Source organism: Roseburia sp. AF42-8 (assembly GCF_003435965.1).
In the GTDB taxonomy this organism is placed as follows: Bacteria; Bacillota; Clostridia; order Lachnospirales; family Lachnospiraceae; genus Roseburia_C; species Roseburia_C amylophila.
This window is the reverse complement of sequence record NZ_QTVB01000011.1, coordinates 1-57,671: the sequence shown is the minus strand read 5'-3', so window position 1 is coordinate 57,671 and position 57,671 is coordinate 1. Positions and strand designations below refer to the sequence as shown.

The 57,671-nt window shown below is 43.7% G+C and carries 48 protein-coding genes and 3 pseudogenes (1 of these 51 running past the window's edge); 44 read left to right on the top strand and 7 right to left on the bottom strand.

Annotated elements, in window-relative coordinates:
- The 5 genes from DW059_RS06665 to DW059_RS06650 all read left to right on the top strand — a co-directional run.
- On the top strand, positions 1 to 503 hold the 3' portion of the coding sequence (locus DW059_RS06665) for a hypothetical protein (RefSeq protein ID WP_242986154.1). The gene continues 391 nt to the left of window position 1, outside the view; only the last 503 of its 894 coding nucleotides appear in the window; the start codon falls outside the window, past its left edge; it ends in the stop codon at positions 501 to 503.
- A 47-nt stretch (positions 504 to 550) separates the two neighbouring features.
- Entirely contained in the window at positions 551 to 892 is a 342-nt protein-coding gene (locus DW059_RS16435; protein WP_242986153.1) for an ATP-binding protein, read from the top strand.
- A 152-nt stretch (positions 893 to 1,044) separates the two neighbouring features.
- Positions 1,045 to 1,710, top strand: coding sequence for an ABC transporter ATP-binding protein (locus DW059_RS06660; RefSeq protein ID WP_054356828.1), 666 nt, complete (start codon positions 1,045 to 1,047; stop codon positions 1,708 to 1,710).
- Positions 1,711 to 1,722: 12 nt separating this feature from the next.
- Entirely contained in the window at positions 1,723 to 4,284 is a 2,562-nt protein-coding gene (locus tag DW059_RS06655) for an ABC transporter permease (RefSeq protein ID WP_117698251.1), read from the top strand.
- A gap of 58 nt (positions 4,285 to 4,342) precedes the next feature.
- The gene (locus DW059_RS06650) at positions 4,343 to 5,119 is read left to right on the top strand and encodes a coproporphyrinogen III oxidase (protein ID WP_242986151.1); all 777 of its coding nucleotides are present in this window, start codon (positions 4,343 to 4,345) and stop codon (positions 5,117 to 5,119) included.
- A gap of 53 nt (positions 5,120 to 5,172) precedes the next feature.
- On the opposite strand, the gene DW059_RS06645 is transcribed toward DW059_RS06650, so the two are convergent.
- Positions 5,173 to 5,529, bottom strand: a complete 357-nt coding sequence (locus tag DW059_RS06645; RefSeq protein ID WP_009003386.1) for a winged helix-turn-helix transcriptional regulator — start codon at positions 5,527 to 5,529, stop codon at positions 5,173 to 5,175.
- A 150-nt stretch (positions 5,530 to 5,679) separates the two neighbouring features.
- Between DW059_RS06645 and DW059_RS06640 the strand changes: the two genes are divergently transcribed.
- Positions 5,680 to 6,198: a nitroreductase family protein gene (locus tag DW059_RS06640; RefSeq protein ID WP_002576196.1), complete on the top strand. Its 519-nt coding sequence runs from the start codon at positions 5,680 to 5,682 to the stop codon at positions 6,196 to 6,198.
- 46 nt (positions 6,199 to 6,244) lie between these two features.
- Here DW059_RS06640 and DW059_RS06635 read toward each other — a convergent pair whose 3' ends face one another.
- Positions 6,245 to 6,562, bottom strand: a complete 318-nt coding sequence (locus DW059_RS06635) for an ArsR/SmtB family transcription factor (RefSeq protein ID WP_002576195.1) — start codon at positions 6,560 to 6,562, stop codon at positions 6,245 to 6,247.
- Positions 6,563 to 6,645: 83 nt separating this feature from the next.
- Between DW059_RS06635 and DW059_RS06630 the strand changes: the two genes are divergently transcribed.
- Positions 6,646 to 7,011 carry an ArsR/SmtB family transcription factor gene (locus tag DW059_RS06630; RefSeq protein ID WP_002576194.1) on the top strand — a complete coding sequence of 122 codons (366 nt, stop codon included), beginning with the start codon at positions 6,646 to 6,648 and terminating at the stop codon, positions 7,009 to 7,011.
- Between the two features lie 47 nt (positions 7,012 to 7,058).
- Here DW059_RS06630 and DW059_RS06625 read toward each other — a convergent pair whose 3' ends face one another.
- Both DW059_RS06625 and DW059_RS06620 read right to left on the bottom strand, forming a co-directional pair.
- The gene (locus tag DW059_RS06625) at positions 7,059 to 8,939 is read right to left on the bottom strand and encodes a heavy metal translocating P-type ATPase (RefSeq protein WP_054356826.1); all 1,881 of its coding nucleotides are present in this window, start codon (positions 8,937 to 8,939) and stop codon (positions 7,059 to 7,061) included.
- Between the two features lie 101 nt (positions 8,940 to 9,040).
- Positions 9,041 to 9,259 carry a heavy-metal-associated domain-containing protein gene (locus DW059_RS06620; protein ID WP_002576192.1) on the bottom strand — a complete coding sequence of 73 codons (219 nt, stop codon included), beginning with the start codon at positions 9,257 to 9,259 and terminating at the stop codon, positions 9,041 to 9,043.
- A gap of 41 nt (positions 9,260 to 9,300) precedes the next feature.
- On the opposite strand from DW059_RS06620, the gene DW059_RS06615 reads away from it, so the two are divergent.
- The 8 genes and pseudogenes from DW059_RS06615 to DW059_RS06580 all read left to right on the top strand — a co-directional run bounded on the left by DW059_RS06615 (position 9,301) and on the right by DW059_RS06580 (position 17,818).
- Entirely contained in the window at positions 9,301 to 9,591 is a 291-nt protein-coding gene (locus DW059_RS06615) for a hypothetical protein (protein WP_117472533.1), read from the top strand.
- A gap of 65 nt (positions 9,592 to 9,656) precedes the next feature.
- Positions 9,657 to 12,229 (top strand): annotated as a pseudogene (locus DW059_RS06610) (heavy metal translocating P-type ATPase).
- Positions 12,230 to 12,239: 10 nt separating this feature from the next.
- Positions 12,240 to 12,503, top strand: coding sequence for a metal-sensing transcriptional repressor (locus tag DW059_RS06605; RefSeq protein ID WP_044912385.1), 264 nt, complete (start codon positions 12,240 to 12,242; stop codon positions 12,501 to 12,503).
- 207 nt (positions 12,504 to 12,710) lie between these two features.
- A complete protein-coding gene (locus DW059_RS06600; protein ID WP_054356824.1) occupies positions 12,711 to 14,084 on the top strand; it encodes an MATE family efflux transporter in 1,374 nt (457 codons plus the stop codon).
- 13 nt (positions 14,085 to 14,097) lie between these two features.
- On the top strand, positions 14,098 to 14,313 hold the full coding sequence (locus tag DW059_RS06595) for a FeoA family protein (RefSeq protein WP_002576189.1): 216 nt from the start codon (positions 14,098 to 14,100) through the stop codon (positions 14,311 to 14,313).
- 6 nt (positions 14,314 to 14,319) lie between these two features.
- A complete protein-coding gene (gene feoB, locus DW059_RS06590) occupies positions 14,320 to 16,359 on the top strand; it encodes a ferrous iron transport protein B (RefSeq protein WP_117698250.1) in 2,040 nt (679 codons plus the stop codon).
- Positions 16,360 to 16,499: 140 nt separating this feature from the next.
- Positions 16,500 to 16,643 carry a FeoB-associated Cys-rich membrane protein gene (locus tag DW059_RS06585; protein ID WP_080637114.1) on the top strand — a complete coding sequence of 48 codons (144 nt, stop codon included), beginning with the start codon at positions 16,500 to 16,502 and terminating at the stop codon, positions 16,641 to 16,643.
- A 137-nt stretch (positions 16,644 to 16,780) separates the two neighbouring features.
- Complete coding sequence (locus tag DW059_RS06580) at positions 16,781 to 17,818, top strand: helix-turn-helix domain-containing protein (protein ID WP_117698249.1); 1,038 nt, start codon at positions 16,781 to 16,783, stop codon at positions 17,816 to 17,818.
- Positions 17,819 to 17,905: 87 nt separating this feature from the next.
- On the opposite strand, the gene DW059_RS06575 is transcribed toward DW059_RS06580, so the two are convergent.
- On the bottom strand, positions 17,906 to 18,274 hold the full coding sequence (locus tag DW059_RS06575; protein ID WP_002576186.1) for a helix-turn-helix domain-containing protein: 369 nt from the start codon (positions 18,272 to 18,274) through the stop codon (positions 17,906 to 17,908).
- A gap of 488 nt (positions 18,275 to 18,762) precedes the next feature.
- On the opposite strand from DW059_RS06575, the pseudogene DW059_RS17570 reads away from it, so the two are divergent.
- The 6 genes and pseudogenes from DW059_RS17570 to DW059_RS06555 all read left to right on the top strand — a co-directional run.
- A pseudogene (locus tag DW059_RS17570) lies at positions 18,763 to 19,173 on the top strand (sigma factor-like helix-turn-helix DNA-binding protein); the annotation flags it as partial.
- Positions 19,159 to 21,771, top strand: a complete 2,613-nt coding sequence (locus DW059_RS06570; RefSeq protein ID WP_334294166.1) for a DEAD/DEAH box helicase family protein — start codon at positions 19,159 to 19,161, stop codon at positions 21,769 to 21,771. The pseudogene DW059_RS17570 and the gene DW059_RS06570, both read left to right, overlap by 15 nt.
- Before the next feature lie 17 nt (positions 21,772 to 21,788).
- Positions 21,789 to 22,289: a hypothetical protein gene (locus DW059_RS16430; protein ID WP_242986150.1), complete on the top strand. Its 501-nt coding sequence runs from the start codon at positions 21,789 to 21,791 to the stop codon at positions 22,287 to 22,289.
- Between the two features lie 134 nt (positions 22,290 to 22,423).
- Entirely contained in the window at positions 22,424 to 23,236 is an 813-nt protein-coding gene (locus DW059_RS16425) for an AAA family ATPase (protein WP_242986149.1), read from the top strand.
- Complete coding sequence (gene mcrC / locus DW059_RS06560) at positions 23,233 to 24,306, top strand: 5-methylcytosine-specific restriction endonuclease system specificity protein McrC (RefSeq protein ID WP_117698247.1); 1,074 nt, start codon at positions 23,233 to 23,235, stop codon at positions 24,304 to 24,306. Before DW059_RS16425 ends, mcrC begins: the two co-directional genes overlap by 4 nt.
- Entirely contained in the window at positions 24,303 to 24,611 is a 309-nt protein-coding gene (locus tag DW059_RS06555; protein WP_117698246.1) for a DUF6508 domain-containing protein, read from the top strand. The genes mcrC and DW059_RS06555 overlap by 4 nt, the downstream gene beginning before the upstream one ends.
- A gap of 651 nt (positions 24,612 to 25,262) precedes the next feature.
- On the opposite strand, the gene DW059_RS06550 is transcribed toward DW059_RS06555, so the two are convergent.
- Complete coding sequence (locus DW059_RS06550; RefSeq protein ID WP_117698245.1) at positions 25,263 to 26,105, bottom strand: AraC family transcriptional regulator; 843 nt, start codon at positions 26,103 to 26,105, stop codon at positions 25,263 to 25,265.
- A gap of 169 nt (positions 26,106 to 26,274) precedes the next feature.
- On the opposite strand from DW059_RS06550, the gene DW059_RS06545 reads away from it, so the two are divergent.
- The 5 genes and pseudogenes from DW059_RS06545 (at position 26,275) to gtfA (ending at position 33,583) form a co-directional block, all read left to right on the top strand.
- Positions 26,275 to 27,576 (top strand): ABC transporter substrate-binding protein, encoded by a 1,302-nt coding sequence (locus DW059_RS06545; protein ID WP_117698244.1) that lies wholly within the window; start codon positions 26,275 to 26,277, stop codon positions 27,574 to 27,576.
- Positions 27,573 to 28,448 carry a carbohydrate ABC transporter permease gene (locus tag DW059_RS06540; protein WP_117698243.1) on the top strand — a complete coding sequence of 292 codons (876 nt, stop codon included), beginning with the start codon at positions 27,573 to 27,575 and terminating at the stop codon, positions 28,446 to 28,448. Before DW059_RS06545 ends, DW059_RS06540 begins: the two co-directional genes overlap by 4 nt.
- Positions 28,448 to 29,287 carry a carbohydrate ABC transporter permease gene (locus DW059_RS06535; protein ID WP_442969663.1) on the top strand — a complete coding sequence of 280 codons (840 nt, stop codon included), beginning with the start codon at positions 28,448 to 28,450 and terminating at the stop codon, positions 29,285 to 29,287. The genes DW059_RS06540 and DW059_RS06535 overlap by 1 nt, the downstream gene beginning before the upstream one ends.
- A 21-nt stretch (positions 29,288 to 29,308) precedes the next feature.
- Positions 29,309 to 32,115 (top strand): annotated as a pseudogene (locus DW059_RS06530) (alpha-galactosidase).
- Positions 32,105 to 33,583, top strand: a complete 1,479-nt coding sequence (gene gtfA, locus DW059_RS06525) for a sucrose phosphorylase (protein ID WP_117698241.1) — start codon at positions 32,105 to 32,107, stop codon at positions 33,581 to 33,583. Before DW059_RS06530 ends, gtfA begins: the two are co-directional and overlap by 11 nt.
- Before the next feature lie 30 nt (positions 33,584 to 33,613).
- On the opposite strand, the gene DW059_RS06520 is transcribed toward gtfA, so the two are convergent.
- Complete coding sequence (locus DW059_RS06520; protein WP_158552066.1) at positions 33,614 to 33,928, bottom strand: helix-turn-helix domain-containing protein; 315 nt, start codon at positions 33,926 to 33,928, stop codon at positions 33,614 to 33,616.
- Positions 33,929 to 34,125: 197 nt separating this feature from the next.
- On the opposite strand from DW059_RS06520, the gene DW059_RS06515 reads away from it, so the two are divergent.
- From DW059_RS06515 to DW059_RS06430, 18 genes are all read left to right on the top strand, one after another.
- Positions 34,126 to 34,593 (top strand): hypothetical protein, encoded by a 468-nt coding sequence (locus DW059_RS06515; RefSeq protein WP_117698239.1) that lies wholly within the window; start codon positions 34,126 to 34,128, stop codon positions 34,591 to 34,593.
- A gap of 168 nt (positions 34,594 to 34,761) precedes the next feature.
- Positions 34,762 to 36,039, top strand: a complete 1,278-nt coding sequence (locus tag DW059_RS06510) for a substrate-binding domain-containing protein (RefSeq protein ID WP_117698238.1) — start codon at positions 34,762 to 34,764, stop codon at positions 36,037 to 36,039.
- A gap of 88 nt (positions 36,040 to 36,127) precedes the next feature.
- Positions 36,128 to 37,636 (top strand): sugar ABC transporter ATP-binding protein, encoded by a 1,509-nt coding sequence (locus tag DW059_RS06505; protein ID WP_117698237.1) that lies wholly within the window; start codon positions 36,128 to 36,130, stop codon positions 37,634 to 37,636.
- 19 nt (positions 37,637 to 37,655) lie between these two features.
- Positions 37,656 to 39,308, top strand: a complete 1,653-nt coding sequence (locus tag DW059_RS06500) for a galactose/methyl galactoside ABC transporter permease MglC (protein WP_117698266.1) — start codon at positions 37,656 to 37,658, stop codon at positions 39,306 to 39,308.
- A gap of 167 nt (positions 39,309 to 39,475) precedes the next feature.
- Positions 39,476 to 41,074, top strand: a complete 1,599-nt coding sequence (locus DW059_RS06495; RefSeq protein WP_117698265.1) for a response regulator — start codon at positions 39,476 to 39,478, stop codon at positions 41,072 to 41,074.
- A gap of 14 nt (positions 41,075 to 41,088) precedes the next feature.
- Positions 41,089 to 42,969 carry a cache domain-containing sensor histidine kinase gene (locus DW059_RS06490; RefSeq protein WP_330408306.1) on the top strand — a complete coding sequence of 627 codons (1,881 nt, stop codon included), beginning with the start codon at positions 41,089 to 41,091 and terminating at the stop codon, positions 42,967 to 42,969.
- Positions 42,956 to 43,921: a substrate-binding domain-containing protein gene (locus DW059_RS06485; protein WP_117698236.1), complete on the top strand. Its 966-nt coding sequence runs from the start codon at positions 42,956 to 42,958 to the stop codon at positions 43,919 to 43,921. Before DW059_RS06490 ends, DW059_RS06485 begins: the two co-directional genes overlap by 14 nt.
- Positions 43,914 to 44,951 (top strand): galactose ABC transporter substrate-binding protein, encoded by a 1,038-nt coding sequence (locus tag DW059_RS06480; protein ID WP_117698235.1) that lies wholly within the window; start codon positions 43,914 to 43,916, stop codon positions 44,949 to 44,951. Before DW059_RS06485 ends, DW059_RS06480 begins: the two co-directional genes overlap by 8 nt.
- An 18-nt stretch (positions 44,952 to 44,969) precedes the next feature.
- Positions 44,970 to 45,545, top strand: a complete 576-nt coding sequence (locus DW059_RS06475; RefSeq protein ID WP_117698234.1) for a DUF6553 family protein — start codon at positions 44,970 to 44,972, stop codon at positions 45,543 to 45,545.
- A gap of 216 nt (positions 45,546 to 45,761) precedes the next feature.
- Positions 45,762 to 47,693, top strand: coding sequence for a [Fe-Fe] hydrogenase large subunit C-terminal domain-containing protein (locus tag DW059_RS06470; RefSeq protein WP_117698233.1), 1,932 nt, complete (start codon positions 45,762 to 45,764; stop codon positions 47,691 to 47,693).
- 127 nt (positions 47,694 to 47,820) lie between these two features.
- On the top strand, positions 47,821 to 48,363 hold the full coding sequence (locus tag DW059_RS06465) for an ECF transporter S component (protein WP_117698232.1): 543 nt from the start codon (positions 47,821 to 47,823) through the stop codon (positions 48,361 to 48,363).
- A gap of 309 nt (positions 48,364 to 48,672) precedes the next feature.
- Positions 48,673 to 50,574 carry an NPXTG-anchored protein gene (locus tag DW059_RS06460; RefSeq protein WP_117698231.1) on the top strand — a complete coding sequence of 634 codons (1,902 nt, stop codon included), beginning with the start codon at positions 48,673 to 48,675 and terminating at the stop codon, positions 50,572 to 50,574.
- A 174-nt stretch (positions 50,575 to 50,748) separates the two neighbouring features.
- Positions 50,749 to 52,869 carry a SulP family inorganic anion transporter gene (locus DW059_RS06455; RefSeq protein WP_117698230.1) on the top strand — a complete coding sequence of 707 codons (2,121 nt, stop codon included), beginning with the start codon at positions 50,749 to 50,751 and terminating at the stop codon, positions 52,867 to 52,869.
- Positions 52,870 to 52,953: 84 nt separating this feature from the next.
- Positions 52,954 to 55,620 (top strand): hybrid sensor histidine kinase/response regulator, encoded by a 2,667-nt coding sequence (locus DW059_RS06450; protein WP_117698229.1) that lies wholly within the window; start codon positions 52,954 to 52,956, stop codon positions 55,618 to 55,620.
- Positions 55,621 to 55,643: 23 nt separating this feature from the next.
- The gene (locus tag DW059_RS06445; RefSeq protein ID WP_022243517.1) at positions 55,644 to 55,964 is read left to right on the top strand and encodes a rhodanese-like domain-containing protein; all 321 of its coding nucleotides are present in this window, start codon (positions 55,644 to 55,646) and stop codon (positions 55,962 to 55,964) included.
- 309 nt (positions 55,965 to 56,273) lie between these two features.
- The gene (locus tag DW059_RS06440; RefSeq protein WP_117698228.1) at positions 56,274 to 56,960 is read left to right on the top strand and encodes a F0F1 ATP synthase subunit A; all 687 of its coding nucleotides are present in this window, start codon (positions 56,274 to 56,276) and stop codon (positions 56,958 to 56,960) included.
- Between the two features lie 55 nt (positions 56,961 to 57,015).
- Positions 57,016 to 57,246 (top strand): ATP synthase F0 subunit C, encoded by a 231-nt coding sequence (atpE, locus tag DW059_RS06435; protein ID WP_012743658.1) that lies wholly within the window; start codon positions 57,016 to 57,018, stop codon positions 57,244 to 57,246.
- A gap of 33 nt (positions 57,247 to 57,279) precedes the next feature.
- On the top strand, positions 57,280 to 57,671 hold a 392-nt coding region (locus DW059_RS06430; protein WP_117698227.1), incomplete at its 3' end, for an ATP synthase F0 subunit B.

Below are 57,671 nucleotides of genomic sequence, written 5' to 3'. Positions count from 1 at the left end.
CTATTTATACAGTGTCACTTTTACTGCGCTTACTGTTCTGGATCGGCGCGTGGTTGGTTTTGCGGAGGTTTTTAGAAAAAATTCCGTCCCATCTTAACATAAAGACATGGCTTATTATTGATATGCTGATTCTTGCCTCATTTGTGGCAATCTTCACCATTATTTACTTTATGCCAGAAAATACTGCGATTGTTTATCCCATCTGTGGGGCTTCTATTTTTTCCAGTTTCGGGTGTATGTATCTGGCGGCCTATATCTATGATTCCATGCAGACGGCATACCGAGTACAGCAGATGGAAACACAGCGGGATTATTACAAAGAGCGCATTGCCGAAGAAGAACGTGTCCGCTCCATCTACCACGACCTGAAAAACCACCTGCTTGTCATGGAAAGCAGGCAGAATACAGCAGAAACCCGGCAGATGGCCGAAACGCTGCGATCTCAAATTGCAGACTATGAGGACTATGTGCATACAGGAAACGAGTTCTTGACATCATTCTAAAGGACAAGGCAGCAAAAGCCCGCGAAAAGCAGATTGATTTCTCGGCTTTGGTTGATTTCAAGGGTATGGACTTCATAGAGCCGTTGGACATCAGCACCATCTTCAGCAATGCCCTTGACAACGCTATGGAGGCCAGCGAACGGTTGCCGGAAGATCAACGATTGGTTACTGTCAAGGCCGAGCGTGTTCGGGATATGTTGATTATCACGGTGGAAAACAACACCTTACCGGGGACACGGCCAGCCGAGGGAACCACAAAGAAAGATCGTTTCGTACATGGCTTTGGTATTCCCAATATTAAAAAAGCCGTTGAAAAATACGACGGACAGTGCAGTTTCCATCAGGGGGATGGAACTTACCTGCTGAAAATCCTGATCCCGATTCCTTAACAGATTGACGCCGCTTCTTCACGAAGCGGCGTTTTTTTGTGCAGACTTAGTTTTTTCATTGTAGATGTTAGTTTACGCATTTTCCATTGTGCCTTTCTTTTGCCCGGATATAATGAAGAAAAAACACAAAAAGCAAAGAGAGGTTATAGAACATGAGTATTTTAAGCACCAAGCAACTGACAAAGCAATACGGCACCGAGCCGAATATTGTTAAGGCGCTGGACGGCGTAAGCATTTCGATTGAACCGGGCGAGTTTGTTGCCATCATCGGCACATCCGGCAGCGGCAAGTCAACCCTGCTGAATATGCTGGGGGGATTAGACCGCCCCACTTCCGGCTCTGTCAGGGTAGATAATTACGAGCTGGGCAAGCTGAAAGACGAGGACTTGACTGTGTTCCGCCGCCAGCGGATCGGTTTTATCTTTCAGAACTACAATCTGGTTCCCGTCTTGAATGTGTATGAAAATATCGTTATGCCCATCCAGCTTGACGGGAAAAAGTCGGATCAGAAATTTATCAAAGAGATCGTGGCTTTGCTGGGGCTGGAAAAGAAACTCTACAATATGCCCAACACTCTTTCCGGCGGCCAGCAGCAGCGCGTCGCCATTGCAAGAGCTTTAGCCAGCAAACCGGCAATCATCCTTGCCGACGAGCCGACCGGCAATCTGGACAGCAAGACCAGTGATGAAGTCATCGAGCTTTTGAAAGTCACCAGTCAGAAATTTCATCAGACCATTGTAATGATTACCCATAACCCGGAAATTGCAGCGCAGGCAGATCGTACCATTCATATCGAAGATGGCCGGATTGCAGAGTAAGGCGGTGATACCATGAAAAGACAAAAATCAATGATACGCACATTGACAAACCGCAGTTTCAAGGCAAACAAAACGCGCAATCTGGTTGCCATCTTTGCCATTGTTCTGACAACGGTAATGTTTACATCCCTGTTTGTCCTATCGCAGAGCATGGTTGAAAACCTGCGGAACATGAATTTTCAGCAGGCCGGATATAACAGCCATTTGAGTTCCGGCATCATGACGGACGCGGATGTGGAGAAGATCACCACCCATGAAGCTGTCCGGGACTTTGGCAAAAGCATTGTGGTTGGAATTGCTGAAAACAAGGAGTTGACCGGGCGACAGGTAGAAATCCGCTATGCGGACGAAAACTATGCCCGTTCCAGCTTTTCCTATCCCACCGAGGGAACCATGCCGGTGCAGGAAAACGAGATTGCTTTGGACACCATTACCCTTGATAAAATGGGGCTGCCTTATGAATTGGGGCAGAAAATCACCCTGCAATGGCGTAAGGACTTAAACGGTGAAGAAATCACCACCAGTATATTCACCCTCTCCGGCTATTGGAATGGAAATTCTGCTGCTATGGCAAGTATGGCATGGGTTTCCGAAGCCTTTGTTCAAAGCCAGTGTGCAGGTATCGACCAAGTGGAACAGTTGGCAAACGGGCAGGTATTAGGAACGGTGATGCTCCATATCGACCTATACAGCGACAGCAATTTGGAAGGGGCGGCGGAACAGATTTTAGCCGACACCGGCCTTTCCAATGTGTCCCTTTCTCCCAATGCCGCTTATGATTCCACAATGAACCAGAATATCAACCGTGAAGTTCTGCCGATGGCAATTTGCATGGTTCTGGTATTTGCAAGCGGTTATCTGATTATCTATAACATCTTTCAGATCTCCGTTGCCAGTGACATCCGCTTTTATGGCCGACTGAAAACTTTGGGGACAACCAAAAGACAGTTAAAGAAGATGATTTACGGACAGGCCAACCGCCTGTCGCTGATTGGTATTCCTATCGGGCTTGTGATCGGGTATCTGCTGGGGGCTGTGCTGGTGCCGGTAATGATAACCGGGACAACGGGAGAAGCCAAAACAGCGGTCAATCCCTATATCTTCATCGGCTCTGCGCTGTTTGCCTATTTGACGGTTCTGATCTCCTGCATGAAGCCTGCGAAAATCGCCGGTAAGGTTTCCCCAATGGAAGCTCTGCGCTACACCGACGCCGGAACGAACAGCAAACGGAAAACAAAGAAAAGCACCGGCGGCGCAAGCATCCCGAAGATGGCTCTGGCTAACTTAGGCCGGAACAAAAAGTGTACCATTACGGTAATCTGCTCCCTGACGCTGGGGCTTGTGCTGCTTTCATGTGTCTATGCGAAAAATGCCAGCTTCGATATTGATAAGTACATGAGCCAGACAGTTATCAGTGATTTTGAGGTAGAGGACAGTTCGATTTCTTCCACCTTTGGCACCTATAATCCCTATGGCACCACCATTTCCCCGGAGCTGGTACAGAACATTGAGGGACTTTCCGGGCTGGAAGCAACAGGGCGTTTGTATTCGCAGGTATTTACACATAAAATCGGGGCGTCTGCTCTTGAAAATATCCAGACCTACTATAACGCTGATGACCGGCTGACCTATATTGAAGCAACGGATGCAGGGCTAGCAGAAGCCTATCACGACATGATCGACAGCGGCGAATGTACTTCCATTCTATACGGCATTGACGGCCTGATTCTGGACACCTTTGCACAGGACGGCAGGATGTTGGATGGCACCTTTGACAAAGGGAAATTCTTGTCCGGGGGCTATGTAGTGATGGAAGCGGCTACCGGTGCAGAGGACAGTGGGAAAGAAACACAGCCGACTTATTCTGTTGGTGATACGGTAGAGTTGAACGGCCAGCAATACGAGGTTATGGCGATTGTGGCGGATATTCCCACCATTACCGAGGGCGTAAACAGCAGCACACAAGACTTCCTTTCTTTCTATCTTCCTGCCGATACATTCCGGGCCATGTACCCGGATAATACTCTGCGGAAGCTGTTCTTTGATGTAGTCGAGGAATACCAGCCGCAGGCGGAAGAAATGCTGATCCAATATCAACAAGACGTGGACAAGAGCCTGAATTATACTGCGAAATCCACTTTGATTGAGCATTATCAGGAACAGACACGGGCGAACACTGTGATGGGCTTTGCAATCAGCCTTATCATTGCTTTTGTGGGTATTCTGAATTTCGTCAATTCGATGGTAACAGCGATTGTTTCCCGCCAGAAAGAATTTGCCATGATCCAGAGCATCGGCATGACAAAACGGCAGCTCCGGCGTATGCTGATCGACGAGGGCTTGTATTACGCGGGAAGCACTTTGTTAGCAGCTTATGTATTAGGCACTGTGGCAGTAGCTGTTGGTGTCCGTATGATGGTAGCCGGTGACTGGACGGCAACATTCCACTTTACACTATTGCCGCTGGTAATCTGTACGCCGATTTTGATTGCGTTTGCAATCGTTATTCCCTATATCTGCTTTAAGAATTTGGAGAAGCAAAGTATCGTGGAAAGACTGCGGGCAACTGATTGATGTGTTCTAACATACGGCCAGTGTCGGTTACACTGGCCGTATGAAAAAGGGACCTAAAATGAAAGAGTACACGCTAATTATCAAGGGAGAAATGGATTTTATCATCTTATCTCCGCAGGTGCTTTCTTCCCTGATTACTCAAATTCATAACAGCCCGGAGCGAAAAGTTGTGGTAAGTATTGAGAGCATCATGCCACCAAAGTTTACCGACTATCTGCTTCGGGTAATCAATAGCAACCGCTTTAGCAATGAACGGTTCCGCTACCGTTGTACGAAGCGGCTGCATGGCAAAGATGCGGACATGATCTTGTCGGAGTTCATATTGCTGGGGATCGGCGGCAAGGAGCTGTCTGAAGAAAATGCTGCTCAAACAGCAAAGGCGTTGAACATCATCCAGCCTGATTTTATCCGTGTCCACGCCACGGGTATTAAACTAGAGTCCAAGCTGGGCGAGTTTGTCAGGGATGGCTCGTTTACTCTGCAATCGGAGGAAGAAATCGTTATAGAGCAAAAGTTATTCTTGCAGCAGCTACATGAGATGGACAGTTACTATGTGAATGAACACATCGTCAATCTGCTTCTGGAGGTCAGGGGAAATCTGCGAACAGAGAAACAGGAAATGCTCTCTACGATTGACCGCTTTCTGACCCTGCCACCGGATGAAAGGCTTTTGTTTACTGTCGGCAGGCGGCTCAATATCTTCTTCCGCTTGGACGATCTGAAAAAGCCGAAGCTGCATCAAAAGGCCGGGGAAAGCCTGCAACAGATTTTAAGTAAGAATCCCCATGTTGACTTTGCCGCGCTGTGCAATTACGTCCGGCAGTCACAAATTTAGAGCAGAAAATATAAGCTGGGCATAGCCGTTTTTCGTCAGCTATGCCCAGCCTTTTATTTGCGACTTTGACAGCATGGCGGCTGAACATCCAGGCCGTCCAGATAGTTGTTTCCCCACTGGCACATTGCATCCAGAATAGGAACAATACTCTGTCCAAATGGGGTAAGAGAATATACCGTCTTGGGCGGCTTTTCTGGAATCACTTCACGATGAATCATGCCGTTGTTTTCCAGATCGTGAAGCTGCTGCGAAAGCATCTTCGGCGTGGCGTTTGAAATCAGCCGCTGTAACTCCATATAGTGTAATGGATGGTCAATCAGATGCCAGAGGATCAACGGCTTATACTTGCCGCCGATCAAAGACAGGGTTGCCTCAACTGGGCAGTTGAATTGATTTTTTTCACATTTCATAAAATGGCTCTCCTTTCCCGCAAGGTGCTATCTTTTTGGGAAGTATCTTCCGAAAAAGTGCATTCTTGCGGTTTTGTGTTCTAGTGCTACAATTAGGTCAATGGTTGATTTGATATGCTCAAAATAAAAATACTGAAAGGACTATATATTATGGATTTTATCACGATTGCAAAGCAGCGTATGTCGGTACGCGATTACAAGGAAACGAAGGTAGAACCTGAGAAGCTGGAGCAGATTCTGGAAGCTGCTCATGTGGCCCCGACCGCTGCCAACCTTCAGCCGATTCGCCTGATTGCCGTTCAGAGCGAGGAAGGTCTTGCGAAGATCAGTAAAGCGGCCAATATCTACGGTGCGCCCCTGGCTATTATTGTTTGCGCCGATCACGATAAGGCGTGGGTACGGCCTTTCGATCAGAAGCAGACCGGTGACATTGACGCCTCCATCCTGACCGACCACATGATGCTCCAGGCCACAGAGCTGGGCCTTGGAACGGTGTGGGTATGCTACTTCAAGCCCGATGTTCTGCGCAAGGAATTTGATCTCCCGGCCAACCTGGAGCCGGTCAACATTCTGGTTGTCGGCTATTCCGATGAAGGAACCGGCGACCCCAATCGCTTCAATAAGCAGCGCATCCCGATGAGCCAGCTGGTTTCCTACGAAACGCTGTAATTGAATACCCGCGCAGCCCCTGCAAAACAGCACAGGGGCTGCGTTTTTATCTTTCTGAAATATGAGCGTAGGTTTCTTCAAGAATCCACCGGATATGTTCGTCCTGCAAGGAATAAATCACGTTTTTCCCGGCCTTGCGTGATTGCACTAACCGGACAATCCAAAGCGCACGAAGCTGGTGGGATATGGCCGATTCTGTGACCTCCATCTTTTGTGCCAGTTCGCTGACGCAAGAATCTTTCTGCATCAGATACCAAAGTATCCGCATCCGTGTGTAATCGCCCATCGCTTTGTGAAGCTCGGTTAATTGTTCCAATTCGCCAGGGCTTGGAGCGGAAAAAGTTTTTTTCTCTGTTTCGTTCATGTATTTTTCTCCAATCTATAATGAAGCTGTTTGACAGACAAGAATTATGTCAGTATCATAGTCACAGGAAGGAGCTGATTTTTATGCCGCATTACAATCTACCCCATAACCACGGACAGAATATTGAAAAAGTCTTAAATAAGATGCCCTCTGCGGAAGGGTTTAAGGATATATCATTTTTATTTCAGCAGCTTGGCGATCCGACCCGGCTGCGGATTCTGTGGCTGCTGTGCCATTGTGAAGAATGTGTATGCAATCTCGCGGCGGCTGTGGATATGAGCGCCCCTGCTGTGTCACATCATCTGCGGATATTAAAAAAGAGCGGGATCATTTCAAGCCGCAGGGACGGAAAAGAAGTCTATTATTCGCTGTCGGACACGCCGCAGGCAAAGCTCCTGCATCATGCCATAGATGCGTTGTTTGAAGTATCATGCCCGACTGAACAATAAGGAAATGCGCCGCAGCGTGTGAAAGTTGCGGCGCATTTCTATTGCGCTTAACCCTGATTTGTGCTGCCCGCTGGCATATCCGGCAGCTTGACCCGCATGGCGCGGATGGCATTGAGAATCGCAATAATGGAAACGCCTACATCCGCGAACACCGCCGCCCACATATTTGCATAGCCTAGCGCACCTAAAATCAGAACCAGGAATTTCACGCCCAGGGCAAACACAATATTCTGATTTGCGATGCGGATCGTCTTACGGGCGATCTTCATAACAGCGGCAATTTTGGACGGTTCATCCGTCATAAGAACCACGTCAGCAGCTTCAATGGCCGCATCGGAACCCAAGCCGCCCATAGCAATACCGACATCGGCCCGCGCCAGTACGGGAGCGTCATTGATACCATCCCCAACAAAGGCCAACATAGCTTTTTCGCTTTTCTGCTTCAGCAGGCTTTCCACGCGGTCAACCTTATCAGCGGGCAGCAGTTCAGTATAAACCTGATCCAGATGAAGCTGCCCTGCGACTTTCTTTCCAACGGCATCTGCATCGCCGGTCAGCATGACCGTTTTGCGGATACCGGCAGATTTCAGCAGCTTGATTGCGGCTGGAGCATCGGCCTTGATCTCGTCCTCAATGATGATACATCCAGCGTATTTCCCGTCACAGGCCAGATAGACCACGGTGCCGACAGCTGAGGATGGCGTGTACTTAATATGCGCTTTCTCCATCAGCTTGGTGTTTCCGGCCAGAATCGTTTTCCCGTCAATCACGGCCTGCACGCCGTGACCGGCAATTTCCTGGACATCGGAAACTCGGCTGTTGTCGATTTTCTGTCCATAGGCGTTTTTAATAGAAAGAGAAATCGGGTGGTTGGAGTAGTCCTCAGCGTATGCGGCCAGCTCCAAAAGCTGCGCTTCCTTCATGCCGACAGGGTGGATCTCGCTGACCGCAAAGGAGCCTTTTGTCAGTGTGCCGGTCTTATCAAAGACCACGACCTCGGTATTTGCCAGGGCCTCCAGATAGTTGCTGCCCTTTACCAGAACGCCGATCTTGGACGCGCCGCCGATGCCTCCGAAGAAACTAAGCGGAATGGAGATGACCAGCGCACAGGGGCAGGAAATCACCAGGAAGGTCAAGGCCCGGTAAATCCAGGTGCTGAATGGCTGCTGGGTAATCAGCGGCGGCAGGATTGCCAGCGCCAGAGCAGCAAATACCACTACCGGGGTATAATACCTGGCAAAGCGTGTGATGAAATTCTCAATACGGCCCTTCTTATCGCTTGCGTTTTCCACAAGGTCAAGGATTTTGGCTACGGTGGATTCCCCAAATTCTTTTGTGGTCTGAATGTTCAGGATGCCGGTCTGGTTGATACAGCCGCTGATGACCTCCATTCCCGGCTCCACCTCGCGGGGCATGGATTCTCCGGTCAGGGCCGAAGTGTCCAGGGTGGAGAAGCCTTTGAGAATCGTACCGTCCAGCGGGATGCGCTCTCCCGGTTTCACAACAATGGTTTCTCCGATCTGAACCTCGTCCGGGTCAACCTGAACCAGTTTTCCGTCCCTTTCGATGTTAGCATAGTCCGGGCGAATGTCCATCAGGCTTGCGATAGATTTTCTGGACTTGGACACCGCATAGGACTGGAACCATTCGCCCACCTGGTAAAACAGCATAACGGCGACACCCTCGGAATGTTCGCCCAAAATGAGTGCGCCGATAGTGGCAATCGTCATCAGGAAATTTTCGTCAAACACCTGTCCATGCAGGATGTTCGTGATTGCCTTCCAGACAATATCCCAGCCGACAACCACATAGCAGACGAGAAAGACCGCCATCTCCGCCAATTCAGGGAGATGGAGCAAGCTGCCTGCAAGAAACAGCACCGCCGCCACGATAATGCGTGTGAGCAAGTGCCTTTGTTTTCGTGTCATAGTGTATTCTCCTTTCGTTGCAGCATAAAGCGTGTCACGCTTTTTCTGTCTATTGATGAAAAACACCGGCTACCTTGTGGCAGCCGGTGTCCAGCTTTTCATTACGCCTTAACAGTCACGTCCGGCTCGATCTGCTTAATCAGCGTCTTTGCTTCGGCCAGAACAGCGTCAAACTGATCGTCCGGCGCTTCCAGAACCATCTTCTGACCCAGGAAGTTGACGGATACGCTGGTCACACCATCAATCTTCTTCACGGCGTTCTGGATTTTGTCAGCACAATGGCCGCAGTCCAGGTCAAGCAGTTTAATGGTCTTTTTCATTGAGAAAGCCCCCTTTCATTTTGGTATTTGGTTGGCTTGATATGGCTGAACAATTAAAAGATTGCTTAATCGTTCATGCTGCCAGTATATTCACGAAAACCCTCAAAGTCAATGGATTTGGGAGCGGTTCTGCCCTTTGGATTGGAGAACCTGCCGATTGGATTTCCAGCAAAAAACCTCATTTCTCTTTGGATAAAAAAAGCTCCACTTTGGAGCAGACAAAGGAGAAGCAGGATAAGTATAATGAAAAACGGTCAAAGACCTTGTGCGTAAACTTTATGTTCGGGGCTTTAGCATCTTTCCCCCAAGATGCCAAACGCCCCTTTTCATAACGGTATTTAGTTCCCTACGGGGGAGGGGTACTCGCACAAATCTTTATAAGAAAGAAGGGATGATTTTGCAAAAGGAGCAATTTGACATTACGGGTATGACTTGCTCGGCCTGCTCTACCAGAGTGGAAAAGAGCGTGGCAAAGCTACCTGGCATCAAAGAAGTGTCCGTCAACCTGTTAAAAAACAGCATGGTTGCTTCTTATGATGAATCCGTTTTGGATACGGCGGGAATCGTCCAGGCCGTTGAAAAGGCCGGTTATGGCGCGATTCCCAAAGCCTCCGCACAAAACAAGAGCCGCACGACCACACCGGCAGCAAAACCGGAGGTCAGTACGGCGCAGGTAGAATACAAGCAGATGAAACAGCGGCTGCTACTTTCTGCCCTTTTTACGATCCCACTGTTTTATATTTCTATGGGTCACATGATGGGGTGGCCGCTCCCCAGCTCCTTGCTGGGGATGGAAAATGCAATCAGCTTTGCATTTACCCAATTCCTGCTGCTGATCCCGGTGGTGTTCATCAACTTCAAATATTACCGGATGGGCTTCAAGACCCTGTTCCACGGCTCGCCTAACATGGATTCGCTGATTGCGATAGGCTCCAGCGCCGCAATCGTTTATGGCATTTACGCCATTTACAAAATCGGCATCGGATTCGGTCATGGGGATATGGCTACGGTTCACAGCTTTATGATGGATTTGTATTTTGAATCCGCAGGCATGATTCTGACCCTTATCACCTTGGGCAAAACCCTGGAGGCCCGCGCAAAGGGTAAGACTTCGGATGCAATTACAAAGCTGATGAATCTGGCTCCCAAAACAGCTACCGTGGAGCGGGATGGAAAAGAGCTTCAGGTGCCTGTGGAAGAAGTGCAGTTGGGCGAAACCCTGATTGTCAAGGCCGGTGAGTCTGTGCCGGTGGATGGTATTGTCATCGAGGGCTTTTTCTCCGTTGATGAATCTGCCTGACCGGCGAGAGCATCCCCGTGGAGAAGCATATCGGGGACAAAGTGATCGGCGCGACCACAAGTAAGTCCGGCTATTTCAAGATGCAGGCCACCAAGGTGGGCGATGATACCACGCTGGCACAGATCGTCCGTCTGGTGGATGAAGCGACCAGCTCCAAGGCCCCTATTGCGAAACTGGCTGATAAGGTCAGCGGCGTGTTTGTTCCGGTGGTTATCAGCATCGCGCTGATTGCAGTCATTGTCTGGCTGCTGTTGGGATATGGCTTTGAATTTGCCCTATCTATCGGCATTTCTGTCCTGGTCATTTCCTGTCCCTGTGCGCTGGGCCTTGCAACGCCTACGGCCATTATGGTCGGAACCGGCAAGGGCGCAAGCAACGGTATCCTGATTAAATCGGCGGAGGCCCTGGAAACGGCCCATAACATTGATACGGTTGTGCTGGATAAGACCGGCACGATTACCCAGGGTACGCCCGTGGTGACAAATATGCTCTGCAAAGAGGGTGTTCCACAAAAGGAGATGCTGCAAATCGCTGCTTCGCTGGAAAAGCTGTCCGAGCATCCGCTGGCGGACGCGATTGTGGCAGAGGCCGAAAAAGCACAACTTTCCTTCCTCCCGGTGGATGATTTCAAGCAGATTCCCGGTCAGGGCCTTGTGGGTCAGATCGGAAACGAAACGTGCCTTGCCGGAAACCGCCGACTGATGGCGGCAAATGGCATCAATGGCGGCGCACTCCTTCAGTTGGGCGAGGAAATGGCGGTTGACGGGAAAACACCTCTGTTCTTTGCCCGTGGCGGTCAGCTTATTGGTGTCATTGCCGTGGCGGATGTAGTTAAGCCCACCAGCAAGCAGGCCATAGCGGAATTGACCGGCATGGGCATTGAGGTGGTCATGCTGACCGGCGACAATGCAAAGACCGCAGAAGCGATTCGGCGTCAGGTCGGCGTGGATCGTGTTGTGGCAGAGGTATTCCCCCAGGACAAGGAGAAGGAAATCCGTCGTTTGCAGAGCGTCGGTAAGAAGGTGGCGATGGTCGGTGACGGTATCAACGATGCTCCGGCCCTTGCCAGAGCGGATGTTGGTATCGCTATCGGGGCCGGAACGGATGTGGCGATTGAGTCAGCGGACATTGTTTTGATGAAAAGCGATCTGCTGGATGTGTCCACGGCAATCCAGCTTAGTAAGGCGGTTATCCGCAACATCAAGCAAAATCTGTTCTGGGCGTTTATCTACAACATCATCGGTATTCCGGTGGCGGCAGGCGTATTCTATCTTCCCTTTGCATGGAAGCTGAACCCCATGATCGGCGCTTTTGCTATGAGTTTCAGTTCGGTATTCGTGGTGTCCAATGCCCTGCGTCTGCGGTGGTTCAAGGCGAAGCATCAGGCCAATACAGAACGGGATTCAGTCCCTATGCATGAACAAACAACGATTAAACAAGAACGAAAAGGAGCAATTCACATGGAAAAAGTATTGAACATCGAAGGAATGGTTTGCGGAATGTGTGTAAAACACGTTGATAAGGCGCTGCGGGACATCCAGGGCATCAAGGATGTGGATGTTTCCCTGGAGAGTAAGTCGGCCCAGGTGCAGCTTGACCAGGATGTGCCGGATGCTGTGCTGAAAGCTGCTATCGAGGACGCTGGCTATCAGCTCGTCAGTATCCAGTAACGGGCCGTTTATGAAGGCCAAGAAAGGCGATATTGTTCACAAGCTAAAAATCGCCAGAGGACAGTTAGACGGTATCCTGCAAATGGTTGAGGAAAATCGCTATTGCGTGGATATTTCCAATCAGCTTCTTGCTACGCAGGCGTTATTAAAAAGCGCCAATCAGCAGATTTTGCAAGCCCATATACGAAGCTGCGTCCGGGATGCCCTGCAAACGGACGCTGTAAATCCAAAACTGGAAGAAGCCCTGAAATTACTGGAAAAAATGATACAGTAACAACGGGAGCGGGAAGGGCCTTATGTCCTTTCCGCTCCTAAATTCGTTTCAGATTGGATTGTAAATCCTGCGGTTGGGAGCGTACAAAGAAGCCCGGTTTTTATATACTTTAAGTGGTTAGTTAGATATGGTTAATCCAGTGAGGCGCGTCACTGGCGCGTTTTACTGGATACCTTGTAATTAAAATAGACCAGGAGGAATAGAGTGATGAAACAGGCACTTGACACAAGAACAAAGCTCTTAACAAAAAATCCCTGGCCGCTGATGATTGAACTTAGCATCCCTGCGGTTCTTGGCATGGTGGTCGTTGGGCTTTATAACATGATGGATTCCATCTTTGTCGGCCAGATGGTTGGTGACGTGCAGATGGGAGCCATATCGGTATCCTATCCTTTAACCCTTATCAATGCCGGTTCAGCGGCAATGCTGGGCGTGGGTTCTGCATCGGTACTGTCCCGCGCTATCGGTAAGAAGGACGAGAACACAATTAAGAAGATCATGGGCAACTTGGTTGCGATGGTTCTTCTGTTGTCCGTCATCTACACTGTTGTGGGTATGGTTTTCACCCGCCAGCTTCTGTCCCTGACCGGAGCCAGCGATAACATTCTGAATTACGCTGAGAAATATCTGCGGATCGTATTCGCCGGTTCTCTGTTCGTAAACTTCTTCCAGAGCGCCAACATGGTCATCCGTGGAGAAGGCCAGCTCAAAAGGGCAATGACCATTATTGCCAGTGGCGCTATTTTGAACATTATCCTTGACCCCATTTTTATCAGCATCCTCAACCCCTACGGCATGGGCATTGAAGCGGCTGCTTATGCAACGATTTTTTCCCAGTTTGTCCAGGCTGCGATTACCCTGTGGTATTTCAAGAAGAAAAGCCCCCATGTGAAGATCGGGCGTATCCGCATTGATGGTGAGCTGCTTCCCCAGGTTCTTTCTGTCGGCATCTCTGCTCTGTTAATGCAGATTCTGACCCTGGTGCAGCAGACAGTGATTTATCGTGTGGCATCGAACTATGGCGGTGAAACCTCCCAGCTCCTTTTAGCGGCGGCGCTCCGGTTCTGGAATTTCTCTTTTGTACCTCTATGGGGTATCAGCCAGGGATTCCAGCCTGCCGCCGGTACAAACTACGGTGCGAAAGACTATGACCGGGTAAAGACGCTGACCAGAGTTTTCATTATCGCCGCAACGCTGCTGTCGCTGGTGTTCTATATCCCCGCCGAGCTGTTCCCAGAAAAGATTTTGTCCATGTTCCTGACAACGCCGGGTATCGCCGCATCAGGTTCGACAAACTTCCGTATCATGTTCAGCACCTATATCCTGCAAGGCAGCTTTATGATCGCCGTGACCCTGTTTCAGTCTTTGGGTAAAGCGAAAAAGGCCACCTGGCTTGTGCTGTTCCGTCAGATTATTCTCTTTATCCCGCTTTGTGTGGTTCTACCAATGATCGGCGGCATGGGTATTCGCGGCGTGTGGCTGGCGATTGCGCTGACCGATGCGATTCTGGTGGCTATTATCGCGTTCATGGTGGCTTATGAGTTCCGCAAACTGCCTGCGACTTCTTCCGTAAATCGGTGAGGAGGGAGCGTTCATGTATCTTTGCGATGGAAAAATAGGAAATGAATATAAAGTTGAGGATATTGATCTGCCTGTCAATATAGAAAAGCGTTTGGAGGCCCTTGGGATGACCCGTGGAACCTCTATCGCTGTTCTGAACAGCAAAAGTCGGGGTGTCCTGATTGTGAAAGTCAGGGGAACACGCTTTGCACTTGGGCGCAATATCACAAAGAATATTTTAGTGGGGTAAATTCCGATGAGAGAAAATTTGACTATCGGCTTCATCGGAAATCCGAACTGCGGAAAGACAACACTTTTCAATGCTTACACCGGTGCAAATCTGAAAGTGGCAAACTGGCCAGGTGTAACCGTTGAGAAAGTAGAGGGTGCCATTAAAGACCATGATCTGAATATTCGACTGGTCGATCTTCCTGGCACTTACAGCCTGACCTCCTACACAATGGAAGAACAGGTATCCAGACAGTTTATACTAAGCGATGAAGTCGATGTGATTATTGATGTTGCGGACGCTTCCGCTCTGGAGCGAAACCTATACTTAACTTTGCAGCTTTTGGAGCTGGGCAAGCCGGTTGTGCTGGCGCTGAACATGATGGACATTGTGGAAAAGCGCGGCATGGAGATTGACACACACAGACTGCCGGAAATGCTGGGCATCCCGGTCATTCCAGTTTCAGCCAGAAAACGGACAGGACTGGATGTGCTACTTCATGCAGCCGCGCACCATAAAGACTGTAAAGATCCGGAGTGTCTGATTCATCATCATAAATATACTCCAAAACACCGGCACGACCACCATTCAGAATACGCAATGGTTTACAGTGATGCTATTGAGGACAAGATTGATCTTATCATGACAGAGCTGAAGCGGAAATATCCGAACCTGTCCAATTACCGCTGGCACGCCATTAAGCTGCTGGAGCAGGATAAGGAAATCTCTGCACGTTATCCGGTCAATATGCCGGATGTGATCGACCGGAACTATGAATCCGACATTATCAATGAGAAGTATGATTTTATCGAGGAAATCATCAGGGAGGTTCTGGTCAATAAGGATCGTCAAGACGCTTTGACGGAAAAGGCAGACCGTGTATTGACGCATAAGTTTTGGAGCATCCCGATTTTCCTCGTTGTCATGGCGGCGGTGTTCTTCCTGACCTTTACCATTGGCGATTGGCTGAAAGGATTCCTAGAATTAGGAATTGAAAGCCTGTCGGCATTGATAAGCGATGGACTGATTGCTGTCGGGGTCAATGAAGTGCTGCGCTCCCTGCTGGTAGACGGCATCATCGCCGGTGTGGGCGGTATCCTGACTTTCCTGCCGAACATTTTCATTCTGTTTCTGGCATTGGCTTTTCTGGAGGACAGCGGATATATGGCCCGTGTTGCGTATGTCATGGAAGGGATTATGAGCAAGCTGGGACTTTCCGGACGGGCATTTATCCCCATGATTTTGGGATTTGGCTGCACTGTTCCGGCAATCATGGCTTCACGGTCTTTGGAAAACCGGCGTGACCGTTTTAAGGTCATGTTGATTACGCCCTTTATGAGTTGCAGCGCCCGTCTGCCAATCTACATCTTGTTTGCCGAGATGTTCTTTCAGGAACGCGCCATGCTCGTGGCCTATTCCATGTACCTGATCGGCCTGGTGGTCGCTATCCTGGTAGCGGCGATCATCCATTTGATTGACCGGAGAAAATCGGAAAATTATCTGCTGATTGAGCTGCCGGAATATAAGGCCCCCAGCGCCAGAACTGTGGCAATCTATGTATGGGAAAAGGTAAAGGACTACCTTACCAAAGCAGGTACTACCATCTTTGTAGCATCTATCCTCATGTGGGTGATCCTGAACTTTGGGCCGCATGGCTATACTACGGAAATGGCAGACAGCTTCGGGTCTATCCTGGGCCATTGGCTTGTACCGATCTTTGCACCGATTGGACTGGGATTCTGGCAGATAGCGGTTGCTCTGATTGCTGGCATCTCTGCAAAAGAGGTTGTGGTGTCCAGTTGTGCCGTTCTGTTTGGGATTCCCAATATCAACTCCGGCGCGGGAATGGATACATTGGTCGGCATCCTGGGTGCAGCCGGTTTTGGACAGCTCAATGCGTTTTGCCTGATGATTTTCTGCCTGCTTTACGTTCCCTGTGCAGCGGCCCTAGCTACAATTCGCAAGGAATCCGGCAGTACAAGGTGGATGCTGTTCTCGGCCCTGTTCCAGTTGGTTGTGGCCTGGGCTGTTACTTTTGTGGTTTATCGTGTTGGACTTTTGCTGTGAGGTATGAATATGACGTTTGGAAAAGTGCTTCGTTCAGCGGCCATTTTATCAGTGGTCGCATTTGGACTTTGGATTTTGAAAAGAGGATCGGAGACCCAAAGCTAATAAGTTGTGAGTTTCCAGTCAGAAAGGAGTTTTAGATGCTTGTTACTGGTATAATCCTTATCGGGATTGTTTTCTATGCAATATGGGCTGTGCGAAAAATCCATAAGAACCGCAAAAATGGTTCTTGTTGTAGCGGCAGTTGTTCCGGTTGTGTAGGAAAGGAATATTGCAGCAAATAAAATCCCGCATATAGCCGATGTTTTCCGTTTTGGAGGGCATCGGCTTTTTCGTATATTTGCACATTCGGCAGGGCTGCACTATAATAGAATTTGCTTTCTGATTGGATTGCACATCCTGCCGATTGGAGCGGTATAAAATGAGAAAAAACTATATAATAAAAGACGCCAGGAGAATCCTGGAAGAACAAATACGAGATAACGGAATGAATACTATGAACAAAAACCCTATCACCAATGCTACGGGGTTATCTGCGATTATTCCAAAAGATAATGACGGATATTGCACCGTCTATAAAATGGACTGTGAGGATGGCCTGGGGCTTATGACAGTCTATCAGGTTTATCCCGGTATCCAGCTTATTTACAATGATTTTGAAGCAACGAGTTGTTATTGGGACGGAACCATTGATAAGAATGTGCTGGAGATCAATCATTGCCGGGAAGGGCGTGAAGGGAGCGTATTGCAAAGCGGTTCCTGCCTGTACCTCGGAGAAGGGGATCTTTCCATTCATACAATGGATAACTGTGCTTCTGAAATGGCCTTTCCTTTGAGACATTATCGCGGAATCTCAGTAGTGCTTGATCTGGAGCTGGTTTCTCAAAATCCGCCTGGAATCCTCGCCGAGAGCGGTATTGGTATTGCAGATTTCAAAAACAAATTTTGTGCCGATGGCTCATGCTTTGTCATGCGGGCCAAGGATGAGATTGAGCATATCTTTTCTGAACTGTATTCCGTACCGGATCGCCTGCAAAAGCCATACTTCATGCTGAAGGTGCAGGAGCTTCTCTTATTCTTGTGTATGGTGGATGTAAATAAAGAAAAGCAGCGAGAGTTATATACTTCTCCCCAGGTGGAGATTGTACGGGACATTCACAAGCGGCTTATCTCCAACTTGCAGGAACGGCCAACGATTGAGGAACTTTCCAAAGAGTATCTTATCAATACGGCAACCTTAAAGGATACGTTCAAGGGAGTTTATGGACAGCCCATTGGAACCTATATGAAAGTGTACCGCATGAAACAGGCCGCTGCTCTGCTTCGTCAGACGCAGGCAACCATAGCAGAAATTGCCAGCCAGGTTGGATATGAGAATCAGAGTAAATTTGCAACAGCATTTCGAGATGTCATGAAGATTGCACCGGCTGAATACCGGAAACAAAATAGCGGCGATTGATGGGGCTAGGAAAATTTACGTCTACTGCCGGAGGCAAAATAAAACCAACAGAAACAAATTGCAAAATTGCATTTTGCCCTGCTGGTTTTATTCATAATTTTGCGGATCGGAGGATTTGTAACGTCGGCTGATAAACTGCTCCGCCATACAATCCAGTGTTTTCAAGATAATCTGCCGCTCATCCTCGGTACAGGCCAGAAACTTTCCCATGAAATGCTGTACTTGCTTTTCCTGTTCCGAAGCGTCAGGATAAAACAGCTCATTAGCAGAAATGCCTAATCGCTTGATAAAGGATGCCAGTACATCGTAAGACGGATTTTTCCTGCCCTTTTCAATGTCCTGGAGATGACGAAGCCCTCTGCCGGTTTGATCCGCAAGCTCCTGTTGGGTCAGTCCACATTCTTCTCTTGCATCTCTGAGGCACTGTCCCAAATACACAAATACATCTTCCGGCATGATTGCTCACCTCTATTACATTCTATCGTGCGTAAGAGAAAGTTACCATCACCCAATCACGCGTATTGACATGTGTTTATCATGCACTTTTGAAAGATAAAATATACATAAAAGCTGACGGGAGGCCAATAAAAAAAACGGCCTTTCACGGCAGGGTATATTTCCATTACCGCCCGTGACTGCCGTTTGAGGAGTCTACGATGGGCGGTTATTTATTTCAGCAGAATTATGGTTTTCAGGTAGATGATTACCTAAAAAAATCAATGATCTACCAAAGAGAAATTATACACACGGACACGCGCAATCAAGCGTAAATAATCCGCACAATCGTACAACATATCATACAAAATGCGTCAGACAGCTATTAAGGCCGTCTGACGTTTTTCTTTGTCGATTTTACGGGAATTTTCCCGAACATCCCCGGTGTCGCTCTCCGCCATAGCCATTTCGGTTGCCCTTTGTCCCTAACAACTGAAATGGAGGAAATTATGACCAAGATCAATCTGCGGGAGCAGTATCCCGATTTTTATAAGACCGATTACATTATTGAGGTTCCTGATGAAGTAGCCGCTGTTATGAAAGAGCATGACCGCCTGGAGGCCGCATACCGCCGCCGTACATATTACCACAAGGCGCATTATTCTCTGGATCGCGGAGACGGAATTGAGTATGATGCCCTTTTCGTTTCCATGACCCCTTGTGAGCTGTATGAGCGCAAAGTGACGATGGAGCAGCTTCACGCTGCGATTGCCGCTCTGCCGGACAAGCAGGCCAAGCGCATCTATGCTTACTACTTCCTGGGACTGACAGAATCAGCGATTGCCAAGAGCGAAGGAGTCAGCGTTGCATCGGTCAGCGAATCTATACAGCGCGGCCTTCGGAACATGGAGACTTTCCTTACACTGGAAGATAACAAGCTGATGATTGAAGAAACAGAGGCTGTGGCAATACGGAAGATTTTTGAATTATATACTTCATCGGAAATCGGTTTGGGTGGTATTGCGAATCAGTTGAACTTACAAGGTATCTATCAGTTCCGTACTGACCGAAATCCGAAGACGAGACTCTTCCGCTTCAAAGCCGGAACACTTGTAAACTTCGCTATGGATTTAGAAGAAGTGTATATGACCACTAAACTCGATGGTCAGGCCACATTCTTTTTGCCTTTTAACATGGGTAATGGTCATGGTGTTACTGCAGGAGCTGGGAATCCGGCATTTAAAGATAAATACAGTGTGTCCTATATGTGGGAGGATATCCTTACCAAGGATACGATTCTCGATCTGATCAGCAAGTTTATCTTTGTGGAAGTAAAAGAAAAGGTCGATGAAGAAACCGGAAAAGTAAAGCGTTCGGAGAATTTGATTTTCCCGCGCTACCATCAGCTTGATGTTATCCGCAAGGTACTGGCTGATGTTCGTGAGAATGGCACAGCCCAGAATTATCTGATTCAGCATAGCGCAGGATCCGGAAAGACTAACTCTATTGCATGGCTGGCACACCGGTTAACTTCACTGCATGATGCCAACAACAAGATTATCTTTGACAATGTTGTTATTGTTACAGACCGAGTTGTTGTAGATAGGCAGCTGCAGAAAGCCATCATGGGTATGGAACACAAGGCGGGACTCATCCGTGTGATGGATGATAAGTGTGTGTCCGCAGACCTGGCGATTGCGCTGAATGGCAATACAAAGATTATTGCAACAACGATTCAGAAATTCCCATATATCGTTGATAGTGTAGCTAATCTGAAGAACAAGCGGTTTGCCGTCATCATTGACGAGGCGCATTCTTCAACCGCCGGAAAGGATATGGCTGCTATCACGATGACGCTTGGATCCGGAGAAGATACGGAAGCGGATGTGGAAGATATGATTTCCAGCGAAATCAAGCGGAATGGCAAGCAGGCCAATGTGTCTATGTTTGCTTTTACAGCAACACCGAAGCCTACCACGATTCAGCTTTTTGGGCATCAGAACACAAAGGGACAGAAGGAAGCATTTCATGTATATTCCATGAAGCAGGCGATTGAAGAGGGATTTATCCTGGATGTACTGCAGAACTATACGGAGTATTCAACGTTCTATCAGATTAACAAAGAAATTGAGGATGATCCGCGCTGTAAAACCAATGATGCGAAACGCCAGATTGCACGTTTCATAGAATTGCATGATACCAATATTGCGCAGCGTGTAGAAGTGATTGTAGAACATTTCCGCACCACGGTTATGCAGGAATTAGGCGGTCAGGCCAAGGCAATGGTGATTACCGCTTCTCGTCAGAGTGCAGTAAAGTATCGTCAGGCATTTGAAGATTACATTGCGAAGAAAGGATACGAGGGCATTCATGCATTGGTGGCTTTCTCCGGAAAAGTAAAGCTTCCGGATGATGAGCAGGAGTATACGGAAAGCTCTTTGAATGGATTTCCAGAGGATCGTCTTACAAAGGAATTTGATACGGATAAATATCAGGTTCTCCTGGTAGCAAATAAATATCAGACCGGATTTGACCAGCCGAAACTCTGTGCCATGTATGTTCTGAAAAAGCTGAAAGGTGTTAATGCGGTACAGACTTTGTCCCGGTTAAATCGTATTTGTGCACCTTATGATAAAAAGACGTTCGTGCTGGATTTTGTAAATAGTTATGAAGATATCAAATCTGCTTTCGCACCATATTATACAACGACATTACTGGCTAATTCTGTAACACCGAGTGCGGTATATGATCTGGAAGCTAAGATTGATGCTTATGGCATATTAGATCCGGCTGATATCGAAGCAGCTAATGACATCCTGTATGCCGACAAAGTGAATGGTAAGCAGAAACAGCGATTAACCTTTTTCCTTCAGAAGAGCAAAAAGCTGATTGAACATTATGAATACAATACGCAGCGCCAGTGCGTAGCTGATATGAGAAGCTTTGTTCGCTTCTACGAATTTCTGCTGCAGGTGTCCAGCTTTGAAGATACTGATTTACATAAGAAATATAATTTTGTATCTTATCTGCTGGCTTATATCAATATCAAACATCCAGGCGGTGGTTTTAATCTGGATGGAAAGATTAAGGCTACTAATTTCGTACAGAAGAAGGGCGAAGAACATAAGTCGGCTGATCTCGTTGCCGATCCGGTTATGAAGCTTCCGACAGCAGAGCACTTTGGACTGACAGAAGATAAGGAAAAAAGACTATCTGAGATCATCGATGAAATTAACAGCCGCACTGGTAAGAATTATGACAACGATGTTGTGGTCAAAGCTATGCTACAGATTCGAGATATTCTGATGAAGTCAGACAAACTGAAGACCAGCGCGCGTAATAATACGCAGCAGGATTTTGAGTTCTCCTATTTTGATGATATTGACGATGCTTTGATTGAGGGATTGTCACAGAATCAGGACTTCTTCTCTATGCTTCTATCCAATGATGAGATGAAGCGGCAGGTTCTTGGTATTTTCTCAGATGAGATATACAAGAGTCTTCGTAATGCAAAATGATAAGGTGGTGATTTGCAATGTTCAATAAAATGCGATTAAAGTCAGCGCTTGTTGAATACAAGAAACGATTTATACAGACACAGTGGCTGGACGAAAAATATAAGTGGGAAGCTGTAAAATGCTTTCAGGTGAACTGGGATGTTAATGCGGATGATTTTGCGGCAATGCTTACAAAGGCGTTATCGCAGACGGGCAATCTGCTGGCTTCAGTAAATAACTTTCCAGCCAAAATGATTATCAAGTTTGCGGAGATAGCACAGGAAGAAGTCAGAGCAATGTTCATCGAGCTCTTTGATGAAGGCAAAGATGTGTATGAACGTATTGACTCTTTCAAGCAGAAATCAAATAGCCTTCTTGAAAGATATGGCAATGGTGCGGCACAGCATTATCAGTATGAGAATGCAATATGCACCTATTTGTGGTTGCGTTATCCGGATAAATATTACATTTATAAACTTACAGAGATCAAGGCAGTTTCCAATGCTCAGAGCTTGAGAAGATGGAATATTTCTCTATGACACAGGGCAGCTTGTTTAAGCTTACACGCGGAGAATATGATTTTATCATAGACATGATCCGAGAGGAAAATCCGGCTCCGTCAGGGAAAGGCAATACCGAATATACGAAAACAGATTTTTTAAGAGAAGTCTATATGACAGAAGCCAAATACGATAGGCTTGCTGCGGTTCTGAAAAAGAAAAAGAACATTATTCTGCAAGGAGCACCAGGAGTTGGAAAGACATTTGCAGCTAAAAGATTAGCCTACTCTGTGATGGGTGAAAAAGATGATGACCGTATCGAATTTGTTCAGTTCCATCAGAATTATTCTTATGAAGATTTCATGATGGGCTATAAGCCTGTGGAAAATGGATTTGAACTAAAATATGGTATTTTCTATCGCTTTTGTCAGAAGGCTGCAAACCATCCAGATAAAGACTATTTCTTTATCATAGATGAAATCAACCGTGGAAACATGAGCAAGATTTTCGGAGAACTGCTGATGCTGATAGAGGCAGATTATCGAGATAAAAAAGCAACGCTTGCATATAATGGCTTGAGCTTTTCGGTTCCTAAGAGATTACATATTATCGGAATGATGAATACCGCAGATCGAAGTCTGGCAATGATTGATTATGCATTAAGACGTAGATTCAGCTTTTTCGATATGGAACCAGGCTTTGATTCGGAGGGATTTATCAATTATCAGAATAGCTTTGCAAATGAAACATTCAACACTCTCATTGAGCGTATTAAGGAACTCAACAAGGAAATAGATCAGGATAAGTCACTTGGTAAAGGCTTCTGCATAGGGCATAGCTATTTCTGTAATGCGGATGACTGCACAGAAGAATGGATGAAGGACGTTGTTGATTTTGATATTTTACCGATGCTCAGTGAATACTGGTTTGATGAAAATTCAAAATTACAGCGGTGGGAGAACATCTTGCACGGTGTGTTTCAATGACAAGAGATAAGAGCATACTAATCAAAAACATATATTATATGCTGTCATACGCTTTTCAAACATTGAATCAGGAAAACTATGATGATGTAGCAGTTGAATCGTTTGATGAGATGTATGATCTATTGGCTGCGATTCTTGCAAGAGGGATTGGAATTCAGCTGAAACAAGGTCTCTACCGGGAGTATATAAACCGTCAGGAGGAGTTCTCGGTGATGCGCGGGAAGATTAACCTGCCGGGAACAATTAAGAATCGACTGGCGCGTAAGCAGCTACTGACATGTGATTACGATGAGTTGTCTGAGAATAATCTTCTCAATCAAATAATCAAGACGGTGGTTATGCTGTTACTGCGAAATGCAAAGGTTAAGGCGGAGTACAAGGATGATTTGAAAAAGAAGATGCTATTCTTTTCCGACGTTGATACGCTTGAGCCAACCTCTATACGGTGGTCATCAATTAGATTTCAGCGAAATAATCAGACTTACAGGATGCTTATAAGTATTTGTCAGCTGATAATTGAGGGGATGCTTATCACAACAGATGCTGGAGAGTATAGGCTTGCATCATTTGTGGATGAGCAACGTATGTGTAGACTGTATGAGAAATTTATTCTTGAATATTACTATAAGCATTTTCCGGAGCTGTCAGTCAGTGCTTCTCAGATACCTTGGTCTGTGGACGACGGAATCAGAACGATGCTGCCGGTAATGCAGAGTGATATTCATCTGCAAAAAGGTAATACCGTACTGATTATTGATGCGAAATATTATAGTCATACAATTCAAACGCAGTATGACAAACATACGCTCCATTCGAATAATATGTACCAGATATTCACGTATGTGAAGAATCGCGATTATGAATTTGGAGATGAAGCTCACAAGGTTTCCGGGATGTTGCTGTATGCAAAAACGGAAGAAGAGATTCAACCGGACAACGTGTATCAAATGCATGGTAACCAGATTACCGTCAGAACATTGGACTTAAATTTGCCATTTTCGGATATTGCTAAGCAACTGAATACCATTGCAGAAACACACTTTGATTTACCGGAGAGGAGCAAGGAATGACAAACGAAGAAAAGATAATAAAGTTTAGGCAGTTGCTCTCAAATATAAATGTTACTAATAGCTATGAGGTGCTTGAAGAGACTGGTGATCTAAAAACAAACTACAGGGATTATATGACCACAGGACCTATAAATTGTAACGAAGAGTTAAAACGCCTGGAATGCGCTGATTATGATTTATGTTCAGCTTTGTTGACGATGCTATTGCGCGAAGATCATTTTTGTAATGGTGCTTTTGATCAGAGAGTGGAATCCGGACAGGTTGAACGTATTGTTCAGCGAATGATAAAATTGCTTGAAAAATAAGGAAAGGTTTATTTATAGCATTTATCTGCAACAGGATTCAGGCATTCGAAAAATTCGAATAGCTCATAATTACAAGAATGGTCAGTTATCCGATAATTTTGGATAACTGCTGGTAGCGGTTATTCACAGGGTGAAATTGGAAAAACAGTATTTACCCAATTCGCAAATCAGTTTAAATGAACTATTCGGAATTTCCGGATAGTTCAAATCTAATGGAAGCTAGGGCATATGTGATACCGATAAAATGATGATCAGATACCAGGTCGAGACGGTGAAATCCGGCAACTCAACTCCCTGCGAGTGAATGGCCAACTTGTGCTCAGAGCGGATGAATTGTGTAGAAGTTGAGTGGCTTTCACTGTCTCAACTGTCGAGACAGTGGCAGGGAGCGGCAGTGTAAAATTGCCTTGCATTATATAGGTAGAAAAGACCTTATGCTGATTTGTTCCCATAGACTTCAACGGTCAAGACCGTGATATGAATGTCAATTTTGCCACAGATTGCATCTGTTTGCATCTGTGAATGTGCGGTTTCAGAAGGTATGGACATGTTTCCGTTTTGATCGGATATGTTTCCGCGAACGGGCACAATACCTGACATCAATCAGAAGGTATCTAAAACTGATAGGAATGATATCTATCTTATCTATTGTTACTTGTTCTGATTTCTCCATTCCCGTGGGGAGACACCATAAATATTTTTAAATGCACGGGAAAAATGAAGCTGATTTTCATATCCGACAGCAGAGCCGACATCTGCAATGGATAAGGAAGTCAGCTTTAATAATTCCGTAGCCTTTACCATGCGGTAGTTCATAAGAAATTCCTGCGGGGAGCGGCCGATCGAGTTGCGGAAGATTTTTCCGAAATAACTCCGGTTGATGCCGCATACCGCAGCGATATCTTCAATCGAAATATTATTCTGAAAATTCTGTTCCATATAATTGATCGCTTCTTTTATATAATAATCACTCATGCGTCCGCTGGAGACCAGCTTTGTCGATTTTGCCGACTGTAGCAGATAATCCAAAAACAGATACAGATGCCCAATCAGATGGAAGGAGGATTCCTGCGGATGATTGACGATATAAAGCATTTCATCGGCAAGCTTTTCCCGTAATTCTTTGGAGTGTGAATGATAAATGGGCGCGTCTTTGCACAAATCTGTGACACTTAAAGCCTCTTTTACACGTAAGCCGTCAAATTCGATCCACATATATTCCCATGGAAGCTGTTCATCGGCAATGTAAGTATTGATCTGCCCCGGGAAAATCATAAATCCCTGTCCGCTTTTTACGGAATAGGTCTGTGTATCCCCGTTTGCATTGTCTGCCATGAGAGTTCCGGTTCCGGAAAGAATGTAGTGAAACAGGTAGTGGTTGCGTGTTGCAGGCCCGAATGAATGGCCGGGATCACACTGTTCATATCCAAACTGATACATGCACAGATCGATAAAATTTTCATTTGGAAAAATATTAAAAAATGTATTACTCATAAAACACTCCGTATATACCAAAATGCGATATTAGTATCTATTATAGCACAAAATATTGCATTTGGGTATAAAATTTAAAAAAAACGGATATTTAAGGATGCATAAAGGTATGTTATAATCAGATTATCAAAAAGGTAAGCGGATATATTTAAGAAAAGGAGAGAAGAATATGGCAAAAAGAAGTATTTTCCGTAGTGTTGCGGTGGTGCTCGCACTTGGCATGTGTATGACGGATCTTGCCGGATGCGGAAGTGAAAAAAGGGCAGACGGGAAAACCGAAATCGAAGTGGTTTCCTACAAACCGGAAGCAGTTAAGGCATTTGAAAAGATTGAAAAGCAGTTCAATGAAACACATGATGACATCCATCTGACGATTTCATCTCCAAACGAAGCAATGACTATTTTAAAGACACGTTTTATCCGGGAGGATTATCCGGATATCATCGCAATCGGAGGAGACATCAACTATTCCAACTTTTTAGATGCAGATCTGTTTGATGATATTTCCGATCTGGATGAAGTCCAGACCGTAAAACAGGCATATCTGGATATGGATAAGGAACTGGAGTTTATTCCAAAGGATGGCACGTATGCACTTCCATATGCGGCAAACGCGGCAGGAATTTTATATAACAAAGATATGTTTGAGGAAAATGGCTGGAAAGTTCCGACCACCTGGCAGGAATTTACCACACTGTGTGATGAAATAAAACAGAGCGGAACACTTCCGCTGTATCTGGGCTTTAAAGATACCTGGACCTGTCTGGCTCCGTGGAATGCGCTGGCAGTCGGACTTACCGATTCGGATACCTGCAATCAGGTAAATATGGGAAATACCACATTTTCCGATACGTATGGACCGGTAGCAGAAAAGATGCGTGCGCTTTTGGATTACGCAGAAAAAAATCCGTATGCATATGGTTATAACGATGCATGTACAGCATTTGCCCGCGGGGAAGCTGCCATGTATCCGATTGGAAGCTATGCGATCCCGCAGATCAAATCGGTCAATCCGGATATGAATATCGGCTCTTTTACATTTCCTGCAAATGATGAGGAATCAGACAATGTATTAAATTCAGGAATTGATCTGCAGTTTTCCGTAATGAAATCATGCAAAAATAAAGAGGCTGCATATGAAGTTTTAAAATATCTGTATGACGATGAGACCATTCAGATTTATCTGGATGATCAGGGCGGAATTGCCTGCAAAGACGGGGATTTTGCAATTCCGGAAACACTCGAGGATATGCGTCCTTACATTGAAAACAACCGCATGGCAGATTATCAGGATCACCATTATCCGAGTGAGATGAGTGTGGATGCCATGATCCAGACGTTCCTGCTGGATACAAGCGACAATGCACAGGAAAAGTTTTTGAAAAAATTTGATTCCGACTGGAAGCGCTACAACCGGGATTTGATTCGGAAAGTACAGGATTATCAGAAAGAACAGGGGGATGCACAATGAAAAAGAAAATGTCAAACAGGGACAAAACATTCTTGGCGGTTATCATACCGGTTGTAATCTTATTTTTTGCATTCAATACACTTCCAATGATCAAAGGTGTGATTTACAGTTTTACCAATTATAAAGGATACGGAACTTACGATTATGTCGGGTTCCGGAACTATGCAGATCTGTTTACGGATTCCCGCGTGGGAAAAAGCTATTTGTTTACGTTTAAATATGCACTGGCCGGAACGATACTGGTAAATGTGCTAAGTCTGATCATGGCAGTTGGATTAAACAGTGCAATCCGTTTTAAAAGTGCACTGCGCGGTATTTATTTTGTACCGAATATTTTAGGAGGACTTGTCATCGGCTATATTTTCAGTTTTATTTTTACTTACATTCTTCCAACTGTGGGAAATGTGTTCCATATTGGATTTTTACAGAACAGTATTCTTGCAAGTGAAAAATACGCATGGATTGGTGTGCTGATTGTTGGTGTATGGCAGGCAGTTGCCATGAATACTATCATCTATATTTCCGGTCTGCAGACTGTACCGGAGGAAATCTACGAGGCGAGCATGCTTGACGGAGCCAGTAAATGGAAGCAGTTCTGGAAAGTAACATTTCCACTGGTGATGCCGTTTGTGACAATCAATCTGGTACTGAGCACAAAGAATTTCCTCATGGTATTCGACCAGATCATGTCATTGACCAAGGGAGGTCCGGCACAGAGCACCGAATCCATCTCTTACCTGATTTATAAAAATGGTATGGATGGCGGACAGTTTGGATTCCAGAGTGCAAATGCAGTCATTTTCTTTATTGTGATTGTGGCGATTTCACTTTTCCAGATGACAGTCATGAATAAGAAGGAGGAGCAGCTATGATGAAAGAAAAACAGAAAACAAACTGGGTACTTACGATTGTTCTGATTTTGGGGACGGTTACGGTATTTTTCCCGTTGTATATGGCAGTGATCATTGCGTTTAAGAAACCGAGTGAGATGACAAACGATGTGGCGGGTGCACTTTCTTTCCCGAAACAGTGGAGTTTTGAAAATTTCCGTCAGGCAATGGAAGTGACCGATTTCTGGCACTCTCTTGGAAACAGTTTACTGATCACACTGGTAACAATCGTACTGGCAATCCTGATCCACTCAATTGCAGGCTACGTGATCGGACGCGGCATGGCAAGAAGAAAAAGTTTCCGATTTATCTATCTGTATATTGTCAGCGGAATGTTTGTTCCGTTTTCCATCTTAATGATGCCTCTGGTAAAGCAGACGGCGCATATGGGACTTGGAAACCGCGCGGGTGTCATTCTGTTGTATCTGGTATTTTATATGCCAATGAACGTCCTTCTTTACAGTGGGTACTTAAAAAATATTCCGATAGCGCTGGAAGAGGCGGCAGATATTGACGGAGCAAGCACATGGACTACTTACTGGAAAGTGGTCTTTCCAATGATGATGCCAATGCATGCAACAGTTGCAATCCTGACAGCTCTTGGAACGTGGAATGATGTTATGACACCGCTTGTGATCATGTCTGGAACCGGACAGAATACGCTGCCGCTTGCACAGCTTAATTTCCAGACACAGTTTGGAACCAATTACAATCTGGCATTTGCTTCCTATATTATGGCACTGATTCCAATCCTTATTTTCTATGTGATTTGTCAGAAACAGATTTTAAACGGTGTGGCAAACGGTGCAGTCAAAGGATAAAAATAAAACGAGGTGACTTCTATGGCAATTATATACAATCCAAATAAAAAAATATTTAACCTGCATACGGTGCATACAACTTATCAGATGCAGGTCGATTCACTGGGATATCTGCTGCATCTGTACTATGGAGATAAAACAAACAGCCCCATGGATTATGTTTTAACCTATGCAGACCGTGGATTTTCCGGAAATCCTTATGCAGCGGGCATGGACCGCACCTATTCGCTGGATGCGCTGCCACAGGAGTATCCTCCATTGGAACTGGGGATTACCGCAATATTGCGCTGAATATCAAAAATGAAAAAGGGGTGGAAAGCGCAGATCTGCTTTTTAAAAGTTATGAGATCCGAAGCGGAAAATACCAGTTACAGGGACTTCCGGCTGTCTGGGCAGACAAAGAGGAAGCACAGACACTGGAAATTGTCCTTGCAGACGAAAACGCACAGGTTGAAGTTCATCTGCTGTATGGTGTTTTGGAAGAAAACGATGTTATTACAAGGAGCGTCCAGATTAAAAATACGGGAACTGGGCAGATTACGATCGAAAAGGCAGCGGCAGCCTGTCTGGATTTTGTACAGGGAGATTTTGATGTCCTGCGGTTTTATGGAAAGCATGCCATGGAGCGCAATCTGGAGCGTACGCCGCTGGGGCATGGAACCATTGCGTTTGGCAGCCGCAGGGGAACGTCCAGTCATCAGTATAATCCGGCAGTGATTTTGGCAGAAAAAGGAACAACAGAGACCGCAGGCAGCTGCTATGGAATGCTGTTTGTATACAGCGGAAATTTCTCCTGTGAGGCAGAAAAAGATCAGTTCAACCAGACGCGCCTGCTTCTCGGATTAAATGAAGAACTGTTTTCCTATCCGCTTGCGGAAGGAGAAACCTTTACGGTACCGGAAGTCATTTTGTCTTATTCGGCAGACGGATTGTCTGCGCTGTCGCAGCAATATCATAACTGCATCCGCAACCATGTGTGCCGCAGCAAATATGTCCATATGCAGCGCCCGGTGCTGATTAACAGCTGGGAGGCAGCATATTTCGATTTTACGGGAGATACGATCGTGGATCTGGCAAAAGAAGCTGCTTCCCTTGGAATTGATATGGTAGTGATGGATGACGGCTGGTTTGGGAAAAGAAACGATGATAATTCTTCCCTTGGGGACTGGCAGGTCAATGAAAAGAAACTGGGGGGAAGCCTGGCAGAGCTTATTACCCGTGTGCATAATCAGGGGGTGAAATTTGGCATTTGGATTGAGCCGGAGATGGTCAATGAAGACAGCGACCTTTACCGGGCACATCCGGACTGGGCAATTCAGATTCCGGGGAAAAAGCCGGTGCGCTCGAGAAACCAGTTACTGCTTGATTTTTCCAGAAAAGAAGTGCGCGACTGTGTATTTAATCAGATTTGTGCCGTGCTGGATCAGGGAAAAATTGATTATGTCAAGTGGGATATGAACCGCAGTATGGCAGATGTCTATGCCGGAAATCTTTCCTATGATTACGTGCTTGGTGTCTATGATTTTATGGAGCGCCTGTGTAGCCGGTATCCGGATCTTCTGCTTGAGGGATGCAGCGGTGGCGGCGGCAGATTTGACGCAGGAATGCTTTATTATTCCCCACAGATCTGGTGTAGTGACAATACCGATGCAATCAACCGCACAAGGATCCAGTACGGAACGTCGTTTTTCTATCCGGTTTCCGTAATGGGGGCGCACATTTCAGCGGTGCCGAACCACCAGACCGGACGAGTAACAAGTTTCCACACCCGAGGGGTGACGGCGATGGCTGGAACCTTCGGTTACGAATTAAACCCGGCACTTTTATCCGATGAGGAAAAACAGCAGATCAGGGAGCAGATTAAAACATACAAGAAGTATGAAACGCTCATTAACGAGGGAACCTACTGGCGGCTGTCCGATCCGTTTATGGATGAAATTGCGGCATGGATGACGGTGTCAGAGGAACAGGATCATGCATTAGTCAGCGCAGTGCGTCTTAGGGCAGAGGCAAATCAGGCAGCCGTTTATGTCCGCCTGCGTGGGTTAAAACCGGATGCCTTGTATCTGGAAGAACAGAGCGGCAGACAGTATTCCGGTGCAGCACTGATGCATGCGGGAATTCCGCTTCCGCCGTTTACCAGAGAATATGAGGCGTATCAGTTTGTTTTTACAGAGCTGAAAGAGGCTGGAGCATTATACGAAAAAGTACAGAAATGGTGTGAGAGGAATACCAAAAATCGCATGGTCATCAGCATTTACGGTGGCTCCGGTTCCGGAAAAACAACACTTGCCACGGCATTGCAGCAGTATTTTTTAAATGACGGCAGGGGCTGTTACCTGCTCTCGGGCGATGATTATCCACACCGGATTCCAAAACGCAACGATGAAGAACGGCTGCGTGTGTATAAAGAAGCCGGGGAAGACGGACTGCGTGGATATCTCGGGACAAAGAAAGAGATTGACTTCGACCGGATCAATGAAGTGCTTGCGGCATTTCATGAGGGAAAAGATTCGATCACATTGCGGCATATGGGACGGGAAGATGGCGAGATTTCATCGGAAGAAACCGATTTTTCCGGAATATCCGTATTACTTCTGGAGTGGACACACGGAGGCAGTGACGATTTACATGGTGTGGATCTGCCCGTCTTTCTGGAAAGTTCCCCGGAGGAGACCAGGGAGCGGCGCATCCGCAGAAACCGCGATGAGAATGCCGCAAGCCCGTTTATCTGTCGCGTGGTAGAACTGGAACAGGAAAAACTTGAAGTGCAGCGCAAAAATGCAGGATTAATCGTGGGAAAGGACGGAAGAGTTTATGAACCATAAACCGATGCTCAATGCATATCCCGACAGCCTTGGAGGAAATCTGGGAGATATCGTAACATTGCTGAAAACTGAGGCTTTGCAGGATGTATTTTCTTCTTTTTACATTCTGCCGAGCCTGTACCATTCCGATCTCGACCGGGGATTTTCCGTGATCGACTATGACCTGAATGAGCAGCTTGCCAACCGGAAAGACCTTGAACAGTTAAAGGATATGGGAATTGATCTGAAACTCGATTTTATTTTAAACCATGCTTCCGCACAGTCCCCGCAGTTTCGGGATCTTGTGGAAAAAGGGGAGGCTTCTGCGTACCGCGATTTCTTCATCGATTGGAACCATTTCTGGGAAGGGCATGGAACCATGACGGAGGAAGGCTATATCCAGCCGGATGAAAGCTGCCTGAAGCAGATGTTTTTCCGCAAACCCGGGCTGCCGATCCTGATGGTGGAATTTCCGGATGGAAAAAAAGTGCCGTACTGGAATACCTTTTATCAGGAAGTGCATGGCAGACAGTATCTCGGACAGATGGATGTAAACATCCAGTCACCAAAAGTGTGGAAGTTTTATCGTGAAACACTGGAAAAAATAGCCTCTTACGGCGCAGCGATTGTGCGGCTGGATGCCTTTGCCTATGCGCCGAAGACACCGGGAAAGAAAAACTTCCTCAATGATCCGGAAACGTGGGAACTTTTACAGAAGATCCATGCGCTGGCAGAACCTTTGGGACTTACGCTTTTGCCGGAGATCCACGCAGCGTATGATGAAAAAATATATGAGACACTTGCAGAAAAAGGCTATGCAACCTATGACTTTTTCCTGCCGGGACTGGTCATTGATGCGATTGAGAACCGGCGGGGAACGTACCTTGCGGCATGGGCGAAGGAGATTGTGGAAAAGAAGATCTCCACGGTCAACATGCTCGGCTGTCACGATGGCATCCCGCTTCTGGATTTAAAGGGACTGCTTCCGGAAGAGGAGATCCAGTCGTTAATTGACCGGATTGTATCCCGCGGAGGCAGGGTCAAAAATTTACATGGACAAAAGAATCTGTATTATCAGGTAAATGCCACGTACTACAGTGCATTGGGAGAGTCGGATGAAAAAATGCTTCTGGCGCGGGCAATCCAGATGTTTATGCCGGGCAAACCGCAGATCTGGTATCTGGATTTGTTTGCCGGAAAAAATGACCATGAAGCGGTGCAGCGCGCGGGAGAATCCGGACATAAGGAAATCAACCGGACAAATCTTTCCACTGATCAGATCACGGAAGGGTTGAAAAAAGATGTGGTTCAAAAACAGCTTGCGTTAATCCGCATGCGAAATACCCATAAGGCATTTTCGGAAGGCGCAGAGGTAGCAATCTCCGGAGGGGAGAGGTCTCTGGAAATCCGCTGGGAATATAATAGTGCATTTGCAACATTATATGTAAATTTTGAATCAGGAACATATACAATAGTAGAAAGCAGATAGTTAAGTTGGGTTGTCGATTGTACATGAAACCTAAACTTTATAATGGAAGCTTTCATGAGAGAGTAATTCTGATAATAATCGTGGATTATATTTTTCATCAGTCAGTATTTGAACTGCATCATCATTGAGATGCAGATTGGATACTGACTGATTTGTATGTTCACGTAGTTCGGTTCGGCAAAGAAGATAATCGGTGCTTACTTGATAAAAGTCTGCAAGCGTCAGTAGATTGCCAAGTGACATATCTACATTTTCATCTTTCTCATAGTTGCCGAGTGTGGAACTTGGGATGCCGGTAGCATCAGACAATTCCTGCAATGACCTTCTTTTTTCTGCGACTCTCAAATCTTTCAGCGTTCCGGTATGGTAAGCCTTGTGTGCATAGTACAAAGGAAGTGTGGGAAGCAGGTAATCGGAAGAAAGCAATAAGGACTTGTCAAAAAAATTTTTAAAAAAATAAAACCTGCCATAATATTATTCCATCATATAAGTGAAAACAATAATAAAAACCGGTGGAACATCGGAGAAAAGAGGAAAATATTATGGCAAAAGAAAAAAGAAATCTTTATGAAGAAGTGGAATTTGGTAACGATTATGGTTATGCAATGCAGGTAAAACGGGAAGCGGAGACACAGTTATATGAGATTCAGAAAATCTGGGGACTGGCAATTGCTGGAACGGTCTGTGGAGGTATCGGAATGATGCTGGCATTCCATCCGATTTTTATTATGATAGGATTTGTTATGGGCTGTGTTTGTTACAGCAAAGTGGGTGGTTTTGGAATAGCGGCAAAATGGGCATGGAACATTGCAAAATTTGGCTGGTTTGTAGTCCCGTATTTTCCGATTGATTTATTAGTCGGTGCCATCGCATTGTGTTTAGGTTTCCTTTCCTTATTTTTCCTGCCTTTTTTCGTGGTTAATCATATCAGAAAACAGGCACAGCAGAACCAGCAGCTGGCAGAGGCATTCCTGCATACATGCCAACAGAATGATGGTGCAGCTGCATAGTTGTTCGTCAAAATACATATAAAAATTACAGATTATCAAAATATTTTGATATTTCATCCAAAAAAATTCTATTCTTTCCAGATTGGTTTGTGATTATAATGAATTTAGTCGATGAGACAGGTTCGGAGAAACCAAAATCAACAAATTGCAAACCAGGAGGAAAAAAGAATGAGAAGGAAAAAATTATTAACTGTATTGGTAGCAGCAACACTTGCATTATCCATGGTTGGATGTGGCTCTTCCGGAGGAAGCGGCTCTGGTGACTCAGGAAGCACCAGCAGCGTAGCAAACAAGGATAAACCACTTTGCTGGTTTAACCGTCAGCCATCCAACAGCTCCACAGGAGAACTTGACATGGATGCATTAAATTACAACAAAGATACCTATTATGTAGGCTTTGATGCAAATCAGGGTGCTGAACTGCAGGGACAGATGGTTCTTGATTATATCAAAGAAAATGCAGCGTCCATTGACCGTAACGGAGACGGAGTAATTGGTTATGTACTTGCAATCGGAGACATCGGACATAACGACTCTATTGCACGTACCCGTGGTGTCCGTTCTGCACTTGGAACCGGAGTAGATGCAAATGGAGCAATTGATTCAACACCGGCTGGTACAAACGTAGACGGTTCTGCAAAAGTTGTTCAGGATGCAACACTGGATGTAGATGGAAAGACTTATACAATTCGTGAACTTGCTTCACAGGAGATGAAGAACTCTGCTGGTGCAACATGGGATGCAGCTACAGCAGGAAATGCAATCGGAACATGGACCGCATCTTTTGGTGACCAGATTGACGTAGTTGTTTCTAATAATGATGGTATGGGAATGTCAATGTTTAATGCATGGGCAAAAGATAACAAAGTACCAACCTTCGGATACGATGCAAATAGTGATGCTGTTGCAGCTATCGCAGAAGGATATGGCGGAACAATTTCACAGCATGCAGATGTTCAGGCTTACCTGACATTAAGAGTGCTTCGTAATGCATTAGATGGAGTAGACATTGATACCGGTATCGGTACTCCGGATGATGCAGGAAACTGCTTAACAGAAGGAGAAGATTACAGATATAGTGAAGAAGAAAGATCTTACTATGCATTAAATATAGCTGTTACAGCTGATAATTATCAGGATTTCACAGACTCAACCAAGGTTTATAGCAAAGTATCCAACCAGCTGGATGCAGGCAAGAGTCCAAGCAAGAAGGTATGGCTTGATATTTACAATGCTTCCGATAACTTCCTTAGCTCAACTTATCAGCCACTTCTTCAGAACTATGACAAACTTTTGAACCTTGAAGTAGATTATATCGGTGGTGATGGACAGACAGAGTCTAACATTACAAATCGTCTCGGCAACCCGGGTGAGTATGATGCATTTGCAATCAACATGGTTAAAACAGACAATGCATCATCTTATACATCACTTCTTTCAAAATAAGGTTATTGCCTGGAAGAAAACAGCATAGATACAGAAGGGCATCAGATAAAAATGGTGTCCTTCTTTTCAAAGAAAAGGAAGTAGAATTATGGCAGAGGATAAGAATAAATATGTCTTATCGATTAACGGCATGAGCAAATCGTTCGGAAGAAATAAGGTTCTGAATCATATCAATCTGAATGTCAGACCTGGAACAATCATGGGACTTATGGGTGAAAATGGTGCCGGTAAATCGACAATGATGAAATGTCTCTTCGGAACTTATCAAAAGGACGAAGGAACAATAATATTAGATGGAAAAGAAGTTAATTTTTCTGGCCCAAAGGATGCACTTGAAAATGGTGTCGCAATGGTTCATCAGGAATTAAATCAGTGTCTGGAGCGCAGTGTCATTGACAATATGTTCTTAGGACGCTATCCGAAGAATTCATTGGGAATGATTGACGAAGGAAGAATGAGAAAGGAAACTTCCGATTTATTCCGTAAACTTGGTATTACTGTTAATCTGACACAGCCAATGAAAAAAATGTCTGTATCACAGCGCCAGATGTGTGAAATTGCAAAAGCAATTTCTTATCATTCCAAAGTAATCGTATTAGACGAGCCGACTTCATCACTGACAGCACCGGAGGTTGCAAAACTTTTCAAGATGATGCGGCAGTTAAAAGAACAGGGAATTTCATTGATTTATATTTCACATAAAATGGATGAAATTTTTGAAATTTGTGATGAAATATCAGTTCTTCGGGATGGCAGCCTTGTTATGACAAAGGCAAGTAAAGATACCAATATGAATGAACTGATTTCTGCAATGGTTGGCCGTTCTTTGGATAACCGTTTTCCACCGGTAGATAACCAGCCTGGTGAAACGGTTCTTTCTATACAGAATCTTTCAACTAAGTATGCACCAAAATTACAGAATATTTCTTTTGATATTAAAGAAGGAGAAATTTTTGGACTGTATGGTCTGGTTGGAGCCGGTCGTACGGAACTATTGGAAACTATTTTTGGTATGCGTACCAGAGCGGCAGGAAATGTAATTTATAATGGAAAAGTAATGAATTTTACATCCCCGAAAGATGCAATGGATCATGGATTTGCTTTAATTACAGAAGAACGAAAAGCAAATGGACTTTTCCTGAAAGCAGATATTACATTTAATACTACAATCGCCAATATGAATCATTATAAAAATGGATTCGCACTTTCCAATGATGATATGGTTCGTGCGACGGCAGAAGAAATTAAAGTCATGCATACAAAATGTATGGGACCAGATGATATGATTTCCAGTTTGTCCGGAGGAAATCAGCAGAAGGCAATATTTGGTAAATGGCTGGAGCGCTCACCAAATATATTTATGATGGACGATCCTACAAGAGGAATTGATGTAGGTGCCAAATACGAAATATATGAATTAATTATCAATATGGCAAAACAGGGAAAAACAATCATTGTTGTATCCTCTGAGATGCCGGAAATCCTTGGAATCACAAACCGGATTGGTGTTATGTCAAATGGACATCTTGCCGGAATTGTTAATACTAAGGAAACAAGTCAGGAAGAGTTATTAAGACTCAGTGCGAAATATTTATAATCAGGAAGGAGCATTGGATATGGCAGACAGTAGTATTATTCTTTCATCCGCTGCAGAGGCAGAGCTTTTGAAGCCGATTGATGAATATGTAGGAAAAATACAGGCACAGATTGATGAACTTCGTAAGGATGGTTCAGATAAGGTGCGCAGCTTAAAAAATCACATTGCAATCGTAAAGGAAAATAAGAATTTAACAAAAGAAGAAAAGAGCAGAATGATTGCAAAGGACAAGGAAGCCTTAGAAAAGGCAAAAGCGGTAGAGTCTTCGAATAAAGACAAAGTATCAAAGCTTATCGCAGATGCAGAAGGTTATCTTGCAAAACATTATAAAAATGATTACTATCAGAAAGTTGCTGATAGCTGCAAAGCTGAGAAAGAAGCTGAAAATGCAGAATACAAAAAGATATGTGCTTCCATCAAAGCAGAGCATGAGCAGAATATGAGCAGACTCAGCGATGCAGATGAGAAAAAAGACGAGAAGTATGTTTATAAGAATAAATTATTTGATGCCCAGATGGCACATGAGTCCAGACTTCAGGAGATTAAGGACAGAAAGCATGATGCATATGCACATAAGTATCATCTGATTGACTTACTCCGTATGTCAAGATATACATTTGCACAGAAGAGAGCACAGAAATTTGAAAATTACAAATATACCTTTAATACCACACAGTTCCTTTATAAAAATGGATTGTATATTGTCATTATTTTAATCTTCATTGCTTTATGTATTATTACACCGGTTGTAAAGAATACACAGTTGCTGACAACGACAAACATCTTAAATATTCTGCAGCAGGCTTCACCAAGAATGTTCTTGGCATTAGGCGTTGCAGGACTGATTCTTTTAACAGGTACTGACCTTTCTGTTGGACGTATGGTTGGTATGGGTATGGTAACAGCAACCATCATCATGCATAACGGAATTAATACAGGTGGTGTATTTGGCCATATCTTTGACTTTACCGGTATCCCGGTTGCTGCAAGAGCAATTCTTGCATTGGCAGTCTGTATTGTACTTACAACAGCATTTTCTATGCTGGCAGGCTTCTTTATGGCGAAGTTCAAGATGCATCCGTTTATTTCAACCATGGCAAACATGCTGATTATTTTCGGACTTGTAACATATGCAACAAAAGGTGTTTCCTTCGGAGCTATTGATTCTGCAATCCCGGCTATGTTTATTCCGCAGATTGGAAAATTCCCGACAATTATCCTTTGGGCTGTTGTTGCAGTTATCGTAGTATGGTTCATCTGGAATAAAACAACATTTGGTAAGAATCTGTATGCGGTTGGTGGAAATCCTGAAGCAGCAGCAGTTTCCGGTATATCCGTATTTAAAGTAACATTAGGAGCATTTATTCTGGCAGGTATCCTGTATGGATTTGGTTCCTGGCTGGAATGTAACAGAATGGTTGGTTCCGGTAGTGCAGCATATGGACAAGGATGGGATATGGATGCTATTGCAGCCTGCGTAGTTGGTGGTGTATCCTTTACCGGTGGTATTGGTAAGATTTCCGGAGTTGTAACTGGTGTACTTATCTTTACATCCCTTACATATTCCCTTACCATTCTGGGTATTGATACAAATCTTCAGTTTATTTTCGAAGGAATCATCATTTTGGCAGCAGTAACACTTGACTGTCTGAAATATGTACAGAAAAAATAAGTAATTCGTAATCAGAATCATTCATATATAATCACCATAGGCCGCCCGCTCATCGCCAGAGATGAATGGACGGCCTAAACAATATCAGGTATTCAGAAAAAGACATTTGTCTGATATAATAAGAGCAGGAGAAGAAAGAGCTGAACATGCTGAAAGAGGAACGTCATATGGAAAAGTATAAAGTGATTTTAGTTGATGATGAAATAGAAGCAATCCAGGCAATGGAGCATAAGATGGACTGGGATGGACTGGGCTTTGAGGTGTCAGGCAGTGCAACCAATGGAGTGAAAGCCCTGGAACTGGTAGAAAATATACAGCCGGATGTTGTGATAACCGATATAAAAATGCCTTATATGAATGGCCTGGAACTGGCGCAGAAGTTAAATAATGATTATCCAAATATACATATTATTATTTTTACAGGATTTGATGAATTTGAATATGCCAAAGAGGCAGTACATCTGGAAATTGAAGAATATATGTTAAAGCCGGTAAATGCAGTTGAATTATCTGACTGCATGGAAAGATTGAAAGAGACTTTAAACAGGGAAAGAGAAGAAAAATTAAATGTTAAAAAACTGCAAAATTATTTCCAGGATGCACTTCCGGTGCTAAGGACGAATTTTTTTGTTTCGTTAATTGAAGGCAGGGTAAATGAGACAGAATATGAGAAATTTTTATCTGCCTATCAGATTCCACTGGAGGGACCCTATTATTGCAGCGTGGTATTTCATACTTCAGAGCACCATGTGCCGGAAGGAATGAATCCATTGTTGTTATCCATGTCTGTCGAGCATGAAATAAAGGAAAGGATTGCATCAGAACTCAACTGTCAGGAATTTATGTATCTTGGGAATACAGTTTTGATAGTATCGCTTGATTCAGAAGATAAGGCAACAGAACTGACAGATTTTTGCGATAGATTCTGCAGATGGGCGAACCGTGTGATTGGTGCAGTTGTAACGGCCGGTGTTGGAAGATATTGCGATAGTCTTTTGAATATCAGTAATTCTTATGAAGGTGCAAGAAAAGCAGTATCCTACCGGGTTCTTTATGGAACTGCAAGGGCTATAAATATTGCGGAAGTAGTTCCACGGGAGCAGACGGTAGCCGTACAGTCAGAAGATACGAAAATGCATGAGTTGTTTAAAACGATTTATCTTGGAAATGTAAAAGACATTGAGTCAGCAGTAGAGAGGGAAGTGGAAAAACTTCATAAAAGTGCTGCCACAGTAAATCAGTATCATTTATCAGTTATGGAGATGGTAGGTGCTTTTTACCGGTTCTGCGCCAATAATTTTATGGACTTTAATGATTTCTTTGAAGAAAAAGAAAATCTCTATGAAAAGGTGCCGGAACTGGATAAAGCAACTCTGATGAAGTGGATGAAAAAAGCAGCAGTGGCAATTAGTGAAAAACTGAAAAGTGCAAGAAATAATACTTCAAGGCGGCTGATTACAGATGCAAAGAATGTTGTGGCAGAGCGTTATATGGAACCTGATTTTTCCCTGGATACGGTATGCTCAGTGCTTGGTGTATCCAATTCGTATTTTTCAACGATATTTAAAAAAGAAACTGGGAAATCCTTTATTACATATCTGACGGATTACCGGATGGATGTCGCAGTCAGGCTTATTGTAGAAACCAATAATAAAAGTTATGAAATTGGAGAAAAAGTAGGGTATCTGGACGCAAATTACTTCAGTTATGTGTTTAAAAAGAAATTTGGAGTATCTCCGTCAAAATACAGAAAATCACCAGAATAGGAATATGGAGAGGTATGGATCAGAAAAAAAACAGAAAGAAAAAGCACGAAAAAAGGAATACAATTCAAAATATGATGCAGAATATTTCAGCCTGGATGGATATACAGTCACTGCTTATGACAGTTCTTTCTGCCATGACCATTGTTACAACAATAGTTATGGGATTACTGATTTATAGCCGTTTTAAAATGTCAGTAAAAGAAACCGCAATTTCCAATGCAGAAAGCCGGATAGAGAGTACAGTGGATCAGGTAAATAATGAATTGCGGAATATGAGACAGATTTGTAATGCTGTTAATTATAATATCGTACAGGAATATGATATTTCTGACCAGGAATTCAGCAGGCAGTTCAGTCTGTTGTATGAAGTAAATAATGATAAGCTGCAGAGTATGGCCCTTTATGACAGTGATGGGAAAATTATTGCAGCAGAACCAGTAGCTACCAGAGAAAAGAATCAGAAAGTAACAGAGCAGGACTGGTATAAAAGCGCTATAGATGAGATAGAAAATATACATATATCAACACCCCATATACAGGATTTGTTTGAGAATGAGACATATCAATATAACTGGGTGGTGTCTTTAAGCAGTCTTGTGGATATGAATCATGGTGACACTCCGGACAGTGGAGTATTGCTGGTTGATATGAAGTATTCCATGATAGAAGAGGTTTTAGATAACCTGAATGAAGCAGCGGGAGAGACGTATTATTATTTATGTACAGATGATGGGGAAATTCTTTATCACCCAAGAAAAGCAGAAATAGACAGGGGATTTTTTACAGAAGATAGCAGTACGGCTGCCGGTTATGCAGATGGTACATATGAGATTTCTGTGAATGGGGTAAAAAGTAATATAGTTGTGAACAGTCTATCTTATACCGGATGGAAACTGGTAGGAGTTGTACCGGAGGGGGTACAGACGGCAAGCATTAATAAGTTCCGGTATTATATAATTGCCACGGCAATTATTCTTCTGATGATGCTTTTTGTTGTGAATAAAATTATGGCAAGAAAGATTTCGAAACCGATTTTGAAATTGGATGAATCCGTAAAGTCTTATGAAACAGGAGAAAAGACTGAAATATATATAGGGGGTGCTTCAGAGATAAGGCATCTGGCATATTCTGTCCAAAATTCATATAAGCAGATAGAACAATTGATGGAAGAAATTATCCGGCAGCAGAATAAGCGGAGAAAAAGTGAAATGGATGCACTGCAAAGCCAGATTAATCCACATTTTCTTTATAATACACTGGAATCCATCACCTGGATGGTAGAGGCAAATAAGAATGAAGAAGCTGTTTTTATGATTTCGGAACTGGCAAAACTGCTTCGCATCAGTCTTTCAAAAGGAAAGACAGTGATAAGGATTTCGGAAGAATTACAACATAGCAAAAGTTATATGAACATACAGCAGATTCGTTATAAAGACCGTTTTCAGGTGGAATTTCTGATTGATAAAAACGTAGAGGAATGCTGTACTGTAAAACTGGTAGTACAGCCATTGCTTGAAAATGCAATTTATTATGGAGTAGGAAATATGGATGAAGATGAGGGTGGCAAAATTATTGTCCGCGGTGAGCAGAAAGGGAATGATATTTTCCTGTCAGTAGAGGACAATGGAATGGGCATGAGCCAGGAAGTGGTTGATAATCTTCTGACAAATAGTGAAAAAGTTCCAAAGCATGGTTCGGGAGTTGGGCTTATCAATGTGCATACCAGAATACAACTGATGTTTGGCAAAGAATATGGATTAAAAATTTACAGTGAGCCGGATGAAGGAACAAAGGCTGTAATACATATCCCGGCAATTCCTTATTCAGAGGAAAAACGTGGAGAACTTGAAAATCAGAACAGAAAAAGAGAGAGGGTAGAAGATGAAAAAAAATAAGATTACCTTTATCCTCACAGAACTGATGCTTATTGTACTGGCTGCATTTTTTATAATCAGGATTTTTTCAGATAATGAGTCTATGAAAAGAGTTGCGGTTATTGTGGAAGATTCCGGAGATAAGAGATGGGATGCATTGCTGAATGGGTTAAAACAGTCTGCGGAAAATAATAATCTGCATCTGATCATTTGTAATACAGATTTAATTGAAAGCATGGAGGATGAAGAAGAACTGATTAATGAACAACTGCAGAATAATGTAGATGCATTTGTAATCTGTCCGGCTCCGGGAAAAGAAACAAAGACTATGCTAAACCGGCTGCAGGGGGAGAAACCGTTTATACTGATTAATGAGGATACCTACGCAGAAGAGCCATCTGGTTATGCAACGGTAAAACCGGATAATTATAAGATTGGTCAGATGCTTGCGGAGCGGTTAATACAGGATGATGAAGAACAACTGGAGAATAAAAAAATCGGTGTCATTCTTGGAAAGGCAGAGACAGAGGAAAATGTGAACAGAATTGCAGGGTTAAAAGATGGACTGGAGGGAAGTGGTTGTGAAATTTCCTGGGAGTACAATTATGCCAGGGGAAACCAGAACACCAGTGAGATTATTGCATCTAAGAAACAGGTAGATTATCTGGTAATACTGGACAATTGGGCATTAGAAGAAGTGGGTGAGGCTGCAGAAGAAAATAAGTATCACGGTGCAAAGATTTATGGAGTTGGAAGCAGTGAAAAAGCAATTGTGTTATTAGATAATCAGAATATAGAATGTCTTGTCGTACCAGATGATTATGAGACGGGGTATAAGAGTATGAATGAGATTGCAAAAAAGCTAAGGCATTCCTTTTACAAAATGAACAGTTGTGAAACAGAAGTCAGAATAATCAATAAAGAAGATTTGTATTCAAAAGATCTGGAAAGGTTTTTGTATTCATATGAGTAGAACAAGAAGAAGGACAATGGCGGTTACGGTAACACTGATAATACTGATACTGGTGCTGCCCGGATGCAATCAGAAGACAAAGCGGATAGAAAATACACTGAGGGTGAGTGTAGTTACCTATACGCATGATGACCCGTTTATCAACGCCACGGTGGATGAACTGAAGGAAGAGTTAAAGAAGCGGGAAACAGAAGAACGGAAGATTATAACATCTGTCAGAAGTGCAGATAATGATCAGAAAGCCCAGAATGAAATTGTCGAAGAAATGATAGATGCCGGGTGTGATATTTTATGTGTAAATCTGGTTGACCGGACGGATCCGACAACCGTTATCAGACTGGCAAGACAGAATGATATCCCTGTCATTTTCTTTAACAGAGAACCGGTTCCGGAGGATTTGTCGCAGTGGAATCAACTATACTATGTAGGATGTGAGGCAAAACAGTCCGGCGAGATGCAGGGAGAAATTGCAGCAGATTACATAAAGAATCATCCTGAGGTTGACAGGAATCAGGATGGGAGAATTCAGTATATTTTACTGGAGGGAGAGGCTGGACATCAGGATGCCATCAGCCGTACAGACAGTTCGGTAAAGACACTGATAGAACAGGGAATCAATCTGGAAAAACTGAGCTACCTGTTTGCAGACTGGAACAGGGGACAGGCGGAAAATAGAATGAATCAGATTATCAGTCAGTATGGGACCGAAGTGGAGATGGTTATTTCCAACAATGATGAAATGGCATTAGGGGCAATTGAAGCTTATAAAGATGCCGGTTATAACCGGCAGGAGTGGCCGATTATATTTGGTATTGACGGATTGGAAGATGCATTAGAGGCAATACAGAATGGAACCATGCAGGGAACCGTATATAATGACAAGGAAGACCAGGCTGGAGAAATGGCAAGGCTTGCAGTGGACATTTATGATGGAAAGAATCAGGAAGTACAAAGCCTGCAGGAAGAAAAATACTATGTATCCCAGTATCGTAAAGTTGACATCAGTAATGTTGAAGATTTTATAAAATAGTGACGAAGAGGAAATATTATGCAGGAAGATTCAAAGTGGCTGAATGATTTTTATCAGGAAGTTAATGCTGGAAAAAGAATGGAACTATGGCAGAAGCACGGGTGTACGGAACAAGCAGAAGGAGATACTTTCCGGGAGCAGCTTTTATATGCTCGATATGGAAAGAAGAAAAAGAAAGAGGATACCTTTATTGGTTATCTGATGCAGATGAAATATCTTTCGGAAAGTACCGGAGTAGATTTTTCGGGACAGCGGAAGAAACAGGCAGTTGAAATCATAAATGGGTTATATCTTCTGGATGCAGAGAACCGAAGCCGGGTGGAACAGGAGATACTTCAGGCAGAATTAAAGAATACGTTTCTTACATTTATGGATGTGAGTAAAAAGGGAAGAGGTTTCACCTCTTTCGTATTTGGAATGGGACAGCTGTCAGAGGAAGGAATTGCTAAAAAAATAGCAGAGCAGATAAGTGCAATTGCATTTACAATGCCACATAAATTTCATATGGACAGGGAATTTGCAGTTTTGCAGAAAGCTGCGTTGGAAGCATTCCGGCAGCAATACCCTGAGCGGGAGCATTTTCTGATGAAATAGCAACAGACTTCTGTTGGACAATAGAGGCAAGGGCTATTTCTTGTTCAAAAAGTGTCGAAAATTGCGGGAAATCGTAAGAATATATCATATAAAAACATGAAAATTTGACAATTTTATTAAGAAATAATATTATTAACGAATAGACAAATATGAGATATTATTTGTTGAAATTGAAAAAAGGTAGCTTATGAATATAAGTAAAGGGTGGTGCTTGAAATGAGTCTGGTTTTTACCAATGACAACTGTATTGGGTGTAACAAATGTATTCGCGTGTGTCCTTGTCCGGGGGCATGTGTGGCAGTAACAGAAGAAGATGGAACAGAGCGGATTCAGGTAGATCCGGCAAGGTGTATTGGCTGTGGTGCATGTATGGATGCCTGCAAGCATGGTGCAAGAGAGTTTGAAGATGATACGGAGCAATTCTTTGCAGACCTTGCAAAAGGTGAGAAAATATCCATACTATTAGCTCCGGCGTTCAAGGCAAACTATCCTGAAGATTATGAGAGGGTATTGGGAGGATTAAAGAATCTTGGAGTGAACCGTATAATCAGTGTATCTTTCGGTGCAGACATTACAACCTGGGGATATCTTAATTATGTAAAGAAATACAACTTTACCGGTGGGATTTCCCAGCCATGTCCGGCAATTGTGGGATATATTGAACACTACTTACCGGAGCTTCTTCCAAAGTTATTCCCGGTACACAGTCCGATGATGTGCAGCGCAATTTATGCAAAGCAGGAGATGGGAATTACAGATAAACTGGCATTTATCAGTCCGTGTGTTGCAAAATGGTCAGAGATTCATAACCCGGATACAGAAGGCTATGTATCGTATAATGTGACATTTGACCATTTGATGAAATATGTAAGAGAACATAATATATCAGGCACATTTGCCAGTGATGAAATTGAATATGGACTTGGTTCCATCTATCCGATGCCGGGTGGCTTGAAGGAAAATGTATACTGGTTCTTAGGGGACGATGTATATATACGCCAGATAGAAGGAGAGAAACACACATATCGTTATTTAGAGGAGCATAAGGAAGAAATTGCAAAGGGCATGAATAAAGAATTATTCATTGACGCATTAAACTGTGGAATGGGTTGTATTTACGGAACCGGTGTTGAAGAGGAAATTGCAGGAACAGATAAAGCTTTATATAATATCCATCAGATACAGGAGAACTGTAAGAAGAATACGAAGAACAGTGCATGGTCAAGGAAACTGACTCCGGCACAGCGGCTTGCAAAATTAAATAAGCAGTTCTCAAAATTAAAACTGGAGAATTATCTTAGAAAATATACAGACTGCTCCGAAGAGTGTAATTATAAACTTCCGTCTACAGAGGAACTGAATCAGATTTATGATGAGATGGGCAAGAAGACTAAGGAAGCAAGATGCATTGACTGTGAATGCTGTGGCTATGAAAGCTGTGAAAAGATGGCATTGGCTATTTATAATGGCTTCAATAAGAAGGAAAATTGTATTCATTTTGTAAAGGATACCGTAGAGGAAGAGAAGAAGAGAGCATTAGAACTTGCTGATGAAATCAAGGCAGAAAAAGATGCAGTGGAGAAACAGCAGGAGAATATTAAAACAACGGTGGAGACAGTCAATGACTTGTTTGTATCACTCTATGATTCTGTGGATGATATGGTGAATGGAAACGAAAGTAATGCGACGGAATGCAGTGCAGTATCAGAGGAAATTGGTAATGTGTCTGAATTCTGTGAGAAGCTGACTGGCAGAATGCAGGAGATTGATATGCTGTTGGAATCTATGGCAGAGAATAATCAGGAAGTAGTCTCCATTGCTGCACAGACTAATCTTCTGGCATTGAATGCCAATATCGAAGCAGCCCGTGCAGGAGAGGCGGGAAGAGGTTTTGCAGTAGTTGCAGATGAGATAAATAAACTGGCCATGAATTCCAAGGATACGGCATCCCGGAGTACAGAGAGCCAGGCAAAGGTAAAAGAATCCATTGTGGAGATTATCAAAGATGCAGATGAGCTGGCAAATGTTGTAAATGATACCGGTAACCGGATTCAGAATCTTGCCGCAGCAACGGAGGAGATTGCAGCATCGTCCAATGTGATTTTAAGTGCCGCAAATAGTGTAAAGAGCACACTGGAACAATTATAAAAATGGTTTACAGAATCGCAGATGAGAAATCATCCGGTTGCATTCTAGCTTTCATTGGAGTATGATTGCGTTGGTATGGAACAGGTCAGTTCCTACGAATATAGATGCACAGGAGGAGAAAGACATCATGAAAATGAAAACCAGACAAATTACAGTTAGTGCAATTATGCTTGCAATCTGTATTGCAAGTCAGTTCTTTAAAAATTTAAGTGTATACATAACAGGACCAGTTATCAATGCAGCATTAATCTTAACTGTATTGTATGCGGGACTGGCATGCGGAATTATTTTAAGTATTATTACACCGGTTACCGCATTCTTTATTACCGGAAGCCCGGTAATGGCAGCCATTCCGGCAATGTTTCCATGCATTATGGCAGGAAATGCCATTCTGGTGCTTTGTGTAGCGTTGCTTAAGGGTAAGCTTGGTAGTAAAGCAGGATTCCCGGTTTCTATTGTAATCGGTTCTATCTTAAAAGGATTATTTATGGGAGTTGTAATTTCCCTGATTATTTTACCAAATATGCTTCCGGAGAAAATGGCACCAATGTTAAAGGTATTGCAGCTTCAGTTCTCACTGACTCAGGTAGTTACAGCACTGATTGGTGGAGTGTATGCATTTATTATTGCGGCAGCATTAAGAAAGACTTCATTAGGCAAGCAGGATTAGTAGAATACGAACAGAATAAAAATAAAAATGGAATCCCCCGGAGCAGGCGGTTAATAATAACCCAAATCTGTTTCGGGGGATTTTTGGTTATGCGATAATTGGAAAAACTTGCAAAGCGTGTTTCTCGTAGTTGCCGGGTACCCGTAAAAAGCTGCCGGCAGCTATTGGTGCGGGTTTTGTAGATTGAAATTCTGCCCCAAAAAGCCGGGTGAGATAAATTTCTCATATTTTGAAACGGATGTAGACTGCACAGAATCTATCGTTTTCCTTATAGTGTTTTTATAATACGAAGAAAGGAAGGATAGATTTATGAAAATGAAACGTGCTTTAAAATGTATTGGTGCAGTGGCACTGGCAGCATCCCTGATGATGGTTCCGTCCATGATTCCGGTGCAGGCATCAAATGGACCATGCATGGAAGGAGAGTTTGCATTTGCCAATATTCAATTGAATGATACGGTTGTATTTTCCACCAATGAGAAAAATACAGTGGACGGAGCGTCTTATGACCAGGCAAGCAATACGCTGACCTTAACCAATTATGACCATCCGGATGTTGCACTTTATACCAACATGATGGGAGACGATTTTAAATTGAATCTGGTAGGCAGTAATAAGCTGCAGAATCTTGGAATCTGGCATGGCGGCTGGGGCGGCTCCCTGACAATTTGCGGTTCCGGAAGCCTTACTGTCAATGAAAACAGAAAGAATCCGGATGGTATTGAATTATTGGCAGAAGGCGGCAAGTCGCTGCTGACGGTTTCCGGGGACAGTACAGTAACGGTATATCGTGGAACTGACGGATGTCCGTTTGGTTCATCCTGGAATTATACGTCATCACCGATTGTGGCAAAGGGACAGGTTAATGACATGAAGATTCAGGCAGAGCATCCTTTTGAAATGATTCAGGTATATGGTGGTTATTTTGGAACTGATATCAGTCCGGTCCAGAGTGATGTGTATACAAAAACCGGAGAAGAAGGCCGGTTTGTTATAACAGAAGTAACCGATATGTCCGGAAATAAGACCTACCGGATTGAAAAATTGCAGGAATGCACTACGCTGGGTGCAGAGGTAGCAATAACTGTAGAAGATAAGCTTACGGATATTTCGGCATATACAGCAAATGGAGAGATAGCAGCTTATTATTCCACTACGATGGCAAGTGGAGGAAGTGATGCCTGTCTGGTAAAGAAACAGGATACGGGAGACACCTTTATTTATAGAGGAACCTATTATGAGGCTGGTAATTCTTACCGGATTCTTTGTCCGATTCTTATGAGTTATACGGATTATAATACACAGGAAACCAGATATCTTATGGACGCAGCACATCCGGTTATGAAAGAGCTTGTAGAAAACATGGCGCTTGCGGAAGATACCTTACCGGCTGGTTATGAATTTGAAGGAAAAGAAGTAGAGAATGTTTACAATGTATATTCCGGGGCGGATGTGATGTCCTTTACACCGAAGCAGGTTGTAGTGAATGGCGTAGTGGATGTAACAGATGGAGATACCGCTATTTCCGACAATGGATTCCGGCAGATATTGGCAGAGAATCAGACAAAGGACATTGTTATCAAATCCAATGATGAGCTTTCCTTTACCTTTGGAAAAGGAACCATGTCAGCCGTTGATAATGTTTCCAGCTATGATTTTGGAGTAAAGATTGTAAAAGATTACAGTGAGCTGGGCACGCTTCCAAATGCAGTAAATAAGAATATTTTCATTGAACAGATTAAGTATAATTATTCCGGTCAGCTTCCGGCAGAAGCACAGATTCGTATTTTTGTGGGAACCCGGTATGCCGGAAAGACATTATATTACAGCCGGTTATTTGACAATGGAACGATTTTAAATATTGATGCGGGAGTAGTAGATTCAGAAGGATATCTGACCGTAAAACAGAATCATTGCTCTACTTATCTTATTACCACAGAAAAGCTGGCAGATACGGCTGCCACAGGAAATGGTGGTACAACATCCGGAAATGGCGGTACAACATCCGGAAGTGACAGTACAGTTTCCGGTGGTGCGGCTGGAACAGCAGCAAATGCATCAACAACAGCAAATAGCCAGCCAACCGTAAAGACATCCGGTAAACCAAAGACAGGTGATAATTCTGCAATTGCAGTTTGTATGGCATTGATTGCAGCAGGTTGTGGAGGAATGTTTGTTTTCAGAAGAAAGAAAGCAACTGAAAATGAATAATCAGAAATAAAAAAGAATAATCAGAATGGAATAAACAGAACAGAATAATTAGAACAACCAGAACAGAAAGGACAGGCACGGATAAAGAGCCTGTCCTTTCTGCTGCCAAAAGAATTGTGCAATCATCTTATTTGCCGTATAATAAAAAATAATATAGTAGAAAGAAGCGATAATATGCGCATACAACTTGCAGCTACCATTCGTAAATATGATAAGAAAAATTTTCCAAAGGATATTCTGGCCGGTATTATTATTATGGCAGTTTCCATTCCGATAGCTATGGGCTATGCACAGATTGCAGGACTTCCGGCAGTCTATGGTCTGTATGGTTCCATTTTCCCAATTCTGATATTTGCACTGTGTTCGACTTCACCACAGTTTATTTTTGGCGTAGATGCGGCACCGGCAGCCTTAATTGGTTCGGCACTGGTGGGACTTGGTATTGAGAGTGGAAGCAGTGAAGCAATTGCAGCAGTGCCGGTACTTACTTTCTTTGTGGCAGTCTGGTTATTGGCGTTTTATTTTATGAAAGCAGGAAAACTGGTGAACTATATTTCGGCACCGGTTATGGGTGGATTTATTACCGGAATCTGCACCACGATTATTCTGATGCAGGTACCAAAGTTAATGGGCGGTACCGCCGGCGTTGGAGAACTCATTGAGCTGGTGGAGCATATCGGGCAGACGAAGGTGAATCTGCCATCACTGATTTTAGGCGGCATTTCCCTTCTGATACTTCTTGTATCAAAGAAAGTAATGCCGAAATTTCCAATGGCAGTGCTTTTAATGGCAGCAGGAGCAGCAATGACAAAATTTTTTCCGGTGAGGGAATGGGGAATCCAGACGCTGTCTGCAGTAGAACCGGGACTTCCACAGTTTGTGATTCCGGATATCCGCATGCTTCCGATGAAAGAGGTAGTAACTATCAGCCTTTCGGTGGCAGTGGTCATTATGGCAGAAACGCTTCTGGCAGAAAATAATTTCGCACAGAAGAATGGATATCGAATGAATGATAATCAGGAAATTTTTGCATTCTCCATGGGAAATTTCCTGGCAGCATTTACAGGCTGCTGTCCTATTAATGGCTCTGTTTCAAGAACTGCAATGGGAGAACAGTATCAGAGTAAGACACAGCTGACCGGAATCATAGCCGGTTTATCCATGCTGGTATTGCTGCTTTGCGGAACCGGATTTATCGGCTATCTTCCGATTCCGATGCTGACGGCAATTGTAATTTCTGCATTACTTGGGGCAACGGAATTTGAGCTTGCTGCAAGATTGTTGAAGGTCAGCCGTACAGAATTCTTCATTTTCTTAGGAGCATTCTTTGGCGTGCTGATGCTTGGAACCATCAATGGCGTTTTGATTGGCATTATACTTTCCTTTACTGAGATGATTATCCGTACTGCCAAGCCATCAAGATGTTTTCTTGGAATCCAGCCGGGACATCGCCATTTCCGGGATTTAAAAGAAAGTCATCAGATACATGCGATAGAAGGCGTTCTGATATACCGGTTCAGCAGTAATCTCTTTTTTGCTAATGTGCAGATGTTAAAGCGGGACATTGAAGACAATATAAAAGAGGATACGAAGGCAGTCATTTTAGATGCCAGTGCTATCGGCTCCATGGACATTACAGCGGCGGATCAGTTGGAAATGCTGTATCAGGGTCTTAAGAAACGTGGTATCTGTTTTTATATTACAGAACATATTGCAGATTTGAATGAACAGATGCGAAAGCTTGGTCTGGGACACATCATAGAAGAGGGCAGCGCAAGAAGAACAATACATATTGCTTTAAAGGATATGGGTTATGAACGTCCTTATCCGCTGGAGGGCGGTGTAGACAATAAACAGCGCAGTGCCTCAAGAAAGCGGGCGGATAACCGGGTGCAGGAATTTGTCTGGGCATTTGGTTCGGAAACTGAAGATGCTATAGAGCGGCAGATTGTGGCACAGATAGAACAGCTGAAAAAGACAGGAGATGTGGAAAAGCTGTTACATGGAAGCTGGTCCCATATGGAAGAACTGGACGAAGATGAGTGGCTGGAGCATTTAGAGGAGCATTTGAAAGAGATTGTTAATATTTCCGGTAAAGATGAAAGAACGCTGGCTATGCGGTTAGAGGAACATCGACGGGAAGTACATGAGCGTATTGCAAAGGAACATCCGGAACTGGCAGAGCGCTTTAAAGAACGCCGGCATGCGTTAGACGAACATCTGAAGGAACGGAGACCGGAGGTTTATGCACTGGTAGAGGACTTAAGGGAAAAACGGACTTCAGGAAAGATTTAATTAGGCAGAGACATCTTGCTTTTTCGACAAAATTTGCAGGAACCAGTCTGATAATCTGAAACAGATTGGAAGGTATTATGCGGGATGAAAAAGGAAAAGCAGGAAAAAAGGTTTTTTACGGTATTGATTGTATGTATTGTGGTTATGGCTTTGATATTTGGATGGATGTCAAAAGACCTTGGGGGTTCAAACCAATACATTGATAAGAACAGCAAACAGAGTTTATCTGAACTGATGGAACAGATGGAGAGGGCTTACCGGAATCGTCTGGAGATTACTTATGAACAGATAGATTCTATTGAAAAATATATGTTTGGGGATGGGGAAAGGGAAGCAGAACTGAAAGATTACCAGAATTATTTTGACTCCATGGAAAGTGATATGGTGCGGGATATTGTCTTTGTCAATGATGAAGGTGAATATCTGTGCATGCGTGGACTGAATGGCAGAATACAGATGCAGGATGGACTGTCAGAATTATTTGGTGAGAATAAAGGAATTGCCCAGTACTGTACCTGGAAGGATGGAGAGGAAATCTTTATAATTGCAAAATCAGTAGATTCTTTTTTGGTCAATGGGGAAGAATATGAAGCAATTGCATTTCTATTCCGGCCACAGATTATTAACGATCTTTTTGTAACGTCTGCTTATAACGGACAGGCTAATATCTATGTCATGGATGAAAACGGAGAAGTGGCATATGCAAGCATTAATAATGAGCCGGGTGAAGTAACCATAAATTATAATCTGTTTGATAGTTACCATGAACAAAAGATTATGAATAAGAAAGATTATGAAAAAGTGAAGTCGGACTATGCAGAACGCAGCTCCGGGTGTATAACCCTGGAACGTGAAAATGAGTCCGACTATTTTTCGTATCGTGCATTAAAAGGAACACAGTATATGATAGCCTGTGAAGTGGACAGTACGATTGTGCAGAATGTACTGGCAGATTATCAGATTATGATGCTGCATATCTGGCTGACAGTGACCTGCATTATCATTGCAATGTTAGCAGCACTGGGTATTAGTATTCTATGGATTTATAATGAAAAGAATAAGGTAGCTTACGCGAGACGAAATGCAATGCAGCAGGCAGAAGCAGCAGAGAAGCTGGAAGAAGTCAATACTGCATTGGAAGAGACGGTGCTGTTTGCAAATACGGCAAAAGCAGAGGCAGAGCGTGCCAATGAAGCGAAAAGTGTATTTTTATCCAATATGAGCCATGATATGCGGACTCCTTTAAATGCGGTTATGGGACTGGCTACACTGATTTCAAGAGATGCTGAAAATTCGGATTGTGTCCGGGAATATGCAAGAAAACTGACTTATTCAGGGGAACATCTGCTTGGACTCATTAATGATGTCCTTGATATGTCGAAGATTGAGGCCGGTAAAACGGTCCTTAATATTATGAACACGAATATTGCTGAACTGGTGGAAGAACTGGATATGATTATCCGTTCACAGACCAGAGAGAAGGGGCAGGAATTCATGATTCATGTACATCGGATAGAAACAGAAGAAGTGGAAGCAGATAAATTACGTCTGAAGCAGATACTGCTGAACATTTTATCCAATGCAGTAAAATATACCCCAAAGGGCGGTAAGATAGTATTTGATATTACAGAAGTACCAAAGAAAAAGGGAAACTTTGCACAGTATCAGTTCCGGATCAGTGATAATGGACAGGGGATGGGTGAAGAGTATCTTAAGAATCTTTTTGACCCATTCAGCCGGGAAGTGCAAAGCACTGTTAATCCGGTTTCCGGAACGGGTCTTGGAATGCCAATTGCCAAGAGCCTGGTGGAGTTAATGGGTGGAAGCATTCATGTGAAGAGTAAGCTTGGAAAAGGAACTACTTTTGAGGTGATTTTGAATTTCCGGAAAATAAAGTACCAGGAGAAGGTTAACTGGTGGAAACTGCAGAAGATAAGCCAGGTACTGGTGGTTGATGATGAGAGTGAATCAGGAAGATATATTATGGATACGCTGCATCCGTTTGGGATTGATGTGCAGACAGCAGATTCCGGCAAAATGGCGGTTCATATGGCAGAACAGGCTGTGGAAGCCGGAAAAACAAAGACCTGGGATGTTGTAATTATAGACTGGAAGATGCCGGGAATGGATGGCGTTGCAACGGCAGAAAAATTGCATCAGATTCTGGGAGAGAAAACAGTATTACTGCTTTTTGCCTATGATTGTAAGGAGATAGAAGAAGCAGCGGGTTATGCTGGAATTCAAAGTATTTTAAGCAAGCCGTTTTTTGTGACAAATTTTAAACGGTGCATCGAACAGGCAAGAAAAGAGCAGCAATTGCAGGGGAAAGGACAAGCAACAGAAAAAGAGAAAATGACATTAAAAGGAATGCGTTTTCTGATAGCAGATGATAATGATTTAAATGAAGAAATATTGGAAGAACTGTTAAAAATGGAAGGTGCAGACTGTGACCGGGCAGTAAATGGCAAGGAAGCAGTAGAAATGTTTGCAAGAGCGGAGGAAGGACGATATAATATTATTTTAATGGACATTAAGATGCCTGTTATGAACGGCTATGATGCAACGAAAGAAATCCGGAGACTTAAGAAGAAGGAAGCAGCGAAAATACCGATTTTTGCCATGACTGCCAATGCCTTTGCGGAAGATATCCGGACCTGTATGGAAGCAGGGATGGATGCACACATTGCCAAACCGGTGGATCTGGATTTATTGGAAGAAAACATCCGGATTTATATGCAGGCAAAAGCATAACAAAAGAAGAAGGGAACAGAAGAATGGGTATTTTTAAGAAACGTCTGACTGTAAATGAAGCAATCAATGCAGCGCATACTTCGGAAAATGCAATTATAATTGACTGCCGGGCAAAGGAAGATTACCAGAAAGGACATGTGGCAGGAACAAAGAATATTCCGCTGGACAAGATAACGGAAGACCGTATTTTGCGGAGATTCCCGGATAAGGAAAAATCTTTTTATATTATAGGAAGTTACAGCTACCGGTCCGAAAAGGCGGTAAAAGCATTTAAGAAATTAGGCTATAAGAATGCCATTTTCGGCGGTTATATGGAGGAACACCACGGAATTCTGGTGAAGTAAGCTTAATGATTAAAATTGTATAAAGTCTATAAAGAATAAGAAAAATGCAGAAAATGTTTGTGAAAAAACAGGAAATTTCTGCATTTTTTTAATACCAAAATATACAAATTGACGCAAGTGTACAAATTGCATAAAAAAACAACCAAAAAACTGGCAAAAATTGCAGAAGAATATGGAATATTTACACGAAAAAACGGCAAATGGTCAGACCTATTTTCACGGGAAGAAAACGGTTGCGTTTGCATTTTTTTCTTGTTAGAATTTTAACGATTTAAAAATGCCTTAGAGCAGCAGAAGGAAGTGAGACAGATGGATGCTCTGGTAAATAGCCTGATGGAAGAATTGAACTGTGAAACGGTATTTACAATTCCGATTTTCGGAGGCATTCCCATTTATGAATCCGTAGTAGTAACCTGGATTATCATGGCAGTAGTTATTGTGCTGTGCATACTCTTGACCAGGAACTTAAGTGTGGAACATCCGGGACGCAGACAGATTATTCTGGAAACGGCTGTAAACGGGTTGAATAACTTCTTCCGGGATACCATAGGCGAGAATGGAAAGCAGTATATTCCTTATCTTATGACGGTGGCAATCTATATTGGAATTGCCAACTTAATCGGTCTGCTGGGATTTAAACCACCGACCAAGGATATGAATGTTACCGCAGCATTGTCCCTGATGAGTATCATATTGATTGAGATGGCGGGTATCCGCAGGAAAGGAACAAAGGGCTGGCTTAAGAGTTTTGCAGAGCCGATGCCGGTAGTACTTCCAATCAATATTCTGGAGGTCTTTATCAAACCATTGTCGCTGTGTATGCGACTTTTTGGAAATGTATTAGGTTCATTTGTCATTATGGAATTGCTGAAAATGGTAGTACCGGCAATTCTGCCAGCAGTATTTAGCTGTTATTTTGACATTTTTGACGGATTGATTCAGGCATATGTATTCGTATTTCTGACCGCATTGTTCGTCAAAGAAGCAACCGAATAGGGAAGAAAAAGCAAAAAGAGAAACAGAAAAGTAGAAAAGAAAAGGAGTGCATATTATGTCATCAACATTATTAGTAGCAATCGGAGCAGGTATCGCAGTATTAACAGGTATTGGAGCAGGACTTGGAATTGGAAAAGCAACATCATCCGCAGTAGATGCAATTGCAAGACAGCCGGAAGCAGAGAGCAAAATCAGCAAATCACTTCTTCTTGGATGTGCATTGGCAGAGGCAACTGCTATTTACGGATTCGTTATCGCATTGTTAATCATCCTCTTCTTAAAATAATAAAGAAAGATTATAGAAAGGCAGGTACGGGAAATGCTTAGCATTAATTTTTGGAATATCTTATGGACCGTTGTAAATCTGCTGGTATTATATGTAGTCTTTCGTAAATTTCTTTATCAGAGAGTCATGAATGTGATTGAGGCAAGAGAAGAAATGGTAAAGAAGCAGTTCGACGATGCAAAGAAAAGCGAAGAAGATGCCAGAAAATTAAAGGCAGATTATGAAGAACGCTTATCGGATGCAAGAACGGAGGCAGACCAGATTATTATTGATGCCAGAGCAAGAGCAGAAGAAGAGCATGCACGCTCGGTAGAGAAGACCCGGGAAGAGACTGAGCATATGTTAGAAAAAGCCAAGGAAGATATTGCAAACGAGCAGGAAAAGGCACAGCAGGCAGCTCAGGCTGAGATCTCGACCAAGGCACG

Coding starts and splice junctions, on each gene's coding strand:
- DW059_RS06660 (WP_054356828.1), top strand. CDS start 1,045: ATGAGTATTTTAAGCACCAAGCAACTGACAAAGCAATACGGCACCGAG.
- DW059_RS06655 (WP_117698251.1), top strand. CDS start 1,723: ATGAAAAGACAAAAATCAATGATACGCACATTGACAAACCGCAGTTTC.
- DW059_RS06650 (WP_242986151.1), top strand. CDS start 4,343: ATGAAAGAGTACACGCTAATTATCAAGGGAGAAATGGATTTTATCATC.
- DW059_RS06645 (WP_009003386.1), bottom strand. CDS start 5,529: ATGAAATGTGAAAAAAATCAATTCAACTGCCCAGTTGAGGCAACCCTG.
- DW059_RS06640 (WP_002576196.1), top strand. CDS start 5,680: ATGGATTTTATCACGATTGCAAAGCAGCGTATGTCGGTACGCGATTAC.
- DW059_RS06635 (WP_002576195.1), bottom strand. CDS start 6,562: ATGAACGAAACAGAGAAAAAAACTTTTTCCGCTCCAAGCCCTGGCGAA.
- DW059_RS06630 (WP_002576194.1), top strand. CDS start 6,646: ATGCCGCATTACAATCTACCCCATAACCACGGACAGAATATTGAAAAA.
- DW059_RS06625 (WP_054356826.1), bottom strand. CDS start 8,939: ATGACACGAAAACAAAGGCACTTGCTCACACGCATTATCGTGGCGGCG.
- DW059_RS06620 (WP_002576192.1), bottom strand. CDS start 9,259: ATGAAAAAGACCATTAAACTGCTTGACCTGGACTGCGGCCATTGTGCT.
- DW059_RS06615 (WP_117472533.1), top strand. CDS start 9,301: ATGGCTGAACAATTAAAAGATTGCTTAATCGTTCATGCTGCCAGTATA.
- DW059_RS06605 (WP_044912385.1), top strand. CDS start 12,240: ATGAAGGCCAAGAAAGGCGATATTGTTCACAAGCTAAAAATCGCCAGA.
- DW059_RS06600 (WP_054356824.1), top strand. CDS start 12,711: ATGAAACAGGCACTTGACACAAGAACAAAGCTCTTAACAAAAAATCCC.
- DW059_RS06595 (WP_002576189.1), top strand. CDS start 14,098: ATGTATCTTTGCGATGGAAAAATAGGAAATGAATATAAAGTTGAGGAT.
- feoB (WP_117698250.1), top strand. CDS start 14,320: ATGAGAGAAAATTTGACTATCGGCTTCATCGGAAATCCGAACTGCGGA.
- DW059_RS06585 (WP_080637114.1), top strand. CDS start 16,500: ATGCTTGTTACTGGTATAATCCTTATCGGGATTGTTTTCTATGCAATA.
- DW059_RS06580 (WP_117698249.1), top strand. CDS start 16,781: ATGAGAAAAAACTATATAATAAAAGACGCCAGGAGAATCCTGGAAGAA.
- DW059_RS06575 (WP_002576186.1), bottom strand. CDS start 18,274: ATGCCGGAAGATGTATTTGTGTATTTGGGACAGTGCCTCAGAGATGCA.
- DW059_RS06570 (WP_334294166.1), top strand. CDS start 19,159: ATGGAGACTTTCCTTACACTGGAAGATAACAAGCTGATGATTGAAGAA.
- DW059_RS16430 (WP_242986150.1), top strand. CDS start 21,789: ATGTTCAATAAAATGCGATTAAAGTCAGCGCTTGTTGAATACAAGAAA.
- DW059_RS16425 (WP_242986149.1), top strand. CDS start 22,424: ATGACAGAAGCCAAATACGATAGGCTTGCTGCGGTTCTGAAAAAGAAA.
- mcrC (WP_117698247.1), top strand. CDS start 23,233: ATGACAAGAGATAAGAGCATACTAATCAAAAACATATATTATATGCTG.
- DW059_RS06555 (WP_117698246.1), top strand. CDS start 24,303: ATGACAAACGAAGAAAAGATAATAAAGTTTAGGCAGTTGCTCTCAAAT.
- DW059_RS06550 (WP_117698245.1), bottom strand. CDS start 26,105: ATGAGTAATACATTTTTTAATATTTTTCCAAATGAAAATTTTATCGAT.
- DW059_RS06545 (WP_117698244.1), top strand. CDS start 26,275: ATGGCAAAAAGAAGTATTTTCCGTAGTGTTGCGGTGGTGCTCGCACTT.
- DW059_RS06540 (WP_117698243.1), top strand. CDS start 27,573: ATGAAAAAGAAAATGTCAAACAGGGACAAAACATTCTTGGCGGTTATC.
- DW059_RS06535 (WP_442969663.1), top strand. CDS start 28,448: ATGAAAGAAAAACAGAAAACAAACTGGGTACTTACGATTGTTCTGATT.
- gtfA (WP_117698241.1), top strand. CDS start 32,105: ATGAACCATAAACCGATGCTCAATGCATATCCCGACAGCCTTGGAGGA.
- DW059_RS06515 (WP_117698239.1), top strand. CDS start 34,126: ATGGCAAAAGAAAAAAGAAATCTTTATGAAGAAGTGGAATTTGGTAAC.
- DW059_RS06510 (WP_117698238.1), top strand. CDS start 34,762: ATGAGAAGGAAAAAATTATTAACTGTATTGGTAGCAGCAACACTTGCA.
- DW059_RS06505 (WP_117698237.1), top strand. CDS start 36,128: ATGGCAGAGGATAAGAATAAATATGTCTTATCGATTAACGGCATGAGC.
- DW059_RS06500 (WP_117698266.1), top strand. CDS start 37,656: ATGGCAGACAGTAGTATTATTCTTTCATCCGCTGCAGAGGCAGAGCTT.
- DW059_RS06495 (WP_117698265.1), top strand. CDS start 39,476: ATGGAAAAGTATAAAGTGATTTTAGTTGATGATGAAATAGAAGCAATC.
- DW059_RS06490 (WP_330408306.1), top strand. CDS start 41,089: ATGGATCAGAAAAAAAACAGAAAGAAAAAGCACGAAAAAAGGAATACA.
- DW059_RS06485 (WP_117698236.1), top strand. CDS start 42,956: ATGAAAAAAAATAAGATTACCTTTATCCTCACAGAACTGATGCTTATT.
- DW059_RS06480 (WP_117698235.1), top strand. CDS start 43,914: ATGAGTAGAACAAGAAGAAGGACAATGGCGGTTACGGTAACACTGATA.
- DW059_RS06475 (WP_117698234.1), top strand. CDS start 44,970: ATGCAGGAAGATTCAAAGTGGCTGAATGATTTTTATCAGGAAGTTAAT.
- DW059_RS06470 (WP_117698233.1), top strand. CDS start 45,762: ATGAGTCTGGTTTTTACCAATGACAACTGTATTGGGTGTAACAAATGT.
- DW059_RS06465 (WP_117698232.1), top strand. CDS start 47,821: ATGAAAATGAAAACCAGACAAATTACAGTTAGTGCAATTATGCTTGCA.
- DW059_RS06460 (WP_117698231.1), top strand. CDS start 48,673: ATGAAAATGAAACGTGCTTTAAAATGTATTGGTGCAGTGGCACTGGCA.
- DW059_RS06455 (WP_117698230.1), top strand. CDS start 50,749: ATGCGCATACAACTTGCAGCTACCATTCGTAAATATGATAAGAAAAAT.
- DW059_RS06450 (WP_117698229.1), top strand. CDS start 52,954: ATGAAAAAGGAAAAGCAGGAAAAAAGGTTTTTTACGGTATTGATTGTA.
- DW059_RS06445 (WP_022243517.1), top strand. CDS start 55,644: ATGGGTATTTTTAAGAAACGTCTGACTGTAAATGAAGCAATCAATGCA.
- DW059_RS06440 (WP_117698228.1), top strand. CDS start 56,274: ATGGATGCTCTGGTAAATAGCCTGATGGAAGAATTGAACTGTGAAACG.
- atpE (WP_012743658.1), top strand. CDS start 57,016: ATGTCATCAACATTATTAGTAGCAATCGGAGCAGGTATCGCAGTATTA.